Source organism: Nonomuraea gerenzanensis, from assembly GCF_020215645.1.
Taxonomy (GTDB): domain Bacteria; phylum Actinomycetota; class Actinomycetes; order Streptosporangiales; family Streptosporangiaceae; genus Nonomuraea; species Nonomuraea gerenzanensis.
Window position 1 is genome coordinate 4,005,274 of the sequence record NZ_CP084058.1, and the last position, 54,029, is coordinate 4,059,302.

The following is a 54,029-nucleotide window of genomic DNA, read 5'->3' on the forward strand; positions in this document are numbered from 1 at the left end:
CCTGGAGGGCGCCCCGCCGTCGGGTGCGGCGTCCGTGTCGGGTGCGGCCTGCGCGTCGGGTTCGGCCTCTGTGTCGGGGGTGGCCTGCGCGTCAGCGTCAGCGTCAGCGTCGGCAGGGGCGGGGGCGGGGGCGGGCGGGGGGTCGGCGACGGGGGTGCCGGTTCCGGGCTCGTCGGTCAAGGTGACTCCTCACGGCGGCGGGCGGCCCGGCCCACCGCGATCCAGCCCACGATGCCACCACTCACCACCACGGCGAGGAAGATCGCGGCAACCAGCGGGGCGACGTTCATCGGGCTTCCTGACGCGGCCCGCGTGGCGGCCGCGCTCCTGGACGATTCGGCGGTGCTCTCCAGCGACGGAGCCGGAGACGGGGAAGGCTCCTCGCCCGGCGACTCCGTGGCCCCGGCGGCGTCGGCGGGCAGAGCGGTGTTCGCGGAGGAGCCAGGCTCGGGCCCCGGGTCGGGGACGGGCCGGCGGGCGGGGCAGGCGCGCGTCCCGGGCACGGGGGGAGGCCCCAGGGCACTGGCGTACTCCTCGGCGGGGGTCGGCCCGCCCGGCACGCTGAAGATGAAGGACGCCTTGCCGTACACGGTGCCGCCGCGCCGGTCGGTGATGTCGCCGGCCAGGGAGAGCGCGGTCGGCACGATGCTCAGCAGGTGGTGCACGTCGCGCTCGGTCTGGGGGGAGAAGACGGGCTGGTGCGGCAGGCCGGCCGCCGTCAGCAGGCAGGAGAAGCCCGGCCTGGACGTGCGCACGGCCGTGTCGAGCTGGGCGAAGACGCCCGGCCCCTGGTCGAGGAAGGCGTTCAGGTCCGTACGGGAGGCCCGCAGCACCGCCGTCACCGTGCTCAGGTCGGAGATCCCGGAGGCCAGCTGCCCCCGCTTCCCGGCCAGCGTGTGAGTGAGCCGGGTGAGCTGCACCGACAGGTCGTCCAGGACGGCGGCGTTGTCGGCCAGGGTGCCGGTCAGGGTGTGGGCGTCGTCGACGATGCGCCTGATCGCGGGCGCCCGCCCGTCCAGTGCGACGGCCAGCTCGTGCACGATGGTGTCGGCGTCCTCGGGCGGCACCGCGTTCAGCAGCTTGCCGACCCCTTCGAACAGCTTCTTGTAGTCCAGCGGCACCGTCGTGCTGGCCAGCGGGATCGTGTCGCCGGGCGCGAGCGCGGGCCCGGTGACGCCGGTGGGCGGCGGCGAGAGCGCCACGTACGGCTCGCCGATGGCCGAGCGGCGCCGCACCTCGGCGGTGACGCCCTTCGGCAGCCGGATCTCCCTGTCGATGTCCAGCCCCACGACGATCTTGCCGGGCGCCAGCCGCACCTCCCCGATCTTGCCGACCCGGACGCCCAGGTACGCCACGTCGAACCCGCGGATCAGCCCGGGCGAGGAGACGAACTCGGCCGACACCCGGTACGGCCGCTCGATCGCGTCCAGCCGGATGATCGTGCTGAACGCCCAGACCGTCATGACGATCCCCAGCAGCACGAAGAACCCGAGGTTGACGTAGATGCGGCTTCTCATCGCGGCGGCTCCAGCAGCAGGCTGAAGTCCCCGCCGCGCTCGGTCACGGGTGTCCCGCGCACGCTCGGCAGCAGCCCCTTCAGCCACACGTAGATCAGCACCTGCCCGTTCACGGTGATCGGCGGCGTGTCGATGAACGACTGCAGCTCGGCCACCAGCGCCTTGAGATCCTCCTTGCCCCGCTGCATGGCCGTCGAGACGGTCTCCAGCTCGCGCAGCAGCGTGCGCAGCCGCTGGGCGTGGCGCGGGTAGACGGTGAGGTTGGCCTGCTCGGCCAGCCTGGTGAGCGCGACGATCGTCTTCTTGACGTGCCTGCGGCCGTGCGCGAGGCGCCCGGTGGCGGCGGCGAGCGTGCCCGGCAGCCGGTCCAGCTCGGCGCTGCCCTCGGCCAGGTCGTCGCCGAGCCTGGCCAGGGCGTCGATGGAGGTGCCGAGGTCGCGGCGGGCGGCGGCGTAGGCGTCGGTGACCTGCGCCGTCTGCTTGATCAGCCGGTTCACCTCATCGCCCTGTCCGGCGAAGGCGGTGGAGGCGGCGTCGAGGATGGCGTTGACGTCCTGGGCGCCGAGCGCCTCGATGAGCGGCCCCGCCTTGGCGGTGACCTGCTCGATGTCCGGCTCGACCGAGGTCTGCGCGATGGTGGCGCCGTCCTTGATGTACGGGCCCGTGGCCAGGTCCTTGCCGGCGGGCGGGGCGAGGCGGACGTAGTTCTCGCCCAGCACGGACGTCTTGGCCACGGTGGCCGTGCTGCCCTCCGGCACCCGGTGGGCGGACTGGACCGACATGGTCACCCTGGCCCGGTAACCCTCCAGCCGGATGCCGGTGACCGTGCCCACCCGCACGTCGGCGATCTGCACGCTGTGCCCGGCCACCAGGCTCTGCACGTCGTCGAAGACCGCGTGCAGGGTGAGGTCGCCGGTGGTCGCGCCGAGCGTCTGCAGCGAGCAGCCGGCGGTCAGGGCCAGCGCCGCCAGCCCGGCGGCCAGCCGTCTGATCATCGCGAGCCTCCCCGTTGCTCGAAGGGGCAGTTGCTCAGCCCGGCGGGCAGGCACGGCACCGGGCCCAGGTTCAGCGCGTCGAACAGCGGGGTCAGCCAGGCCCTGGTCATGGCGTTCAGCACGACGCGGATCTTCAGCACGTGCTGCTTGCGGTCCCAGGAGTCGATCAGCACGTCGGCGAAGTCGGCCGCGCCCTTGACCGCCCGCGCGGTGGAGGCGCTGTTGGCCCGGACGGTCAGCACCAGCTCGGCCAGCGTCGTGGCGGCCTGGGGCAGCCGCTTCGTGTACTGCTCGATGATCACGTCGCCGTTCCGCACGAACCCGGCCATCGCCGTGACGAACCCGCGCAGCCGCCGCCGCTCCTCCGCCAGGATCGCGCTGGCCTCGGAGAAGGCGTCGATGGTGCCGGTCACCTGGCTCTCGCGCTCGTTCAGGCTGGTGGCCAGCTCGTTCAGGCTCCTGGCCAGGTCCACGAGCTGCTGGTCCTGCTTGGCCAGGACGCCGGTGAGGTCGGCGGTGTCGGCGATCGCGTCGTTGATCGTCTCGCCGCGCCCCCGCACCCCGTCGGCCAGGTCGCCCGCCACGTCGCCCAGCTTCTCGTCGTCGAGCGCGTCGGTCAGCTTGGTGAACGCGTCGAGCGCCTCGTCGATCTCGACCGGCAGCTCGGTGCGCTCCAGCGGGATCGTCGCCCCCGGCTGGATGCGCTGGTCGCCGGGCCGCCACGGGGGGTGCAGCACGACGTTGCGCTCGCCGAGCGTGTTCTGCGGCGCGACCACGGCCCTGACGTCGGACGGCAGCGGCACGTGCCGGTCGATCCGCAGCTCCACCCGTACCTTGTCGCCGGCGATCCGGATCCGGTGCACGTAGCCGGCGTCGAGCCCCATCACCTTCACCCGCGCCTCCTCGTACAGGGAGGGCGCCTGACTGAAGATCGCGACCAGCGCGTACGGCCCCGCCCCGCCCACCGAGCACCCGGACGCCAGCAGCACCCAGGCGAGCAACACCGCGGCCAGCCGCCTCATCGCCCGTCCTCCCTGTCGTCGGCGATGGCGGCCAGCACCTCGGGGTTGATCGGCCCCAGCCCCGTGGCGATGGCCTCCAGCCACGGCCCTTGCCCGCCCATCGTGGCCAGCCCGGAGAACGTCGGCCCCGCCCAGGCCAGCAGCGAGTTGAGCTGCTCGGTGCTGCCGCTGAGCCGTGTCGTGATGGCCGCGTTGTCGTCCAGCACCTTGACCAGCGTCCGCTCGTGCTCGGTGATCAGCCGGGTGGTGCTCTGTACCAGGTCGCTGCCGTCGCCGAGGATCGTGCGCAGCTCGTCGCGGCGCCTGCGCAGCTCGTTCAGCATGATCTCGACGGCGTCGATCAGCCGCCCGAGCTGGGCGTCCTTGCGCTCCAGCACCTCGATGATCCGGGTGCCGTTGTCGAGCAGCCGCTGCAGTTGCGGCTCGCTCGCGCTGATGGTCTCCGACAGGTCGCCGATGTTGTCCAGGAGCCGGGTGACGCGGCCGTGCTTGAAGGTGTCGATCTTGCCCAGCTCGGTGAGCAGCTCGTCCACGGCCTCGGTGTCGAGCCGCTCGACCAGCTTGGTGGCGTCCTTGACGGCGTCGTTGACCAGGGTGGGCACGCCGGTCCGCTGCACCGGGATGCGCCGCTGGGCCTCGGGGAGCTGGTCCAGGTACGGGGGCGCGACCGCGCCGGTGAGCTTGACGTACCGGCCGCCGAGCAGGTTGGACAGGGCGATGTCGGCCCTTGTGGAGCGGCCGAGCCGCACGCCGTCGTCCACCTTCCAGGTGACGACCACGTGCCCCTGGCCGTAGTCGGCCCGCACCTCGGTCACCTTGCCCACCCGCACCCCGGCGACGCGTACGTCGTTGCCGGCGCGCAGCCCGCCGGAGTCCACGAACACCCCGGACACGGTGTAGCCGCCCTCCAGCAGCCCCAGGTTGCCGACCAGGAACGTGGTCACGAGGATCGCGGCGAGCGTGGCCATCGACACCAGGCCGACGGCGTACTTGTTGCGGTCACGGAACGACTTGAGTGCCATCACCGGCCCACCAGCAGCTTCCTGAGGTCGTTCTCGCTCTGGATCCTGGTGTTGCGCAGCGGCGGCGGCGTCTGCATCCCGTACGGGCAGGGCGCGGCGCTCAGCGCCAGGCAGGGGACGGCGGTGATGAAGTAGTGGCCCCGGTTGACCGACGAGTACGCCCGCGTGAGCAGCGGCGGGAACGTGCTGACCACCTTGTCGATCTCGCCCACGTGCCGCCTGATGCCGCCCGTCAGCCCCGACAGGTTGTCCACCAGCCGGCCGAGCTCGTCGGCGTTCTTGCCGATCACCTCGTTGGAGGTGTGGAAGGTGGCCGACAGCTCCACCAGCGCGTCGTCCACCAGCCGCCGGTTGTCGGCGAACGCCTCCGACAGAGTGACGAGGTTGTCCACGAGCCGCTCGATCTGCTTGTCGCGCTTGGCGACCACGCCGGTGACGGTGGCGTAGTCCGCCAGCAGCCGCTCGATGGTCCGCCCGCGCTCGTTGACCGTGGTGGTGATCGCGTTGACGTTGTCGAGCAGGCGCGGGATGTTGTGCTCGTTGCCCTTGAGCGACGTGGCCGCGGCCGTCAGGAGCTGGTTGATCTGGTCGGGGTCCAGGCTGCGGGTGAGCGGGCCGAGGTCGCTGATCAGCTCGCCGATGTCCACGACGGAGGAGGTGCTGGTGATGCGCGAGCCGGGCGGCAGCATGCCGGGCGCGGTGCCGGGCAGCAGGTAGATCACGCGCTGGCCGACGGCGTTGCGCCACCGGACGGCCGCCTCGGTGTCGGCGGGCACCTTGACCGACTCCTGCACCTCCATGGTCACCTCCGCCCGCCCGTTCACGACCGTGATCGTGTCCACCTGGCCGACGGGCGCTCCGGCGATCTTCACCTGGTCGCCCTCGACCAGCCCCGACACGTCGTCGAACACGGCGACCAGCCGGTAGCCGCCGCCGGTGCTCACCCGCGCGATCTGCACGGCGATGAAGGCGATCAGCGACAGGGTCAGGCCGACGAACAGTACGAACCGCACGAACGTCCACCGGCGGCGCACGCGTTCCATGCCTCAGCGCCTCCCGTCTTCCATGCCTCAGCGCCTCCCGTCGGTCGGGCCGCAGGCGCCGACGATCAGCTCGCAGATGTCGGTGGCCACGAACGCCTCCACCTGGAGCTGGCGGCTGTTGCCCGGGCCCGGCGCCTCGATCAGCTCGTTGAGCAGGTCCACCAGCGTGTCCAGCCCGCGCACGCCGTCGCCGGCCAGGCCCAGCTGGGCGTAGATGAGCGCGGCCACCCGCTCGCCCGAGTGCACGCCGGCCCGGAGGTCGCGCCGGTGCTCGGCCAGGCCGTGGGTGACCTGGCCGGAGACCGAGGTGATCTCCTGCAGCAGCACGCGCACCTTGTCGGCCCGCTCCAGCAGGTCGGGGGTGATGACGTTGACGTCGGAGGAGATGGCGATCAGCTCGTCGCCCCTGTCCGACAGCGCGGTGCCGAGCAGCGCCGTGTCGTGCAGGAACTGCCTGGCCCGGTGCCGGTGCTCGTGGGCCACGCCCACGACGGTGCCGGCGTCGCCGATCAGCTCGCGCAGGTCCGTGCCCTGGCCCTCCAGGCCCTTGGCCAGCGTGTGCACGATGACCGTGACCTCGCGCGGATCGACCGCCTCCAGGCCCTCGTAGGCGTCGCCGAGCGTGTCGGACAGGTCGAGCGGGTCGCGGGTGTCGGTGATGACGGCGCCGGAGGCCAGGTAGGGGCCGGTGGTCTCGCCGGAGCCCGGTTCCAGGGCGACGTACTTGGGGCCGAAGACCGAGGCGGGCTCCACGGACGCCACCGTGGTCGCGGGCACCTGGGTGGTCACGTGCATGGTGACGACGGCCCGGCCCTTGACGTCCAGCGACAGGCTGGTCACCTCGCCGACCGTGATGCCGCGGATCTTGACGGGGGAGCCGGTGTCGAGGCCCTGGCCGGCCCGGCCGAACACCGCGTCCAGGCGGATGCCGGGGACGAGGGTGGCGGTGCGCACGGCGTACAGGGCGGCGGCGGCGAAGACGGCCAGCACGGCCAGCGCGATGCCCAGCCGGGCGGCGAGAGGAAGTTCAGCTCGGGCCACCGGCTCACCCCGTCAGCGGTATGTTGCCACCGCCGCCCCAGAACAGGTACGACAGCAGCAGGTTGAGCAGCACGATCGTGACGATCGACTGGCGGATGGCCCGGCCCGCCGCCACCCCCACGCCCACCGGCCCGCCCGTGGCGTGGAAGCCGTGGAAGCAGTGGATGACGATGACGGCGAAGGCGAACACCGCGACCTTGGCGACGCTGAACACGATGTCGCTGACCGGCAGGTACAGGTAGAAGTAGTAGTCGTAGACCCCGGGCGCCAGCCCGAACAGCACGGTGCACATCAGCCGCGTGGCGAAGAAGCTCGCGAACAGCGCGATGAGGTAGATCGGCACCAGCGCCAGCAGCGCCGCCACGACCCGGGTGCAGATCAGGTAGGTGAAGGCGTTGATGCCCATCACCTCCAGCGCGTCGATCTCGTCCGAGATGCGCATGGCGCCCAGCTCCGCCGTGAACGACGAGCCGACCTGCGCCGCCAGCGCCGTGGCCGCGATGATCGGGGTGATCTCGCGGACGTTGGCGAAGCTGCCGACCAGCCCCATGAACGACTCCGCGCCGATGGCCTGCAAGCCCTGGTAGCCCTGCAGGCCCACGGTCGCGCCCACGACGAACGCCATCGTGAACACCACGAAGATCATGCCGCCGCCGATGACGGTCGCCCCCACGCCCACGACGACGTCGCTGACCTGCCGCAGGACGACCTTGACGTACTTGAGCCTGAGCACGATGTCGCGCACGGAGTAGAACAGCACCCGCCACACGAACAGCGGCCAGTCGGCCAGCGACGCGAACCGCTCGGCGGCGTCCCGCCCCTTGAGGGCGATCCGCAGGCCCGCGGTCCGGGTGACCATCAGAGCGACCTCGGCGGGTAGGCCAGGAAGTACACGGCCGAGATCACGTAGTTGAACGTGAACACCAGCATGAACGTCACCACGGTCGCCTGGTTGACCGCCCGCCCCACCCCGACGGGGCTGGTCGCGCACGTCATACCCTTCCAGCAGGCCACGCCCGCCGCGATGAACCCGAAGATCCACGCCTTGAACAGGGTCACGTACAGGTCGGAGGCCACGACGAGCGACAGCGCCCCGTCGAAGTACGCACCCGGCGTGACGCCCTGCACCACGACGTTGAAGAAGTAGCCCCCCGTCGCGCCCGCCACGATGACCAGCGGGCACAGGCAGACCGCGATCGTGCTGGCCGCCCACATGCGCGGCGTGACCAGGCGATGGATCGGGTTGACCGACATGACCTCCATCGCGCTCAGCTCGTCGCGGATGTGCCGGGCGCCGATGTCGGAGGTCATCGCGCTGCCGCCGGCCCCCGCGATGAGCAGCGCGCTGGCCAGCGGCGCCACCTCGCGGATCAGGCCGACGAAGACCGCGCTGCCGGTGGCGGAGCCGGCGCCGAGCTGCCTGGCCAGCTCGCCCACCTGGAGGGCCACGGTGGCGCCGAGGGGCAGGGCGACCAGCAGCACGGGCACGCTGGTGACGCGGGCCAGGAACCAGCACTGGTCGACGAACTCCCACCACCAGCGCCTGACGTCCCAGCTCCGGCGCAGGCCCTCCAGCACGATGACGAACAGGTCACCGACCTGGCCGAGCGCCGAGCCGGCCCGGCGCCCGACGTACCCGGACCAGGCCATCACCACCTCCGCCGCCTACGGATCGCCAACCCTACTGACGGGCTGTCCAGTAGGCCATGGCTTGGCGGGAATTTGCGCGAAAGGTATGAGGGCGGGTTCGTGCCTTGTCAGCCGGGTACGAATAGTGGCCGTTCCGTTACAGCAGCGCACCCATCCAGGACTCGATCTCGTCCGGGTGGCGGGGGAGCGCCGACGACATCAGGGTGGCGCCGTCGGCGGTGACGACCAGGTCGTCCTCGATGCGGATGCCGATCCCGCGCAGCTCCTCCGGCAGCGTCAGGTCGTCCGGCTGGAGGTACAGGCCCGGCTCGACGGTCAGCACGTGGCCCTCCTCCAGGACGCCGTCGAGGTAGACCTCGGAGCGGGACTTGGCGCAGTCGTGCACGTCCAGGCCGAGCATGTGGCCGCTGCTGCACAGCGTGTAGCGCCGGTACAGGCCGGTCTCCATCAGCTCGTCGGTGGACTGCTTGAACAGGCCCCAGTCGCGCAGCCCGTCGCAGATGACGCGCATGGCCGCGAGGTGGAAGTCGCGGAAGCGGGCGCCGGGGCGCAGGGTGGCGATCGCCGCCGACTGCGCCTCGTAGACCAGCTCGTACGCCTGCCGCTGCACCGCGCTGAACCGGCCGGACATCGGGAAGGTGCGGGTGACGTCGGCCGTGTAGAGCGTGTCGGCCTCGACGCCCGCGTCCATCAGCAGCAGGTCGCCGGCGTCCAGGGCGCCGTCGTTGCGGATCCAGTGCAGCACGCAGGCGTGCGAGCCGGCGGCCACGATGCTGTCGTAGCCGACCGCGTTGCCCTCCAGCCGCGAGCGCAGCCCGAACACGCCCTCCAGGTACCGCTCGCCCCGCGGGTGCCCGAGCGCCTGGGGCAGCGCGCGCACGACGTCCTCGAAGCCGCGCGCGGTCGCGTCCACGGCGCCCTGCAGCTCGCCCAGCTCCCACTCGTCCTTGACCAGCCGCATCTCCGACAGGAACGACTCCAGCTCCGCGTCGCCGTCGCCCTTCTGGACGCGGGCGTCCACGGAGGCGTCCACGCCGCGCAGCACCCTGGCCGGGCCCGACAGGTCCAGCTCCCGGATGTGGGCGCACTCGATCTGGTACAGCTCGGCCGCCTCCGCCAGGTCGGGGCGCGGGCCGGCCCAGAACTCGCCGTAGCGGCGGTCCCGGTAGAACTCCTGGCCCTCCTCGCGCGGGGCGCGCGGCCTGACGTACAGGACGCCCTGGCCCGACGGCTCGATCACCAGCACGTCGTCCGACTCGTTCGCCCCCGTCAGGTACGCGTACGCGCTGTGCGGCCTGAACCGGTAGTCGCAGTCGTTGCTGCGGACCTTCAGCGTGCCCGCCGGGATCACCAGCCGCTCACCGGGGAAACGCTGCGCCAGCGCGGCCCGCCGCTTGGCCGCCCAGGGGGCGATCGGCCGCGCGCTCACCCCGGCGTCACCGCGCCGCCCCCAGCCGGTGCGCATGAACGCGGCCAGCTCCTCGGTGACGGGCAGATCGTGGCTTCCGGTGTTGAGCGGCTCGGTCATCTGGCAGTCCTTGGGTGATATTTCGGTCTCTGTACGATATTTCGTACGCCAAGCAGCCTACGTGAACCATTGACTCCATCCCCACGGGCTTGTTTGCCTGGATGCAGGCTTGGAAGACTGAGGGCAGAGGTGGTGCACATGCTCATCGGGACGATCCTTCGCGGCAAGGGCAGTGGCGTGACGACCGTGGCGCCTGAGGCCACCGTGCGGGAGCTGCTGGCCAAGCTGGCGGAGCACAACATTGGAGCCGTCGTCGTCTCGACCGACGGTGAGAGCATCGAGGGGATCGTCTCGGAGCGCGACGTCGTGCGGCGCCTGCACGATCGCGGCGCCGCGATCCTCGACTCCCCGGTCTCCTCGATCATGACGACCGAGGTCACCACGGTCGGTCCGGGCGAGAACGTCGACTCGCTGCGCCGCACGATGACCACGCAGCGCTTCCGGCACATGCCGGTGGTGGAGGACGGCAGGCTCGTCGGCATCGTCAGCATCGGCGACGTGGTCAAGAGCGCGATCGAGGAGCTGGAGACGGAGAAGGCGTCGCTCGTCGACTATCTCCACCGTTGACAGGGATGGCACGCTTGGTCCGTGATGTACGGGCCTCCGCCAGCTGACTACCCTCGGTACCCCGAGTACCCGCGGGCGACGAACAGTCCGCCGATCATCGTGCTCGTCTCGGGGCTGGCCGCGCTGCTGGGCTTCCTGCTGGGCGTGCTCGTCGGGTTCGGGGCGGGGACGACGTCGGAGGAGGAGCCCGAGCCGAGGGTCACGGTGACGATCGACGAGACCCCGCCGCAGGAGAGCGTCCCGGCCCCGACCGCCCCGCCCGAGGGCACCCAGCCCCCGGCCCAGAGCCAGCCCCCGGCGCAGACCCCGCCGGGCCAGACCCCGCCTGGCCAGACCCCGCCTGGTCAGACCCCGCCTGGTCAGACCCCGCCCGCTCAGGGGGCGACGACGCCGGGCGCGGGGGCCACGGCTCCGGCCGTCGAGCTGTCCTCGCTGCTGCGCACGCTCGTCGTCGGCACCGACATCCAGCCCGGCACCTACCGCACGACCGGCCCCATGTCCGGCTTCCCCCTGTGCTACTGGGCCAGGCTGCGCACCCCGACCGGCGGCGTGATCGCCACCGGCATGCCGAACGGCCCGGCCACCGTCACGATCGCGGCCTCGGACAAGGCGTTCCAGACGGGCGGCTGCGTGGAGTGGACCAAGGCCTGACCTGTTTGCACTGGTAGGGCCAGCGTAGGAGGATGCGCTCAGCCCACCAAGGAGGAAGACATGTCGGTGTTGCAGAGCTTCGTGGACAGCGTGCGCAGCGGGGCGATCGAGGTGATCGATCTGACCGCGCCTCTCTCCTCGCAGACGCCGATCCTCCAGCTCCCCGAGCCTTTCGGCAACACGATCCCGTTCCGGCTGGAGGAGATCAGCCGGTACGACGACCGCGGCCCGGCCTGGTACTGGAACGACATCCACACCGGTGAGCACACCGGCACCCATTTCGACGCCCCTGTGCACTGGGTCACCGCCCGCGACGGGCAGGACGTCTCCCAGGTGCCCGCGCGCAGCCTGATCGCGCCGGCCGTGGTGCTCGACTTCGCGGCGGAGGCGTCCAAGGATCCCGACTTCCTCCTGCGGATCGAGCACGTCAAGGAGTGGGAGCGGGCCAACGGCCCGCTGCCCGACGGCGGCTGGCTGCTCTACCGCACCGGCTGGGACACCCGCTCCGGCGACCAGGCCGCCTTCCTGAACGCCGACGAGACCGGGCCGCACACGCCCGGCATCTCCGTGGAGTGCGCCCAGTGGCTGGCCGCAGAGACGCCCATCCTCGGCCTCGGCGTCGAGACCGTCGGCACCGACGCGGGCGCCGCCCACTCCTTCGACCCGGCCTTCCCCTGCCACTCCTTCCTGCTGGGCGCGGGCAAGTACGGCCTGACCCAGCTGCGCAACATCGACCGCCTCCCGGTCACCGGCGCCGTCGTGGTCGCCCCGCCGCTGCCCATCGTGGGCGGCTCGGGCAGCCCCGTTCGCGTGCTGGCCCTGGTCGAGCGTTGATCGTCGCGCAGGCCGTCGGCCGCGCCCTGGCGGCGTGCGGGGCGGACACCGTCTTCGGGGTGGTCGGCAGCGGCAACTTCCACGTCACCGACGCCCTCGTGGCGAGCGGCGCGCGCTTCGTCGCCGCCCGCCACGAGGGCGGCGCCGCCACCATGGCCGACGCCTACGCCAGGATGAGCGGGCGGATCGGCGTGGTGTCCGTGCACCAGGGGCCGGGGCTCACCAACGCCATGACCGGCCTCACGGAGGCGGCCAAGAGCCGTACCCCGCTGATCGTGCTGGCCGCCGAGGCCACCGAGACCCGCTCCAACTTCCACATCGACCAGGCCGCCCTGGCCACCGCGGTCGGTGCGGTGGCGCTGCGGGTGACCTCGGCGGGGACGGCGGTGGCGCAGGCGGTCGAGGCGTACCGGGTGGCGGTGCGGGAGCGGCGCACGGTGCTGCTGAACCTGCCCCTCGACGTCCAGGCCGCCGCCTGCGAAGGGCCTGACGACCTGGACGCGCTCGTCGCCCGCCTCCTGCCTGCCGCGCAGCCCGCCGGGCCCGCTGACGCGTCCAGCCGAGAGCTGCCGGGTGAGGTGGCGGCGCTGGCCGGAGCGTTGGAGGCGGCGCGGCGGCCGGTGTTCATCGCCGGGCGCGGCGCCAGGCACGCGCGCCGCGAGCTGGAGGAGCTGGCCGAGCGGACCGGCGCGCTGCTGGCGACGTCCGCCGTGGCCAAGGGGCTCTTCCGTGGCAGCCCGTGGGACCTGGACGTGTCCGGCGGTTTCGCCACGCCCCTGACCGCCGAGCTGATCCGCGGGGCCGACCTGGTCGTCGCCTGGGGCTGCGCCCTGAACATGTGGACCACCCGCCACGGCTCCCTCATCTCCCCGGGAGCCACGGTCGTCAAGGTGGACCTCGACGCCGCGGCGCTCAAGGCGCACGTCCCCGCCGACCTGGGCGTGGTGGGCGACGTGGCCGAGGTCGCCCGCGCGGTGACCGCCCAGGCCGTGCGGTCGCCCGGTTACCGTACGCCGGAGCTGGCCGGCCGCATCCGGGCCGAGGGGCGCTGGCAGGCCGTGCCGTACGAGGACGAGAGCGGCGGCGGGCGGATCGACCCGAGGACGCTCACGATCGGCCTGGACGAGCTGCTGCCTCCGGAGCGGATCGTCTCCACCGACTCCGGAAATTTCATGGGATATCCGGCGATGTTTCTGGATGTCCCGGACGAGGGTGGGTTCTGCTTCACGCAGGCGTTCCAGTCCGTCGGGCTGGGCCTGGCGACGGCGATCGGCGCCGCCGTGGCCCGTCCCGACCGCCTGCCCGTGGCCGCGCTCGGCGACGGCGGCTTGTTGATGGGGCTGGCCGAGCTGGAGACCGTGGTCAGGCTCGGGCTGCCGATGGTGATCGTGGTGTACGACGACGAGGCGTACGGGGCGGAGGTTCATCACTTCGGCCCGCACGGGCTCCCGCTCGGCACCGTCACCTTCCCTCCCGCCGACCTGGCCGCCATCGCCCGCGGCCACGGCCTGGCCGCCGTGACCGTCACCGCCCGCGAGGACCTGGCCGGCGTGGCGGACTGGCTGAACGGCCCTCGCGACCGGCCGCTGCTGGTGCACGCCAAGGTGGCGGGGGAGCGCGGCTCGTGGTGGCTGGAGGAGGCCTTCAAGGGCCACTGAGCGCGAGAGCCCGGGCGTCCGGAGCCTGCGAGAGGCGCCGGGTGGCCCGGGCGTTCACAGCGCTGAGAAGACACGCGGCCCGGGCGTTCAGAGCTTGCGGAAGGCGCGGGCCTCCTCGGCCGCCTCCAGCACGTCGGCCAGCGGCGCGCCCGCGCCCGCCGCCACCGCCGCCGCGATCGCCCCCTCCACGAACGGCACGTCGGCCACCACCACCCGCCCGTCCTCCTCCAGCAGCCGGGCGGTCAGCACCGAGCTGCCCAGATCCGGGATGATCACCACCCCGACCCCGCGATCGACGTCGCGCACGGCCGCCTCGATGAGGTCCAGGCTCGTGCCCAGCCCGCCGTCCGCCGTGCCCCCGGCCGCCGCCACGGGCGCGTCCTCGCCCGCGATCCCGCGCGCCAGCGCCGCCGCCTCGGCCGCCAGGCCCGCGCTGTGCGAGACCAGCACCAGACCCACCATCACGCCGCCCCCGCCACCTCCCGTCGTCGTACCACCGGCCACCCGGGGCACCGGCTAGCCCGCCACGCCGGCCAGCGCGGCCATGATCAGCGTCGCCGACGCCGCGCCAGGGTCCTCGTGCCCGATGCTGCGCTCGCCGAGGTAGCTGGCCCGCCCCTTCCTGGCCTGCATCGGGATCGTGGCCTTGGAGCCCTCCGCCGCCGCGCGGGCCGCCTGGTCCAGCGCCTGGCGGACGCCCACGCCGTCGCGTACGGCCAGGGCCAGCGCGCGCGAGGCGGGCGCCAGCGCGTCCACCATGGTCTTGTCGCCCAGCGCGGCCTTGCCCAGCCGCTCGACCGCCACCACGCCCTCCTCGAACGCCGCGGCGAACGCGGCCAGCGTCACCGGCGACTCCAGCGCCTTGCCCATCTGCCGGAACAGCGACCCGTACAGCGGCCCGGAAGCACCCCCGACGCGGCGGATCAGCGTCGCGCCCGCCGTCGTCAGCACCTCGGCCTCCGACCCGGGCGCCGAGTCGGCCAGCGCCTTGAGCACCTCGGTGAAGCCGCGGTCGAGGTTGGTGCCGTGGTCGGCGTCGCCGATCGCCGCGTCCAGCCGGGTCAGCCGGTCGCGGTCGGCGCGCACGAGCCTGGCGCACTCCTCGAACCAGGCCACGAACAGCGCGGTCTCCATCACCGCCCCCAGCGCAGGGCGGGCGTCTCGACCGGCGCGTCCCACAGCCGGGTCAGCGCGTCGTCGAGGCGGCAGACGGTCACCGAGAAGCCCTGCATCTCCAGGCTCGTCACGTAGTTGCCCACCAGCGACCGGGCCACCCGCGCCCCCTTGCCCTTGACGAACGCCGCCACCTCAGCGAAGACCACGTACAGCTCCATGAGGGGGGTGCCGCCCATGCCGTTCACCATCACCAGCAGGTCGCCCTGGAGCGGCAGGTCGCTGTGCACGGCCTCCATGGCCACGCCCGCCAGCTCGCGCGCCGACACCATCGTCACCCTGGCCCGCCCCGGCTCGCCGTGGATGCCGATGCCCAGCTCCACGTCCGTCTCCGGCAGGTCGAACGTGGGCTTCCCGGCCGCCGGGGCCGTGCACGAGGACAGCGCGATGCCGAACGACCTGCTGCGCTCGTTCACCTCGGCCGCCACGGCCGCCACCTCGTTCAGCGCGGCGCCCCGCTCGGCCAGCGCGCCGGCCGTCTTCTCCACGAACAGCGTCGCGCCGGTGCCGCGGCGGCCCGCCGTGTAGAGGGAGTCCTGGACGGCCACGTCGTCGTCGATCAGCACGCTGGTCACCTCGACGTCCTCCACCAGCTCGGCGGCCATCTCGAAGTTGAGCACGTCGCCGGTGTAGTTCTTGACGATGTGCAGCACCCCCGCGCCGCCGTCGACGGCTCTCGTGGCGTCGATGATCTGGTCGGGGACGGGTGAGGTGAAGACCTCACCGGGGCAGGCGGCGTCGAGCATGCCGTACCCGACGAACCCGGCGTGCAGCGGCTCGTGCCCCGAGCCGCCACCGGAGACCAGGCCCACCTTCCCCTGGCGCGGGCCGTCTGCCCGGTAGACCACCTGGTCGCGGATGCGCAGCGACGGGTGGGCCGCCGCCATGCCGTTCAACGCGTCTTCAACCACGGAGTCGGCCGAGTTGATGAGCTTCTTCATGGTCAAAACATCTGCCCGTTTTCACGACCGCGCAAGCGTCGTAGCGTGGGCGGCGTGGATGTCGTCTACGACCCGTACGACCCCGCGGTGAACGACGAGCCCTACCCCGTCTACGCCCGGCTGCGTGCGCACGCGCCCCTGTACCACAATCCCGGCCTCGGCTTCTGGGCGCTGTCGCGCCACGCCGACGTCTCGGCCGCGCTCGGCGACAGCTCGCTGCTGTCCAGCGATCACGGCCCCATGCTGGACCCGGGCGCGTGGGGGCCGCACGCGCGCACGTTCCTGTCGTTCGTGGCCATGGACCCGCCCGAGCACACCCGCATGCGCGCCGCCATCTCGCGCGGGTTCACCCCGCGCCGGGTGGCCGCGCTCGAACCCATGATCAGGCAGCTCGCCCGCGGCCACATCGAGCGGGCGGTCGAGCGGCGCACGTTCGACTTCGCCCGGGAGATCGCGGCCAGGCTGCCGCTCGACGTGATCTCCGAGCTGGTGGGGGTGCCGCCGTCCGACCGGGCGCACGTCCGCAGGAACTTCGGCGCCCTGCTCGTCTACGACCCCGAAGGCAGGATGGCCGAGGACGGGCTCAAGAGCGTCATCGGCCTCGGCGACTACTACCGCTCGATCATCACAGAACGCAGGAAGTCGCCCCGCGACGACCTCGTCTCCGTGCTCGTCGCCGACGACGGGCTCACCGACGAGGACATCGTGGCCTTCCTCTTCCTGCTCATCGGCGCCGGCGCGGAGACCACCACCCACCTGCTCAGCGCCGCCTGGTACTGGGCGTGGCGCAACCCCGGCCAGCGCGCCGCCGCCTTCGACGGGGCGATCGAGGCGTGGGTGGAGGAGACGCTGCGCTACGACACGCCCGCGCACGGCGTCGCCCGCCGCCTCACGCGCGACACCGACTGGTACGGCGTACGTGTGCCCAAGGACGCCAGGATGTGGCTGCTGATCGGCTCCGCCAACCGCGACGAGGCCGTCTTCCCCGACCCCGGCACCTACGACCTGAGCCGCGACACCGGCCGCGCCATCAGCTTCGGCTCCGGCCGCCACTACTGCCTCGGTGGCCCCCTCGCCCGGCTGGAGGCCCGGATCGCCCTGGAGGAGCTGACGAAGGCCGTCGAGCCCGGCTACGACGTCGATCCGGCCGGCATCAGGCGCACCGCGCACGGCAACGTCAGAGGCATGGTCAGCCTCCCCACTACCGTGACACCCGCCTGAGTAGGTTACCGTTCGCACATGGCTGAGATCGTGTACCCGCCGGTGATCGCCGCCGCGCGGACCCTCTTTCGCGTGCTCGACATCCGCTTCCGCATGGAGGGCACCGAGCACGTGCCGCGGTCCGGGGGAGCGGTGCTGGTGAGCAACCACATCAGCTACCTCGACTTCATCTTCGCGGGCTTCGCCGCGCTGCCGTCGAAGCGGCTCGTGCGCTTCATGGCCAAGGAGGACGTCTTCACGCACCGGATCTCGGGGCCGCTGATGCGCGGGATGCACCACATCCCGGTCGACCGGGGGGCGGGCGCGGGCTCGTACGCCACGGCGCTGCGCATGCTGAAGGCGGGCGAGGTCGTCGGCGTCTTCGCCGAGGCCACGATCAGCCGGTCGTTCACCGTCAAGGAGATCAAGAACGGGGCCATCCGCATGGCCATGGCCACGGGCACCCCGATCATCCCGGTGGGGTTGTGGGGCAGCCAGCGGCTGTGGACCAAGGGGCGGCCGCGCAGACTGCTGCAGCGGCACGTGCCGCTCACCATCCTGGTGGGGGAGCCGATCTACCCCAAGCGCGGGGAGAACGTCAACGAGCACACCGCCGATCTGCACGCCCGGCTGTCCGAGCTGGTGGATCGGGCGCAGCGGACGTATCCGGAGGTGCCGCAGGGGGTGTGGTGGCAGCCCGCCCATCTCGGTGGCACGGCGCCGACGCCCGAGGAGGCGGCCGCCATGGACGCCGCCGAGGCCGAGGCCCGCGCCAAGCGCGACTGATCCCCGGGCTGGGCGCCTTTCCGGCCGACCGGCTGTCCGCCGTCGCGTCGCCTGCCGCGTCCTGCCGCACCGGCGCTCAGCGGGCGCGCAACGCCGTCCGGGCCTCCGGGCCGCACCCGCCGAAGCGCCGCGGCCCGGCGCAGCTCAGATCGCGGCCTGGTAGGCGCTGGCCCGCATGCCCGCCAGCAACCCAGCCGTCTGCTCCGGCGTATACCGCCGCACCGGATCATGATGCAGCAGCCCCTCGATGAGCGGCCGCATCACCCCGGCCCGCCGGGGCGGCGGATACGGCCCGCTGCGGGCCATGCCGAGCACGGTGGCGGCGTCCTGCCCCGGGTAGGGCGGCTGGCCCTCGATGGCGCTGTAGAGGGTGGCGCCGAAGGACCACATGTCGGCCTCCTTGCTGGCCGGCCCGCCGTGCAGCCGCTCGGGCGCCATGAAGGCGGGCGTGCCGCGCAGGCGGCGGGAGGTGGTCATGCGGATGTCGCCCTCGGCCGTCGCGATGCCGAAGTCGGTCAGCACCACCCGGTCGCCGGTCAGCATGACGTTGGCGGGTTTGACGTCACGGTGCAGCACCCCGGCCTGGTGGGCGGTGCGCAGCGCCGCGAGCAGGTGCTGGCCGATGGCCGCCACCGACTGGGCGGGCAGCGTGCCCACCTGGGAGAGCAACTGGTGCAACGAGAGCCCGTCGAGGTACTCCATCACGATCCAGAGCTTGCCGCCCTCCTCGATCAGGTCGTGGACCGTGATGATGTTGGGGTGCGTCAGCCCGGCGGCCATCCGGGCCTCACGCAGCACCCGGCGGCGCACCATCTCGGCCTCACCGGCCAAGGTCAGCTCCTTAAGCGCCACCGTACGGTGGAGGAGCTGATCGAACGCCCGCCAGACGACTCCCATACCCCCACGACCGGCCTCCTCGTTCAGGAGGTACCGTCCGCCGATCTTCCGCATACCATCCCCTCAAGCTCGGGGATAATCATGTCACCTCAGCACAGGCTGTAGGGTGCCTAACGTGATCTGGATATGTCGGAAAGTGTAGGTTCGCTGGTCAGAGGCCCAGAAAATTGATCTGACAAAGCGCGCCACACCAGACCGACTGCCACCAAACATACTCCTGTGGCGCCCACGAGGGCGGCCGTAAGGCCGGCCAGCTCCGCCACGACGCCGCCCAGGGCCGCTCCCAGCGGCATGCCACCCATCCCGATGAGGCGGTATGCCGAATTGACCCGGCCGAGCAGTTCCGCCGGGATCAGGCGCTGCCGGGTGGAGATCAACAGCACGTTCCCGGCGGCGCCGAGCAGGCCCCACAGCACCGCCACCGGGTAGAGCGTCCACGGCGACGGCGCCAGCACCGGCACCAGGAGCAGCAGGCTGACGAGCAGCCAGTTGCCCACCAGCGTGCCCAGCTCGCCGAAGAGCGCCGCCGCCCGCCCGGCCAGCAGCGACCCGAACACCGCCCCGACCGCGAAGGCCGTGGTCATCAGGCCGTACTCGCCGGGCTCCAGCCCGATGCGCGAGCCGTCGCCGACCGCCCACAGCACGAAGACGGCGAAGTAGCCGGCGTTGGCCAGGTTGAGCAGGCCGGCGGTGACGGCGAGGCTGCGCAGGATCCGGTGGCCCCACAGGTAACGCAGGGCCTCGGCGATGTCAGCCCGCATCGGGCGGCGCGCGGACGGCCCCGGCAGCCGGTACGTGCCGCGCATGCCCAGCAGGAGCAGCCCCGCGGCGCCGTACAGGAGGGCGGGGGAGCCGAAGACGGCGGCGGGCAGCGCCACGACGAGCAGCCCCGCCACGGGAGCGCCGACGAAGTCGTTGCCGATCAGCTGGGCGGTGGAGACGCGGCCGTTCGCCCTGGTCAGCTCCCCCTCGGGGACGGTCATGGGCAGCACCGACTGCGCCGACAGGTCCGCGAACACCTCGCACACCCCGGCCAGCAGCACGGCGGCGAGCAGCAGCCAGAGGTTCAGCGCGCCGAGGACGGCCAGGACGGTGACGGCGGCCAGGAGGGCGGCGCGGACGAGGTTCGCCACGACCATGATCCAGCGCCGGTCGGCCCGGTCGGCGACGGCGCCCGCGTGCAGGGCCAGCAACAGCCAGGGCAGCGTGGTGGCGGCTCCGACGAGGGAGACGAGGGTGGGGGAGCGGGTCATCGTCACGGCCAGCAGCGGCGCCCCGATCTTCAGTACGCCGTCCGCCAGGTTGGACGCACCCGTGGATGACCAGAGGAAGGCGAACGATCGCCCGAGACGTTCCACAGCCGACTCCGATAAAGTGTGTAAGGAAAAGTGTGCACAGGTTTCTTTGCAAAGATAGGCTTGCACAGTCATGCAGATCAAGTCCTTCTCCGCCCGTACGCTCGACGCCAACGCGCTGAAGTCGTTCGCCCACCCGCTGCGCCTGCGCATCTACGAGCTGCTGGACGAGCACGGCCCCTCGACGGCCACCGGCCTGGCCGCCCTGCTCGGTCAGAACACCGGCGCCACCAGCTACCACCTCAGGGAGCTGGCCAAGCACGGCATGATCGAGGTCGTGGCCGGCATGGGGCGCGGCAAGGAGAAGTACTGGCGCGTCGTCCCCGGCGGCTTCTCCTACGGCGAGGCGCGCCCCGCCGACCCCGAGGTGGCGGGCGCGCTCGACTACCTGCTCGACGACCTGGTGCGCACGCGCGGCGCGGAGCTGTCCCGTTGGCGCGCGGAGTCGGAGACGGCGCCCGAGGAGTGGGTGCAGGCCAGCGTGTACGGGCGGCGCTCCCTGCGGCTCACGCCCGAGGAGACCGCGTCGATGCGGGACCAGGTGTTCGAGGTGCTGGAGCGGTACCGTGCGCTGTCGGACACCCGGGAGAACGACTCGACCGGCCACGTCATCGTGCACTTCGACGTGCTGCCGACGGGCGTGGGGGGCGGCGGCTGAGGCCGGGTCAGGGGTGCGGCGGCGATCACAACCTAGGGATTTCCCTAGGTGCCGCCCTGAAGCCACGGCTTCCCGCGACCCCTTAGTTTCATCGGCACCCGGCCTATCACGAGCAGTGCTCAACCGAGGTAGGAGACGACCATGGCACGCAGCACCGACACGGGTGGTGGCCGGACCGCGGACCCTGGGCCTCGCACCCCATCCGGCCTCCTGGAACGCTCCAAGGCCGGCGGGCGCGGGTCGCTCCCATGGGCGGCAGGCGGGGGCTCGCCCGCGCGCGAGCGCGCCCGTACGCGGTCCGGGCACGTCCGGTCGTGTGCCGGGATACCGGGCGCGGCGCCGCCGTCGGAGCGGGCGATGTTCGGCGGCGCCGCTGCCCATCGGCGTGGGGGCGGTCCGCGCGTCAGGCGGACGGCGAGCCTCCGGGTCCACCGGACATAGGGCCCGGAGGGGCGGCGCCCTCGCCCCGGGCTGGAGGGACGGGGGCGCCGGCTCCTCGATCGTTCGGGGGAGCAGGCTCGGCCGTTCAGGGAGCAGGCTCAGCACTGGGGGGAGCAGGCTCGGCCGTTCAGGGGAGCAGGCTCAGGCAGGCACTTCAGGGCAGCAGGCTCGGCCGTTCAGGGGAGCAGGCTCAGCGCGCGCTCCATCATCGCCTGGGACGCCGTGCCGGCCGAGCCGGAGTCGAACGGCGGCTGCGGATCGTACTCGATCATGAGCTGCACGCTGCGCGCCGTCTCCTCGTCGCGCGCCTGCCCCAGCAGCGTCAGCGCCATGTCGATGCCCGCCGACACCCCCGCCCCCGTCACGATCCTGCCGTCGGTGACCACGCGCTCGCTCACCGGCTCGGCCCCGTACCGCTTCAGCTCGTCCAGCACCGCCCAGTGCGAGGTGGCCCGCACCCCGTCCAGCAGCCCCGCCTTACCGAGCAGCAGCGAGCCGCTGCACACCGAGGTCGTCCACCGCGTGTGCTCGTGCGCCTGCCTGATCCACCCGACCAGGGCCTCGTCCGACAGCGCGTCGAAGGTGCCGCTGCCGCCGGGCACCACGATCACGTCCGGCTCGGGCAGGTCGGTGTAGGAGGCGGTGGCGGTGATCGCCAGCGTGCCGTGGTCGTCCGCGACCGGGCCCACCTGGCCTGCCACGAACGTGACCGTGCAGCCCGGTGCGAAGGCCAGCACCGTGTACGGCCCCACCGCGTCGAGCGCGGTGAACCGGGGATAGAGCGGGATCGCGACGTTCATGGGCCTCGCCTTTCCTTGGAGTGGAACCGCCTGCGGTGGTCGCCGGGCGAGATCCGCCAGTGCCGGCGGAAGACCCGGTAGAGCGTCTCCTGCGTGCCGAGGCCCGACTCCCTGGCCACCGCCGCCAGCGGGAGCCCGGTCACCTCCAGCAGGCGCCTGGCGGCGTCGGCGCGGCTGCGCTCGACGTACCGGCCGGGTGACAGGCCGGTCTGCTCGGTGAAGACGCGGGAGAAGTGCCGCTCGCTCATCCCGGCGCGGGCGGCCAGCGCGGGCACGCTGAGGTCGGCCGCCGGGTTCGCGTCGATATAGGCCTGCAGCTCCCTGAGCGGCTCGCTGCGCGGCGTCATGGCCCGCATCGGAGTGCTGAACTGGCTCTGCCCGCCCGGCCTGTGCAGGTACACCACGAGGCCGCGGGCGACGTTCGTGGCGAGCTCGTGGCCGTGGTCCCTGGTGACCAGCGCCAGCGCCAGGTCCACGCCGGACAGCACGCCCGCCGCCGTCCAGACGTCGCCGTCCTCGATGTAGAGCTGGTCGGGGTCCACCTCGACCGCCGCGTAGCGGCTGCCCAGCTCGCCGGCCGCCAGCCAGTGCGTGGTGACCCGCCGCCGGTCCAGCAGCCCGGCCTCCGCCAGCAGGAACGCGCCGTTGCAGACCGAGGCCACCCGCCGGGCGGCGGCGGCCAGGCGGAGGATACCGGCGATCAGCTCCCGGTCCTCGACCTGCTCGGGCACGCTCAGCCCGCCCGCCACCAGCAGCGTGTCGATCGGGCCCGTGACGTCGCCGAGCGCGCCGGTCATGACCGTGACGCCGTTCCCCGCCGGCACGGCGCCGCCGGCCGGGCTGACGATCTCCACCGCGTAGCCGTCGCGGGGGGAGAGCAGGGCCGCCGTCCCGAACACGTCGGCGGGGCCGGCCATGTCGAGGAGCTGGAACCCGGGGAAGACGACGATCACGATCCGTCGTTGCATGTCTTTCATGCTGGTCGCGCCCGGGGATGGCGTCAACGACACGAATATTGCAGATTACGCCACCGCTCCGGGGACGGCGAGAGCCCCCGGGGGCAGGACCCGGGGGCTCTCGCCGGCGATGGGCGCTCAGCCCATGTGCGGGTAACGGTGGTCGGTCGGCGGCACGAACGTCTCCTTGATCGCGCGGGCGCTCACCCAGCGCGTCAGGTTGAAGATCGAGCCGGCCTTGTCGTTGGTGCCGGACGCGCGCCCGCCGCCGAACGGCTGCTGGCCCACGACGGCGCCCGTCGGCTTGTCGTTGACGTAGAAGTTGCCCGCCGCGAACCGCAGCCGCTCGGCCGCCGCGGCGATGGCGTACCGGTCCTGGGCGATGATCGACCCGGTCAGCGCGTACGGGGCGATGCCCTCCATCTGGTCCACGACCCGGTCGTAGTCGCGGTCCTCGTAGACGTGCACGCCGAGGATCGGCCCGAAGTACTCCTTGACGAAGATCTCGTCGGCGGGGTCCGCGCACTCCAGGACGGTCGGCTTGACGAAGTAGCCGACGGAGTCGTCGTAGGAGCCGGTGAGCACCTCGATGCCGGAGGCCGCCCGCGCCCGGTCGATCGCCTCCTTGTGCTTGGCGAAGGCCCGCCCGTCGATGACCGCGCCCATGAACGTCGACAGGTCGGCCGCCACGTCACCCACGGTCAGCGACTCGGCGGCGGCGACGAACTCGTCGCGCATGCGGCTCCACAGCGAGCGCGGCACGTACGCCCGCGACGCCGCCGAGCACTTCTGCCCCTGGTACTCGAAGGCGCCCCTGACCAGCGCCGTCGTCAGCACCGCCGGGTCGGCGGAGGGGTGGGCGAGCACGAAGTCCTTGCCGCCGGTCTCCCCGACGAGGCGCGGGTAGCCGTGGTAGGCGGAGATGTTGGTGCCGATCGTGCGCCACAGGTGCTGGAACGTCGCGGTCGAGCCGGTGAAGTGGATGCCGGCCAGCGCCGGGTGGCCGAGCGCCACCTCCGAGACGGCCTGCCCGTTGCCCGTCACCAGGTTGATCACGCCGGGCGGCAGCCCCGCCTCCTCCAGCAGCCGCATCGTGAAGTGCGCGGCGAACTGCTGCGTCGGGGACGGCTTCCACACCACGACGTTGCCCATCAGGGCGGCCGAGGTCGGCAGGTTGCCGGCGATCGCGGTGAAGTTGAACGGCGTGATCGCCAGCACGAAACCCTCAAGGGGGCGGTACTCCATGCGGTTCCACACGCCGGGCGAGGAGATCGGCTGGTCGGCGTAGAGCTGCCGGGCGTAGGCCACGTTGAAGCGCAGGAAGTCGATCAGCTCGCAGGCCGCGTCGATCTCCGCCTGCTGCACCGACTTCGACTGCCCCAGGACCGTCGCCGCGTTCAGCGTCGCCCGCCAGGGGCCCGCCAGCAGGTCCGCCGCCTTCAGGAAGATCGCCGCCCGCTCGTCGAACGACAGCGCCCGCCACGCCGGCGCCGCCTGCAGCGCCGCGGAGATCGCGTCCTGCACGTCCTGGGCCGTAGCGTCGTTGGTACGGCCCAGGACGGAGGCATGGTTGTGCGGCTGCACGACGTCGATGGGGGCGCCGCCGCCGAGCCGCTGCTCGCCGCCGATGGTCATGGTCAGGTCGAGCGACGCGCCGGCCAGCTCCTTGATGCGGTCCGCCAGCGTCTCCCGCTCGGCGCTGCCGGGCGCGTAGCCGTACACGCGCTCGTTCGCGGGCACGGGGACGTTGCTGATGGCATCCATTTACTTACCCCCAAGGGCACGAAGGAAGAAGGCGACGTTGGCCGGGCGCTCCGCCAGGCGGCGCATGAAGTAGCCGTACCAGTCGTCGCCGTAGGGGACGTACACGCGGACCGTGTGACCGGCCCCGGCCAGGGCCTCCTGCCGGTCGGTCCTGATTCCGTAGAGCATCTGGAACTCGTGGTCGCCGATCGTCCTTCCGAAGCGGTCGGCGAGCAGCTCGGTGATCGCGATCATGCGGTCGTCGTGCGTCGCCACCATGGGGTAACCCTTCCCCGCCATGAGGATGCGCAGGCATCGCACGTACGCCTTGTCCACGTTCGTCTTGCCCTGGTGCGCGACCGACGCGGGCTCGCGGTAGGCGCCCTTGACCAGCCGTACGCGGGAGCCCTCCGAGGCCAGGTCGCGGCAGTCCTGCTCGCTGCGGAACAGGTACGCCTGGATCGCCACGCCCGTGGCGGGGTAGTCCTCGCGCAGCTTGCGCAGGATCGACAGCGTGGAGTCGACCGTGGTGTGGTCCTCCATGTCCAGGGTGACGGTGGAGCCGCCGGCAGCGGCGGCGGCGCAGATCTCGCGGGCGTGCTCCAGCGCCATGGACTCGTCGAGCCGCTGCCCGACGGCCGACAGCTTCACCGACACCTCGCCCCGGCTGCCGAGCTTGAGCGGCTCGACGGCCCGCAGCAGCGTGAGGTAGGCGTCGGCGGTGTCCTCGGCGGCGCGCGCGTCGAGCGTCTCCTCGCCGAGGTGGTCCACGGTCACGGCGAGGCCGGCGTCACGCAGGCGTTCGATCGCGGCGCGGGCCTCCTGGACGCCCTCGCCCGCGACGAACCGCTGCACGACCCGCTTCGTGAGCGGGAATCCTGACACGGTACGGCGTACGACGCCGCTCCTCGAAGCGGCGAGCAGCAGTTGACCCAGCATGCGTTCAGTGTAGAAACCGCAGCTCAGAGGGGGCCATCGACGGGCGTAACGCCGGTTGTGGCAGGCTGTCGTACAAATGCACAACTCCGCTGACCTACAAGAGATCGTCGATGAGATCGCCGCCCGGCTGGGGGCGTCCGCGACGCTGGAGGACCGCTCGTTCCGGCTGCTGACCTACGGCGCGCAGCACGGCGACATCGACACGGTCCGCCAGGAGTCGATCCTGCGCCGGCGCGCCACGGGCGAGGTCCGCGAGTACTTCGAACGCTACGGCATCGCCAGGGCCGGCGGCCCGGTCAGGATCCCCGCCGACGCCGAGCTGAAGGTGCTGGCCAGAGTCTGCTGGCCGCTGCGGCACGCCGACGTCACCTACGGCTACCTGTGGCTGCTCGACTCCGGCGAGCTGACCGACGAGCGGCTGCGGGCCGCCGCCCCCCTGGTCGCGCGCGCCGCCGCCGCGCTCGCCCAGGAGGCCAGGAGCCGCCAGGACCTCGGGCACGGCCTGCGCGCGCTGCTCTCCGCCGACCCCGAGGAACGCGCCGGCGCCACCATCGAGGTGCCTGGCCCGGTCGCGGCCATCGCCGTCCGCGAGTCGCCGGAGCGCGTGGCGGCGCTCTGGACGCTCCCGCGCGGCGTCCTGGCCCGAGCCGGCTCGCCCGTCGCCCTGCTCGCCCCCGCCCACCTGGCGGGGGAGGTCGCGCAGATCGTGCAGAGCGCGTACGGCACCGCGGCCGGCATCGGCGCCACCCGCGCCGACCCGGCCGACGCCTGGCTGAGCTGGCGCGAGGCCCGCCAGGCGCTGCGCATCGCCGAGCACTTCCCGCGCCACGCGCCCATCGCCCGCTGGGAGGACCTGGGCGTGCACCGCCTGCTCGCCCGGCTCGGCCAGGCCGACCTGCGCGAGCTGGCCGCCGAGACCGCGGCGCTGGACAGCGAGCTGGCCCAGACCGTGGAGGTCTACCTCGACCGCGGCGGCCACGTCCAGAAGACGGCCGCCGAGCTGGGCGTCCACCGGCAGACGCTGTACTACCGGCTGGGCAAGGCCGAGCGGCTGCTGCACCGCGACCTGTCCGACGGCGACGACCGCCTGGCCGTGCACATGGGGCTCAAAGCCGCCCGGCTGCGCGCCCAGGACCCCGCTAACCCGCCAGGACCTGCCGGAGCTTAGCGGCGAAGGCCTCGGGCTGGCCCGGCATGCCGAACTCGTCGCCCATGAAGCCCCCGTGGTTGCTGGGGAAGATCACCGGCTCCGCACCGAGCCGCGCGGCCACCCCCTCGCCACCGCGGCGGGCCATCTCCCCCTCCGACTCGGCGCCCACCGCGATCACCACCCGCGTCGAGGTGGCACGCAGCGCCTCGAAGTCGGGCTCGTAGTGGGTGCACGTGATGAGGTTCTGGCCGAGCAGGGCGTCGTCGCGGGAGCCGTCGTCCTGCGCCGGCAGGCCCATCATGGCCGGGTCGGGCACGGGCAGCTCCTTCGGGTCCGCCGGGAACTCGCCCTTGTGGCCGGTCGTCGCGATGAACTTGGCCATCGCCGGCCCGAACCCCTCCCGCTCGTACGTCTCCCGCATGTCCCTGATCACGGCCATCGCCCGCTCCGCGTCCGGCAGCACCCTGGCGACCGGCGGCTCGTGCGCCACCAGCGTGCGCACCTGCTCCGGGTGCCGCGCCACCAGCGCCAGCGCGTTCACCGCGCCGCCGCTGCTGGCGAAGACGTCGACCGGCCCGCCGCCGACCGCGTCGATCAGCCGGTGCAGGTCGTCGGCGTGCAGCTCGGGCGTCGACTCGGCCAGGCCGTCCGTGCGCTTGCTCCGGCTGACCCCGCGCGGGTCGTAGGTGACCACCGTGCGGTCCTGGAAGTGGCTCGCCAGGGTGGTGAAGCCGCTGGCGTCCATCGGGGAGCCGATCATCAGCAGGATCGGCTCGCCGCTGCCCCCGGCCTCGCGGACGTCGTAGGCGAGGGTGGCGCCGGGCACCTCGAGGGTGTGGCTGCTGGGTTCGGTCATGTGTCACTCCTTGTCGATGGACCGAAGAGGTAGACCGGGCGAGGCCGGGAAACTCATCGCCGGCCGCCGGCGCACACGTGATACGAGTCTGGACCATATCGGCTCATGTCACGATGACGCCCGCCTCCGCCAGCAGGGCCATGAACAGCCCGAGGCAGAGGAGCGCCACCGGCCAGACTCTCTGCGTGAGCGCCACGGCCATGCCGACGAGGAGCGCCACCAGGGCGAGGCTGCTAAGGGGATCCACGGGGGACCTGCTGCCCGCGTACGCGGAGGTCAGACCTGGCACGGCCGTCCGGTGCCCTGATCGTTGAACTCCGGGCTGCGCCGGCTGCGTACCACCCCGCGAGACCCGCGTCGCGGGCCGGCGAAGCAGGTGATCACCATACGTTTCTCGAAGGACGGCGTCACTCGCCGGGCTCATCACCGCCATGGCTCAGGCGGCCGAGAACCCGATCAGCCCTCATGGTGGCTGATCGGCCAGACGCTCACCGCGGCCACCATCTTCGAGTAGGAGCACGGGGCCCATGGAGGAAGACCGCGTGCGCGAGGCGCTCGGCGCGCTGATCGAGCTGCTGGAAGGTCTCGGCGAGCCGCACGCCTCCTCCGCCGCAGGGCTCGGACGCCTGGACCTGATGGTCGAGGAGGCCCGCGACCGCGACTCTGCCGACCTGCTCCAGCAGGCCGTCCGCACCATCATCCGCCTGTACGGCGGCATGGGCAGCTTCGCCGACGTGGTGCTGATGGAGTCGGGCGAGGTGCTGCCGGAGCAGGAAGAGTTCTACGAGCTGCGCAGGCGGCTGTTCCAAGCGGCCCGGGACGAGCTGCGCTAACGCGCCTTGTAGACCTTCACCCAGTCCACATACATCGACACGGTCTCAGGCGTGGAGGAGTCGCGGCACCGAGGCTCGCACACCACGTCGTTCTGCAACGCCAGCCCCATCCGCCGCCCCTCGGGCACGTGCGCCCCCCGATAGTCCCAGACCTTCCGCCCGTCCAGCCAGAACGTCAGCCGCCCCGGCACCCAGTCCACCGCCGCCGTGTGCCACCGCGTGAAGTCACCCCGCAGCACCTTCCTGGCCCGCCCCTGCTCGCTGTGGACGAAGATGCCGCCGCCCTGCCGCTTCGGGTCGACGATCTCGGCGAAGTTGACCTCGGAGTAGCCGTCGTCCTGCGAGGTCGGCCACAGCAGCGCCACCGGCGTGTAGCCGGCGCCGGCCTCCGCCCTGAACCTGACCTCCCACCGGCCGTACTGCTGGGCGAGCCGCGTCGCCACGCCGCCCGACAGGTCCTTGCCGCCGTACAGGCCGCCCTTGAGCCGCAGCACGCCGCCCGAGACCGTGGCCGCCTTGCCCGTGCGCGGGTTACGGGCGGCCTGGGGCGAGTGGTAGATCATCCAGCGGTTCGTGTCGATGGCGGAGCCGTTGAAGTTCTCGACGAGGACGGGGCGGCCCCACGGCGTGGCGGTCTGCGCGTGCGCGGGCTGCGGGAGGGCGGCGACGCCCGCCAGGGCGACCGCCGCCAGGATCCGGCTGCGTTGAGGCATGCGGTCCATCGAAGCAAAGATCTCACTCGGATAACAACCCTTCTGTCCCATCTGTCACTCTGGGCACGCCGCGCGGGGCGCCGAGTGGCCGTACCAGGCGGGCTCGCCCCGGGCCGCCAGGTACGCGTAAGACGGTCTGGAAATGGCGCCGGCAGGTGGCCACCGCCACCTGCCGGAGATCTCGCGAAGGTCAGGCGCAGGCCGCCTCGTAGACGCGGACCAGCTCCTGGCTCACCCGCTCCCAGGAATAGCGCGAGCGCGCCCGGTCGGCGCCCGCGTAGCCCAGCGCGGTACGCAGGGTCGGGTCGTAGAGCAGCTCGCGGGCCAGCCGCGCGGTGCGGGCGGGCCGGTCCGGCGGCACCAGCAGCCCGGTGACGCCGTCGATGATGGAGTCGAGGTGCGCGCCCACGGCCGAGGCGATCACCGGCACGCCGCAGGCCATCGCCTCCAGCGCCACGATGCCCGTCACGGCCTCGCGCGGCACCGACACCACGGCGTCCGCGCTGCGCATCAGCTTCGGCACGGCGGCCCGCTTGACCTGGCCGAGCAGCGTCACCCGGTCGGCCACGCCGAGCTGCTCCGCCAGCGCGCGCAGGCGGCGCGCGTCCCTGTCCTGGTCGAGGTCCTCCGGCTCGGGCCCGCCGGCGATGACCAGCTCGACGTCCCCGAGGCCCTGCAGCGCCCGCACGATGGTGTGCGCGCCGCGGTCGATCGACAGCGGCCCGACGTGCAGGAGGCGCTTGCGGCTGCCGCGCGTGGCGATCGCCCCCCGGCGCTGGAAGCGCTCGGTGTCCACGCCGTACGGCACCACGGCGATGTTGTTGCGCGGCACGCCCAGCCTGATCAGTGCCGACTCCTCGTCACCCGAGCCCGCGATGACCGCGTCGGCCCGGCGGCCGAGCGCCCGCTCCAGCTCCATGTGCGTGGTGTCGACCGTGTAGAACGTCTGCGTGACGGGAACGCCCAGCCCCTTGGCGCCCGCCACGGCGACCAGCCCGCCGGTCCACGAGTGCGCGTGGATCACGTCGGGACGCTCCTGGCTCCACCGCTTCATCAACTGGTTGCCCACCTCGTTGAGGTACGGCACCACGTCGTCGCCCACGAGCTCTTTGGCGGGCCCCACGTCGATGTGCTCCAGAGTGACACCCGGGGCCACCCGCGTCTTGGGCTTGCCATCGGAGTTGTCACGGCGGGAGTAGATGGTGACGTGGTGCTCGCGCCCCAGCTCGCGTGCGACGGACAGGATGCGGTGGCGCTGGTTACCGTTTGCGGAAGCGACGATCGCAATATTCATGGCACACCTCAGCGTGGAAAGCCTCAAAGGTGTGCCTGCGTCTTAGGCACGTCGTTCTACGCCTTCGACCATACCCAGATTTCCGTCGATCGCAAACCCCCGCAGATCAGACACCTCGGAGCGCGAAGACCACGATCTCGTCCCACACCTGGCCGCCGGAGAACGCGTGCCGGTCCGCCTCCACCGCCTTGACCACGGTGGACGGCGCCTGACCGGCGCACCGGCTGAGCACGTCGGCCAGCCGCTCCTCCCCGTACGGCTCGCCGTGCTCGTTCCTGGAGGAGATCAGCCCCTCCGAGTAGAGCACCAGCGTCTCGCCGGGAGCGATGGTCAGCGTCTCGACCCCGGTCTCGGCCTCGGGTGAGATGCCCAGCGGCACGCCGCCGCCCTCGGCGAAGCGCACCCCGCCGTCGGGCTGCAGCAGCACGGCCGGATGGTGCCCGGCCGACGACATGTGGATCCGCCGCCCCTGCACGAACCCCGCCACGGCCATCACGAACATGCCCGTGCCCTGCGCCACCAGGGCCTGGTTGACCTTGCGCATCACCAGGTCGGGGTCGGAGTCCCAGACGCTGAGCACGCGCAGCCCGCCGCGCACCATGGCGCTGACCGAGGCCGCCTCCTCGCCCTTGCCCGCGGCCCCGCCCAGCGCGAAGCCCCAGCCGCCCGAGACGGGGAAGACGTCGTAGAACTCGGCGCCCACCGACGAGCCCGGGTGGTAGACGGCCGCGGCCTCGTAGCCGGGCACGTCGGGCAGGTTGCGCGGGGCGACGCTGGCCGACAGGGCGTCGGCGGCCCTGGAGCGGCTCTGGAAGCTGCTCTGGGACCGTACGGCCAGCCCCATCTGCAGCCCCACCTCCTGCAGGACGGCCAGGTCCGCCAGCGCGAACGGCGGCGTGTCGTGCGAGCGCACCAGCGTCAGCGCCCCGTCGCCGCGGCCGATCGGCACGCACAGCACCGAGCCGGCGCCCATCACGGTCAGCAGCGGCCCGTCGGCGCAGAAGCCGAGCAGCGTGTCGTCGTCCACCATCTCCAGCACCACGCCGGAGCCGCGCTCCAGCACCTGCAGCACGAGCTGGCTCGTCGCCGGATCGGCGGACTCGACCTGCCGGACGAGGCCGCCCAGCGGGTGGTTCTTCGGCGCCATGACGACCGAGCGGCGCGGCGCCCCGTCACGCACCATGTCGGCGATCACCCAGTCGGCCCACTCGGCCGCCAGCAGCCGCGACGCCCGCTGCAGAGCGACGGGGCGCAGCAGCGCCTCCTCGTCCAGCAGCAGCCTGCTGACCCGGGTCAGCAGGTCCTGGCGCCTGGCCGCGGCCAGCAGCAGCGCGCCGTCGCTCTGCTCGGGCCGGCGCGCGCCCGGCTCGGGCAGCTGCACCTCGGTCGGCAGCGCCACCGCCGCGACCATCTGCTGCGGCTCGCCCGGCATCGTCAGCCTGGTCAGCGCGAGCTGGACGGTGTGCGTGCGCCCCTGGTGCGCCAGCCGCGTCTCGAACGCCGCCGGCTGCCCGGTCTGCAGCACCGACGTCAGGTGGGAGCGGAACGCGGCCCGCCGCGACACGTCCACCAGCAGCGGGAACGACCGTCCCACGAGGTAGCCGTCGGGGCTGCCCAGCACGCGGGAGGTCTCGGGGTTGATCCGCCGGACCACCCCGCCGCCGTCGAGCACGATGACGGGCACGGGGAAGGCGCGCAGCACCTGGCGCAGCAGCTTCAGCTCGCGTTGGCCGCCGTCCTTGCGACCGGCCCGCTTGGGAGCCTTGCGCAGCTCCTCGCGGGCCTCGGCCAGCAGTTCGGCGGCGGTGTCGAGCTCGGCGAGCGCGGCGTCGAGCGTGGGGGCCAGGTCGGCGGGGTAGGCGGCCCTCGCCTCGCGCAACGAGGAGACGCGCCCGGCCAGCGCGTCAAGCGCGTGTTCGAGGTCCGGCATGGTCATGGTCTGACGCTACGCCACTCGGGATAATGCTAGCCATAAGGGGTAGAAGCTTGTTGCTATGGAATCGACCGCGATGATCACCCCCGGACTAGCCAGAGACCTCGCCGCACTGGGCCGGCTGGGGGAGGACACCTCGACGGAAAGCGTATTGCGCGGGCTGACCACAGCGCTGGCCGCGGGCGTGCCCAACTGCTCGGGCGCCTCCGCCGAGCACTGGCGCGACCACCGGGTGCTCGTCTCCGGCTCCCACAGCGAGCTGATCATGCTCGTCGAAGGCGAGCGCGAGCTGGGGGAGGGCCCCTCCATCGAGGCCAGGCAGAGCGGTGGCCGCGCCACGGTCACGGACGTGCTCAAGGAGACCCGCTGGCCCCGCTACGACGCGCTGGCCACCCGCTGGGGCGTGCGCTCGGCGCTCGTGGTGCCCATCGAGGTGCCGCCCGCCCTGCTCGTCGTCGGCCTCTACTCCGTACGCCCCGGGGCGTTCTCCCCGCAGGGCGCCGGTTCGCTCGCCGACATGCTGACCGAGCAGGTCGGCGTGGCGATGGCGAACATGTGGGAGTTCGAGGAGGTGCGCACCGACCACGCGCAGCTCCAGGAGGCCCTGGCCGGCCGCTCGGTGATCGACCAGGCCAAGGGCATCATCATGCAGACCAGCGGGTGCACCGCCGAGGCCGCCTTCGAGGAGCTGCGCAGGATCTCCCAGCACCACCAGGTCAAGGTGGCCGACCTGGCCAGGCTGCTGGTCGACGAGCACCAGCGCAAGTCGTCGAGGCGCTAACGGGGGTCGGCGGGATTGCTGAGCGCGGCCAGTGCGTCCTCCAATGTGTCGTAGAGCGGCAGGCGCTGGGCCAGGCCGGTGATCCACATCACCTTCGACTTGGAGTATTCGACTCCTATCAGCGCGAACTTGGCGTTGGCCGCCAGGCTCGTCTGCCAGTGGTGCACGATCAGGCCGAGGGCGCGCGAATCCATGAACGTCACCCCGGCCAGGTTCAGAATCAGGTCCGAGCCCGCCATCGCGAGATAGTCGGCGAACTGGGCCCGTGTCGTGGCGTCTAGGACGCCGTCGACCCTGACCACGGTGATCTCGTCCACGGTCGACGACGTCAGGCTGAGGGCCGCCACTGGCTCCTCGCCGTTCTCCGGCATTGTCACGGAGCAACCCTACTGTCACCGCACGATCGAGGAATACTTCCCGAGGCATGGGGGATACTGGAGCCGAAGTCCAGCAGAGGGCTTCGGTCTCGAGAGTAGAGCGAGGCGTGCCTCTGCATGGGCTTTTTCCTTTTGCGGCAGGCCGCCTGCGACCCATATGAGGAGCAGCGATGGCTGTGCAGGAATACGTCCTCGAGGAGATGACCGCGGAAGAACTGCTGGCCGAGATGGCCAGGGAAGAGACGCCCGACAGCCACAGGGAACGCCTGCGTGAGCGCATCGTCGAGATGCACCGGCCGCTCGCCATGGAGATCGCCCGGCGCTACCGCTACCGGGGCGAACCTTTGGAAGATCTCCTCCAGGCCGCGTATGTTGGCCTGATGAAGGCCGTCAACGGCTTCGACCCCACCCTCGGGCACGCGTTCCGCGGGTATGCGGTCGTCACCATGACGGGTGAGGTCAAGCGCCACTTCCGCGACCGCACCTGGGCGATCCGGGTGCCCCGGCTCTACCAGGAGCGCCGCTCCGAGCTCAACCGGCTCGTGGCCGACCTCAGCCAGGACCTCGGCCGGTCGCCGACCGTGGCCGAGCTGGCCGCGAAGATGAACATCAGCGAGGAGGACGTTCTGCTCACGCTCGACGCCTCCGCCGCGTACAGCACACTGTCGCTCGACGCGCCGCTCGGCACCGACGACGACGCCGCCTCGCTCGGCGACGTCATCCCGGAGGACGACGACACGCTGAGCAACATGGTCGACAGGGAAGCCGTCAAACCGCTCATCGACGCGCTGCCCTCCCGTGAGAAGCACATCCTGTTGCTGCGCTTCTTCGGCAACATGACGCAGGCCGAGATCGCAGCCGAGTTCGGAATCTCCCAGATGCATGTTTCGCGTATTCTCCGCAAGGTTCTCGACCAGCTTCGCACCGAGCTGGTCGGCTGACGAGGGCGGTCGCCGGGTGAACGAGGACGTCGAGCCTCAGTCGGGCTACACGAGCCCGCCACCCGGCGCGCCCGTGAAGACACTGCTGTTCCGCCTGCCGGACCTGCCAGAGGTCCGGCAGTTCGCCGAGGACGAGGCCAGGGCCGTCGGCATGCCGGAAGAGGCCATCGGCGACTTCGTCATCGCCGTCAACGAGGTGGCGACCAACGCCGTCACCCACGGGGCCGACGACGCCCGCATGCGTACCTGGGTGATCAGCGGGGATCTGATCGTCGAGGTGCACGACGAGGGCGCCTGGAAGCCCGGTCCCATGCCGGGGGCCGTCGGCGGCATGGGGCTGTGGGTGGCCCGGCTGCTCTCGTCCGACCTGACCCTGCGCGTCGGCAGCGGCGGCAGCACGGTGATCATGAGATTCCCCGGGAAGAGCTGACGTTCGTGACAGCGGATCGCCGGGTGGCCGTGCCACCCGGCGATCCGCTGCTGTGTGCATCGTTCACTCACCGGCGGGCTCTGCCGCCGCGCCAGTTGCTGTAACCCGTGCGGATGCTGGCCGTGCCGACGCCTGCCTGGTGCAGGGCCAGCAGGGTCAGCCCCAGCAGGACGAACGTCATGCCGGAGAACCCGCCGGGAATCGACGCGCCTACCAGGTCGAGCAGGAAGCCCAGCCCGAAGATGATCGCTGCGATGACTGCGAGCATTTCTGTGTCACCTCATTCCCTGACTCTGGAACTGATCAGGCTGCGCGGCCGGCGCCGGTTGTGCCGGTTGCGCCGGGGACTTGCTGGACAGCGCCAGCAGCCGCTCCAGGACCGTCCTGTAGTCGCGCAGGGCCAGGCGCAGCTGCTCGGTGTCGGCGCTGCTCCCGGTCTCCTTCCAGCGGTCGCGCAGGGCGTTCGTCCGGTTGGTCAGGGTGCTGGTGAGAGACTCCACCACCTCGCCCACCAGGCCGTCGGCACGCTGCACCGCCTCGCCCGGGTCGTCCACGAAGGAGGACTGCAGGTCGCGCCAGCGGGCCTGCACCTCGGAGGGGTCCTGGTCGAACAGCACGATGTCGTCGGGGGCGGCGTGGGCGGGGGCGGGGTGCGCGGGGTCGGGGTCGGGGTCGGTTTCCGGAACGGGGCCGCCCGTGACCGGGACGCCCGTGACGGGGACGGCGGCGCCGGGGACGGCTGCCGCGTACTCGTCGTCGGCGCGGGGGTCGCGGCCGGTCACCCGCTCGCGGTCGGCCTCGTCGTCGTAGACCTCGCCGTCGGCGTCGTGCCGCGACAGATCCTCGGTCCTGGCCTCGCTGCGGGCGAACTCCTCGTCATCGACGGGGTCGGTTCTCACCCGGTCCCGGTCGTGATCGTCGTCATGGAGGTCGTTGTGCTGCTGCTGCGACGGAACCTTCAGCTCGTCGCTGCTCATATCGTTCACCGTCCTCGGCTGGTCTCGTGCAGCAGCTCCTCGAACAGCGCGCGGTAGTGCACCATGGCCTGCCGGAGGTCCTCGGTGGAGGCCTCCTTCCTGGCCGCGCGCCCGCTGATCTCGTGAGCCGTCCTGTAGTGGTCGAGCGTCGCGGCGTGCCCCACCGACAGGTCGGACACCCGCTGCTCGAAGTTCTCCGTGGGGTAGCCGCGCTCCGCCATGACCGCGGTGACCAGCTGGTCGGCCTCGGTCACCGCGAACCCAGGTGCGTCCACGAAGCGTTCCTGCACCTCGGTCCACCGGTTGGCGTAGGTGTCGCGCGACTCCTGCGTCAAGGGGCGGATGTCGAGCTCCGCATGCCGCTGCTCGCGATCGAGCAGCTCCTGCTCGGCCTCGCGGCGATTGTCGTGCTCGGCTACTATGCGTTCGTACTCCGGGCCGAAGCGTTCGCGGAGATGGGTGCGACGCTTCTGCTGCTGCAGCACGAAATATCCGACTGCGGCGAGCGCCACCACCGCGACCACGACGACGGCCACCCATGCCCAGGTGGTCATGATGTTCGCCTCCGGTCTCTGTGTCGAGACCAGCGACTGCCCTCGAACGGCAGGTCGAAACGCCTTTTTCAGCGGGCGTCGAGCGCTTTCCTGGCCGCGGCCAGCACGGATGCGACGTGCGAGCCCTGCGGGGCTGCGGGCACCTCGGTGAACCCCTCCGCGGCGTCGTACCGCACGTCGAGCCCGGCATCGACGAGCCGCTGCGCCCACCGCAGCGCCGTGTTCAGCCGCTCCGCCGCCGGCGGCTTGCCCTGGGCCGCCGCCGACAGATTCCGCAGGTTCGTGGCGGGGCCGGACTGCGCGTGCGCGCGGGCCAGCTTCCACGGCAGCGCGGCGCTGTGGTCCAGCATCGGCTTGGCCAGCCCGGCGGCCCGCTTGGCCTGCAGCACCCCCGACTCGCTGACGCCGAAGTGAGCGGCCAGCTCCTGCACGCTCATCCCCTCGGCCACCCGCCGCGCCAGCTCCTCGCGATCAATGGTCGGCTTACGCCCCACCTGGCCGCCTCCGCTCCCGACTTCTCCGTGTACGCGTGCACGTCCGATGTGCGCTAAGGTTATGACGTCCCGCTCCGCGAGGAGCGGCCGACACAGCACAGCCGGGACGTAGCGCAGCTTGGTAGCGCACTTGACTGGGGGTCAAGGGGTCGCAGGTTCAAATCCTGTCGTCCCGACCAGATTCTTGCTGGTCATCGAGGGTGTCACTCGTTCGGGTGGCACCCTTTCGCATGGGATGGGTGCGTTGCGCCAGGCCGATGGCCGAGCCGCTCAGCCGAGGTCCGGGTGAGGAGCGTAACGGTCGGGGTGGATCAGGGCGAGGGCGGCGTCGTCCGCCATGAGGGTGTCCAGGTCCGCGATGCGCCAGCCGGCCGCGATCAGCGTCGGCACGAGAGGGTGAAGGCCCGGCAGGGCGAGCTTGGCCGTGCCCGGGGTGCCGGTGGCGGCCAGGGCGCCGAGGACGGCGGTCGCGCAGTTCTGCGGCGTGGTGCCGCCTGCCGGGCCGATCAGCGTTTCGCCGGCGGTCGTGCGGGTGAAGGCGTAGCCCTCGCCCGTCGTGTACGCCTGGACGCCGGGCAGGGTGGCGTACCAGGTGAGGGTGTCGTGACGGTCACCGCCTGAGACGTGACTGTCGAGGGGCGCGATGGCGTCGGGGGGCGTCGGGCGTACGGGCGGGGCCGGCAGGCCCGTCGTCGCCGGTCCTGTCAGGTAGAGCAGCGGGCACCAGGGGCGCAGTCCGTGCCGGATGTACAGGCTGATCGCGCGGGGGTCGGAAGAGGCGAAGGTGGCCTTGGGGCCGTCTCCGGCCAGCAACCGCGACAGCAGCGTCCGGCCGATGCCTGAGGACTGGTGGGCGGGCAGGACGAACAGGTCGCCCAGGTGGGTCAGGTCGCCTCTGCGCAGCGTCCCGCCGAAGCCGCGCGCCGATTCGCTCGCGTCGGCGGGGTGGGCGGGGGCGACGAGCAGCGTGCCGAGGGTGCGCTCGGCGTCGAGGAAGTCGGGGGCGCCGGGCGGCCAGCCGCTCAGCAGGCCGAAGCGCCTGGCCACGCGGCGCACCGCGGGCATGTCGTCGAGCGTGGCGGCGCGCACGCCAGGCGCGTCGCCCCATGATCCCGCGGGCACGTCCGGCAGGTCGGTCATGCGTTCACCTCTTCACCGTCTCCCACGACGGGAGCCCGGCCGGTGAGATAGCGCTGCAGGACGGGCGCCACCCAGCCCGTCAGCTCGGCCGGGCCGGCGGCGACCAGGGCGTCCAGGCGGACGGCGTAGCGGCTGATGACCAGCCCGACGAGTTGCCCGGCGGCCAGGGCGGCGCGCAGGTCGGGATGGTCCACGCCGAGCTTGCTGGTGACCCTGCCGAGCATCTCCTCGGCCAGGAAGGTCCTGATGAGGGCGGCGGCGGGCTCGCTGGTGGCCGCCGAGCGCATCAGCCCGAGCAGCGGGCCCGGCCGCTCCACCTCGCCCAGCAGGCCCAGGACGTACGTGACCAGCCGCTCGCCCAGCCTGCCCCGTGGGCCGTCCAGCAGCATGGCCACGGCGTGCTCCGGCTGGAAGACCTCGCTCACGGCCGCGGCGAACAGCTGCTCCTTGCCGCCGAAGAAGCGCCGCACCAGAGCCGGGTCCACCCCTGCCACGGCGGCGACCTGGCGCATGCTGGTGGCCTCGTAGCCGCCGGTGCTGAACGCCTCGGCCGCCGCCGTGAGGATCTCCTCCCGGGTGGTCGAGGCGCCGGGCCGCCGTCCTGTCCTGTTCATGGAGGAGAGGCTAGGCCCCCGGGCTCCGTGGGGGAGAGCTGGCCCCTGAAGCGCACCGGGCGGGCGATCGCGTCGCTCGCGCGGCTCACCACGACCTCGCCCCGGTGCGCGGCGATCTCCTTGACGCCGAACCGCTCGCCGAGGTTCTGCTGGAGCGCGGCGACGGCGGCCTCGGAGCGGACCGCGGCCTGCTCGTCGGCGTAGACGGTGATGGTGGTCGCCGTGCCGCCGCCGGTGTCGACGGCGGTGTAGAGCGCGGCGCCGACCTCCTGGGGGACGCGGTCGGCGAACTCGTCGTCCACGGCCGAGATCATCGCCTCGACCGCGTCGGGGGGCGTGCTGTAGTGGCGGACGACTGCGTACATGGCATCTCCTGATCGCCGGGTGGAGAGGTTGCTGCAGTCGACGATAAGTCTTCGCGTGAGGACTTACAAGTCCCCAAGTGAGGACTTTAGGATGGTCATGGCTGACGTTATGGCGGATCAGGTGGCGTAGACGGGGGCGAGGTCGATGTAGATGCGGTAGTCCGTGATGAGGCCGTCGGAGCGGGTGCGCCAGATCGACACGGCGGGGACGGTGACGTCCTTGCCGTCGAGCCGCCGGTAGGTCACCTCGGTCTCGGCGATGCTGTCGTCGCCGGCCTCCCACGTCCTGATGACGCGGTGCCGCAGGCCGCCGATCGTGCCGAAGAACTCCCCGATCCCGGCGGCGATGGCCGCGCGGCCGACCAGCGGCTCGGCGTTCGCGAACACCAGCGTGGCGTCCTCGGCCAGCAGCCGGGCGAACGCCTCGGCGTCGAAGGAGTCCACCACCTCGAAGACGCGCCGTATCGCGTTGACGGACATGGCCACCATCCCTCACGTGATCAGGATCACTGGTGGGGACGATACGGGACCAGGTGTGGTGCGCAACTAGCGGAAAAGGGAGATTCGGGGTGGACGGGAGGGGGTGTGGAGCCGATGCTGGTGAGCAGCACGTCCGTGATCACCCGTAGACAGGAGGAAACCTCATGAAGGTCCGTACCCGGACTCGCCGTGCAGCCGCCGCGGCTGCCGCACTGGGCGCCGTGCTGGTGCTGAACCCCGCGCCGGCGCAGGCGGGCGCGTCGGATCCGTGCAACGCCGCGACCGTCGTCCGTACGCCGCAGGTCAGCGGCGTGCTGGCCGACGGCGAGTCGGGCGCCAAGCGCCCGGTCTAGGACGATAGCCGTCAAAGTTTGACAGCCATCGAACTTCCGTGCTGGAGTGGTTCCCGCCATTTCCTGTGACGGAAGGACTGTGCGATGGCCAGGACGGTGTTGTTCAGCGAGCTCGGCGGGCCCGGGGTGATGCGGGTGCAGGACGTGGAGGAGCGTGACCCGGGGCCCGGCGAGGTGCGGATCAGGGTGGAGGCGTTCGGGCTGAACCGGTCGGAGGCGCTGTTCCGCTCCGGCCTTTACATCGAGCCCGTCAAGAGGTTCCCCGCCACGCTGGGCACGGAGGCCGCGGGCGTCGTGGAGGCGGTCGGGGCAGGGGTGACGGGGTTGCGGCCGGGGGAGCCGGTCAGCACGGTGCAGACGTTCTCGATGAACGACTACGGGGTGTACGGCGAGCGGATGATCGTGCCCGCTTCGGCGGTGCTGCCCCGGCCGGAGGGGCTCGGCGCGGTCGAGGGAGCCGCCGTGTGGATGGCGTACGTGACGGCCTACGGCGCGCTGATGGAGGCCGGTGGGATGCGTCCCGGTGACACGGTCGTGCTGAACGCGGCCTCGAGCAGCGTGGGGCTGGCCGCCCTGCGTGTCGCCGACCGGCTCGGTGCCACGCCGATCGCCCTGACCCGCACCGCCGCCAAGAAGGAGGCGCTGCTGAAGGAGGGCGCGGCGGAGGTGATCGTCACCGAGGAGGAGGACGTGGCCGAGCGGGTGCTGGCGCTGACCGGGGGGCGCGGGGCCGAGATCGTGCTCGACGCCGTCGCCGGCCCGGGGGTGCGGGATCTGGCCAGGGTGGTCGCGGACGACGGCAGGCTGCTGGTGTACGGGGCGCTGAGCGGGGAGCCGACGCCCTATCCCGGGATCGAGCTGGGCATGCCCGCGCTGGCCATGCGGACGTACACGATGCTGGAGACCACGACCAGGCCCGAGCGGCTGCGCAGGGCGGCGGCGTTCGTGGCGTCCGGGCTGCGGTCGGGGGCCTTCAGGGCGGTCGTGGACCGCGCGTTCGAGCTGGCGGAGATCGTCGAGGCGCACCGGTACCTGGAGTCGAACGCGCAGGTGGGCAAGATCGTGGTCACCGTCTAGGAGAGCGAACCCATCTTGGGCCACATCTCCCTCGCGACCTGCGTGCTCCACGGCCTCCTCCGGGCCGTCGATCACGAGGATCGCGTCGTGGTCGACCGCGACCAGCCGCCCGCTGCCCGCGAGTGCGGCGAGCTTCGGGTCGCTGTCGTCGTACGTGGCCACGGCGGCCGCGTCGCCCAGGTCGTCGATGGGCGTGCCCTTGCGGTAGGTGTAGGCGTCGGCCATCCGGGCGGCGCTGTCCATCGAGGGGTCCAGGGCGTACAGGCCGACGTCCACCGTGAGGGCGCCGATCGTGTAGGCGCAGCCGCTGAGCTGGCTGCCCCGGAGTGCGGCGGCGGGCTGCGACGTGACGCCGGAGGGGTGAACTTTCGTTTGATGGAATGATGGTCTACTGTTCGGAACATGTCCGAGCAGAGTTCCGCGGACAAGCTCGTCGGCTCCGACCGGGTGCTTGCGGTGCTGGCCGAGCTGGCGCGCCATCCCGACGGCATCGGGCTGGAGGAGATGGCGCGGGCGGTGGCCAGCCCGAAGCCGACCGTGCACCGCGCGCTGGCCGCGTTACGGCGCGCCGGCCTCGCCACCCAGCACGGGCACGGCCGGTACGTCCTGGGCGACGAGTTCCTGCGCATGGCCTTCGCCCATCACGAGGCGCGGCCCGATCACGTCCGCGTCATGCCGGTGCTCAAGGCACTGTGCGAACGCTACGGCGAGACGGCGCACTACGCCGTGCTCGACGGGCCCTCGGTCGTCTACCGGTCCAAGCTCGACCCGGCCGCCGGGGCGGTGCGGCTCACCTCGGTGGTGGGCGGCCGCAATCCCGCCCACTGCACGGCGGTCGGGAAGGTGCTGCTCGCCGGCGTGCTCAGGACGCGGGAGGCGGTGCGCGACTGGGTGGGCGGGCGCACGCTCGAACGGCCGACCGAGCGCTCGATCGGCACGGTGGAGGAGCTGCACGAGGAGCTGGTGCGCATCCGCGAGCAGGGCTACGCCGCCGACGACCAGGAGAACGAGCCCGGCGTCAACTGCGTGGCCGTCGCGGCGTACCTGACCTCGCCGACCGTGCCCAGCGGCGCGATCAGCGTCAGCGGCCTGACCTACCGCACCCCGTTGAGCAAGCTCGTCGGCGACCTGCCCGCCATCCGCGCCATCGCCTCAGGAGAGGAACTTCCTTGACGTTCACCGCTGTCCCCGCCTCGGCCGAGGTCTACACGCTGGGGGAGGGCCCCGTGTGGGACGCCGCCCGGCAGCGCCTGCTGTGGGTCGACATCGTCGCGGGCACCGTGTACGAAGGCCGCCTCGACACCGGAACAGGGCGGATCACGGCCACCGGCGAGCACGTCTTCGACGGCACCGTGGGCGCGGTGGCCGTGGCGGCCGGCGGCGAGCTGATCGTCGCCGGCCAGGCCACGCTGATCCGGGTCGGCACCGACGGCAGCCGTACGGAGCTGGCCAGGGTGCTGCCCGAGGGCGTGCACAGCCGGCTCAACGACGGCGCCGTGGACCCGGCGGGCCGGTTCCTGATCGGCAGCCTGGCGCAGGACGACCGGCACGGGCAGGAGGTGCTGGCCAGGCTCGACGAGACCGGCCTGACGACTCTCGACACCGACCTGGTGCTGTCCAACGGCCTGGCCTGGGTCGGGGAGCGGCTCTACAACGTCGACACCGTCCCCGGCACGATCTGGGTCCGCGACTACGACCCCGACAGCGGCAGGACGGGGCCGCGGCGGGAGGCGTTCACGATCACCGACGGCTCGCCCGACGGGATGTGCGCCGACGCCGACGGCAACCTGTGGATCGCCAACTGGGGGCTCGGCCGCGTCGAGTGCCGCGGCACCGGGGGAGAGCTGCTCGACGTGGTCGAGACCGGCGCGCCGCACACCTCCTGCCCCGTCTTCGCCGGCCCTGACCTCGACGTCCTGGTCATCACCACCGCCCGCACCGGCCTGGCCGAGCCGGGCCCCGGCGACGGCCGGCTGTTCACCGCGAAGGTCGGCGTCCGCGGCCTGCCCGTCCCCTACTGGAACCCCTGCTGAGAGAGGCCCCCGTGTACCTCATGCGCATCGGCGCGCCCGGCGCCGAGAAGCCCGTCGTCCGTGTGGACGAGCACCACTACATCGACGTCTCCGACGTCACCCCCGACTTCGACGAGCGTTTCTTCGCCGCCGGCGGCGCCGCGCTGCTCGCCGGCAAGGTCGCCACCGGCCGGCCCCAGGAGTTCGCCGGTGAGCGGGTCGGCGCGCCGATCGCCCGGCCGCACCAGATCCTGTGCATCGGGCTGAACTACAGCGACCACGCCGCCGAGACCGGGCAGGCCGTGCCCGACGAGCCGATCCTGTTCACCAAGTCGCCCAACACGCTCATCGGCCCGTACGACGACGTGCGCATCCCGCGCGGCGCCACCAAGACCGACTGGGAGGTGGAGCTGGGCATCGTCATCGGCCGCCGCACCTCCTACCTCGACTCGGTGGAGGAGGCGCGCGACCACATCGCGGGTTACTGCGTGGTCAACGACGTCAGCGAGCGCGCCTTCCAGATGGAGCGCGGCGGGCAGTGGAGCAAGGGCAAGTCGGCCGAGACGTTCAACCCGGCGGGGCCGTGGCTGGTCACGCCGGACGAGATCGCCGACGTGAAGAACCTGGCCATGTGGCTCGACGTCAACGGCACCCGCCGCCAGACCGGCACCACCAAGACCATGATCTTCGACCCGTACGTCATCGTGCACCACCTGAGCCAGTTCATGGTCCTGGAGCCCGGCGACCTGATCAACACCGGCACCCCGCCCGGCGTCGGCATGGGCCACGACCCGCAGATCTGGCTCCAGCCCGGCGACGTGATGGAGCTGGGCATCGAGGGCCTGGGCAGCCAGCGACAGAATGTCGTCGCCCCACGCTGAGGCACCCACGCCGAGGCGTCCACGCCGAGGCACCCGCGTCGAACAACGGAGAGAGCATGAGCCTGACCGCACCCGATCCCGCCGTCCTGGCCAAGGTGGAGGCCGCCGTCCCCGGCATCACCAGGACGCGGGCGAGTGACAGGCTGGGCATGGCGCACGACGCCTCCCACTACCTGCTCACCCCGCAGGCCGTGCTGGTGCCGGAGAGCGCGGAGCAGGTGGCGGCGCTGCTGCGCACCGGCCTGCCCCTCACCTTCCGCTCGGGCGGCACCAGCCTGAGCGGGCAGGCCGTCAGCGAGCACCTGCTCGTCGACACCCGTCGGCACTTCCGCTCGATCGAGGTGCTGGACGCGGGCGAGCGCGTGCGGGTGCAGCCCGGAGCGGTGCTGCGGCAGGTCAACGCCCGCCTGGCCCCGTACGGGCGCAAGCTCGGCCCCGACCCGGCCAGCGAGTCGGCGTGCACGATCGGCGGCGTCGTGGCCAACAACTCCAGCGGCATGACGTGCGGCACGCACGCCAACACGTACCGGACGCTGGAGTCGATGACGATCGTGCTGCCCAGCGGCACCGTCCTCGACACCGGGGCCGCCGACGCCGACGAGCGGCTGCGCGCGCTGGAGCCCGCGCTGGCGGAGGGCCTCGTCCGACTGCGCGACCGAGTCCGGAAAAATCCGGACTCGGTGCGGCGGGTCCGGGAGCAGTTCTCGCTCAAGAACACCATGGGCTACGGGCTGAACAGCCTGCTCGACCACGACACGCCCGCGCAGATCCTGGCCCACCTCGTCATCGGCAGCGAGGGCACGCTGGGCTTCGTCGCCGAGGCGGTGTTCCGCACGGTGCCCGCGCACCGGCTGGCCGCCACCGGCCTGCTCGTCCTGCCCACCCTGCACGCGGCGATGGCCGCCATGCCGCAGCTCGTCGAGCTCGCCCCCGCCGCCGTCGAGCTGCTGGACGCCGAGTCGCTGCGGGTGGCCCAGGCGGACGCCCAGGCGGACGAGGTGCTGCGCTCGCTCGCCGTGACCGAGCACGCCGCGCTCCTGGTCGAGTGGCAGGAGCCGGACGAGGACCTGCTGGCGGACCGGGAGCGGGCCGCCGCCGAGCTGCTGCCCGCGCTGGACCCGGCCGTCCCCGCCAGGCTGAGCAGGGAGGCGGGCGGCAGGGCGGCGCTGTGGCACATCCGCAAGGGCCTGTACGCCTCCGTCGCCGGCGCCCGCCCCAGCGGCACCACCGCCCTGCTGGAGGACGTCGCCGTCCCCGTGCCCGCCCTGGCCGGCCTGTGCGACGAGCTGACCGAGCTGTTCACGCGGCACCGGTACGAGCGCAGCGTCGTCTTCGGCCACGCCAAGGACGGCAATCTGCACTTCATGCTCAACGAGCACTTCGAGACCGAGCTGGACCGCTACGCCGCCTTCACCGAGGACATGGTGCAGGCCGTGCTCTCCCGTGGCGGCACGCTGAAGGCCGAGCACGGCACCGGCCGGGTGATGGCCCCGTTCGTCCGCCGCCAGTACGGCGACGAGCTGTACGAGGTGATGCGCGAGATCAAGCGCCTGTGCGACCCGGCCGGCACGCTCAACCCGGGTGTCGTGCTGACCGGGCGGCAGGACGCCCACCTGCGCGACCTCAAGCCCGTCGTCACCGTCGAGCCCGAGGTGGACCGGTGCGTGGAGTGCGGCTACTGCGAGCCGGTCTGCCCCAGCCGCGACCTGACCACCACCCCGCGCCAGCGCATCGTGCTCAGGCGGGAGCTGGCCGCCGCCCGCGCGGCGGGCGACGAGGAGCTGGCGGGCGAGCTGGAGTCCGAGTACGGCTACGACGCCGTGGACACCTGCGCCGTGGACGGCATGTGCGCCACCGCCTGCCCCGTCCTGATCAACACCGGCGACCTGACCAAGCGCCTGCGCGCCGAGCGCCACGGCCGGGCCGCCCGCAGGGGATGGAAGACGGCCGCCGGGCACTGGGACGGCGTCACCCGGGCGATGAACCTCGCCCTCGACACCGCCGCCGCCACCCCGCCCGCGCTGCCCGAATCCGCCGCACGGGCCGCCCGCCGGGTGAGCGACGCCGTGCCGCAGTGGAGCCGCGACCTGCCCAGGGGCGGGATGCGCCGTCGTCCGCTCCCGGCCGCCGACGCCGACGTGGTCTACGTCCCGTCCTGTCTGAACACGCTCTTCGCGCCCGCCGACGGCGGCCCTGGCGTGATGGTGGCCTTCGCGCGCCTGGCCCGGCGGGCCGGCGTGCGGCTGCGCGTGCCCGAGGGGATCGGCGGGCTGTGCTGCGGCACGCCCTGGTCGTCCAAGGGCTACGCGGACGGGTACGCGGCCATGGGGGAGCGGGTCCAGGACGCGCTGCTCAAGGCGACGGACGGCGGCCGCATCCCGGTGGTCAGCGACGCCGCGTCCTGCACGGAGGGCTTCCACCGGCTCGTGGACGCCGTTCCCGTAGAGGTGCTCGACGCGGTCGCCTACACCGCGGACCGCCTCCTGCCGCTCCTGCCCGTCAAGCGCCGGCTGCCGTCCCTGGCCCTGCACCCCACCTGCTCCTCCACCCGCCTCGGCCTGGACGCGGCCCTGAGGCGGATCGCCGGGGCCGTGGCCGAGGAGGTGGTGGTGCCGGACGGCTGGCAGTGCTGCGCCTTCGCCGGTGACTGGGGCCTGCTCCATCCCGAGCTGACCGCCTCCGCGACCCGGGAGGAGGCCGCCGCCGTGCGCGGCGGGGACTTCGCGGGGCACGCCTCGGTGAACCGCACCTGCGAGCTGGGCCTCACCAGGGCCACCGGGAAGCAGTACCAGCACCTGCTCGAACTGCTCGACCGGGCCACCGCGCCGTAGGTGACGTAGGATTCCACCATACGCGTCAGCGTTCCATGCAGCGGAACAGAATGGAAGTGTGTGGTGGCCGAGGCCCAGTCCCCCGTGGGGAGCGTCGATCGCGCCCTGCTGATCCTCCAGGAGATCGGCAGGCACAGCAGGGGCGTTACGCTCGACGAGCTCGCCACCCGGCTCGGGCTGCCCAAGAGCTCGTTGCACCGCCTGCTCGGCGCGCTGAAGCACCGCGGGTTCGCGGCGCAGCCCGAGCCGAGCGGGCCGTACTTCCTCGGCACCGAGCTGCTGGCCACGGCCTTCAGGTTCTACGAGACGATGGACCTGCGCACGCTCGTGCGCCCGCTGCTGCTGCGGGTGAGCGAGGAGTTCGCCGAGACCGTGCACATGGCCACGCTCGACGGCGGCGAGGTCGTCTACGTCGACAAGGTGGAGGCGGTGCGGTCGATCACGATGACCTCGGTGATCGGGGGCCGCAACGCCGCCCACTGCACGGGCGTCGGCAAGGCGCTGCTGGCCTGGACGTACCCGACCGACGAGTCGGTCAAGGCGTGGGCGGAGCGCTTCGGCCCGCTGTCGGGCAGGACCCGCAACACGCTCACCAGCCCTGCCAAGCTGGCCACCCACCTCGACCAGGTGCGTCAGCGCGGCTACGCGCTCGACCTGGAGGAGAACGAGCCGGGGGTGCGGTGCGTGGCGGTGCCGGTGTTCATGGGCAGGACGGCGCCGGTGGCGGCGGTGAGCGTGACGGCGCTGAAGGACCGCATGTCGCCGGCGCGGATGGAGGAGATCGGCCACGGCCTGCGGAAGGCGGTCACCGAGCACGTCTGATTCCGCTATACGGAATGCTGGTGCGCTATACGGAATGAGTGCTATCTTCGGGGAGAACTTCTCCCGGAGGAGCCGTACCTGCATGTACCTCGAGCTCGATACCCCCTCGCTCGTCATCGACCTCGACGCGGTCAGGGCCAACATCGCCGAGATGGCCAAGACGGCCGCGGCGCACGGCGTCAGGCTGCGACCGCACATCAAGACCCACAAGATGCCCGAGCTGGCCCGCATGCAGCTCGACGCCGGCGCGAGCGGCATCACCTGCGCCAAGCTCGGCGAGGCCGAGGTGATGGCCGACGCGGGCGTCGACGACATCCTGCTGGCCTTCCCGATCTGGGGCGAGCCCAAGCTGCGCCGCCTGGCCGCGCTGCGCGAGCGCGCCCGGGTGCGGGTCAGCCTCGACTCACCCGAGGTGGCCGCCGGGCTCGGCCGGCTGGGCGGCCCGCCGGTGGAGGTGCTGGTGGAGGTGGACACCGGGCAGCACCGGCTGGGCAGGCCGCCGGGCCGGCCCACCGCCGACCTGGTGGCCGAGATCGCCGCCGTCCCCGGGATCGAGGTCGTGGGGCTGCTGACGCTGGCCGGGCACGCCTACCACTCACGCGACCGCGCCGAGCTGGAGGAGACCGCCCGCCGCGAGGGGGAGGACCTCGTGGCCACGGCCGAGCTGTGCCTGCGCGACGGCATCGAGCTGCGCGAGATCAGCGTCGGCTCCACCCCGACCGCCCGGTACGCGGCCGGGGTCGCCGGAGTGACCGAGATCCGGCCCGGCACCTACATCTTCAACGACACCGCGATGATGCGCCTGGGCGTGGCCACCGAGGAGAGCGCCGCCGCCCGCGTGCTGACCACCGTGATCGCCCGATCCGTCCCCGAGCGGGTGGTCTTCGACGCCGGCACCAAGTGCCTGACCTCCGACGGCGCGGGCACGCCGGGCTGGATCAGGGCCGTCGGCCTGCCGTACCTGCACCTGGACTTCCTCAACGAGGAGCACGGCGTGGCCCGCCTGGAGGCGGGCCACCACGACGAGCTGCCGGTCGGCACGCGGGCGCAGCTCATCCCCAGCCACGCGTGCGCGGCCGTGAACCTCTTCGACGTCGCCCACGGGGTCGAGGACGGCCGGGTCACCACCGAGCTTCGTGTCGCCGCCCGCGGCGCGGTGCGCTAGCGGGAACGGAAGGAGAACGCCATGCGGGGACTCGCGGGCAAGCGGGTTCTGATCAGCGGGGGGAGCAGCGGCATCGGCGCCGCCACGGCCCGCAGGTTCCTGGAGGAGGGCGCCAGGGTGGTGCTCGGCGGGCTCGACGCGGCCGAGGTGGACAAGACGGTGGCGGAGCTGTCCGGGCTGGGCGAGGTGAGCGGCATCGCCGGTGACGTCAGCACGGAGGCCGACGTCACCCGCCTGGTCGAGGGGGCCGTGGAGACGCTCGGCGGGCTCGACGTGCTGGTCAACAACGCCGGCACCGCCTGGCGCGAGCCGTTCCTGGAGATCACCCCCGGGCACTGGGACACGATCATGGCGGTGAACCTGCGCGGCATGTTCCTGGTCGCCCAGGCCGTCGCCAGGCACCTGGTCGAGCAGGGCACCGGCGGGGTCATCCTCAACATGTCCTCCACCAACGGGCTGGGCGGCGAGGCCGACTACGCCCACTACAACGCCTCCAAGGGCGGCGTGCTGCTGCTCACGAAGACGATGGCGGTCGAGCTGGGCAGGCACCGCATCCGCGTGAACGCGCTGTGCCCCGGCTACATCCGGACGCCGCTCAACGCCTCCATCTCGGCGGGCCTGGACGGGGACTTCGTCTCCGGCTACGAGCGCGACCACATCCCGCTGGGCCGGGCCGGGCTCGCCGAGGAGGTCGCCGCCGGATACGCGTTCCTGGCCTCCGACGACGCGGCCTTCGTGCACGGCACGGAGCTGGTCATCGACGGCGGGCAGCTCGCCATCATGTGAGCCCTACTCGTGGGGGAGGAGGTAGCGCCACGCCAGCGCCAGCTCCTCCCCTGACGACGTGCGATAGACGCGCCTGCTCCCGGGGGCGGGCAGCAGCCGGGCGATCGCCCGCGCCTTGGCGCCCGCGTAGTCCCGGGTGTTCTCGCTGCTCTCGTGAGGGGGCACCGGCAGGCCGCGCGGCCACGGCTTGGCCGTGTCGTAGCCGCCGACCCGGTCGGCGGACAGCCGCACCCGGGCGACGGCGTACGGGCGGCCTCCGGCCGCGACCCGGTCGGCCAGGTGGCTGAGGCGGTCGCGGGCGCTGGTCAGCGCGGCGTCGTAGCCCTCGGGAGTCTGGTCCAGATGCGGGACGTAGACCTCGCGCAGCCCGTTCCCCGTGTCGACGCCGAGGACGGTGGCCGGCGCGTCGTACACGGTCGGCGTGCCCGGCCGGGGCGAGACGGTGGCGGGTTGCCCGGACAGGTCCTGGCGCAGCGCCTTGACCAGGGCTTCGACCTCGGCGGGTGGCAGGCGCAGCTCGTGGGCGGCCTCCGCGATGGCCCGGCCGTCGGCGTAGACGACCAGCGCGGGAGGGCGGACGGCCCTGAGCCCGGGAGCCAGGTAGCCGCCCTGCCGTGACCATGTGGCGACCGGGCGCCCTGGGGCGGGCGCATCGGAGACAGGCGCATCGGAGACGGGCGCATCCTCAGCGGGCTCATCGGCGGTGGGCGCGTCTGTGGTGGGTGGTTCAGGTGTGGGTGGTTCAGGTTCGGCGACCGGCGCAGGAGCCGGCGAGCTTCCAGACAGGGGTGTCTCGCCGGCTCCCGCGCCGCCGCACGCCGCCAGTGCCAGCACGAGCGCCAGCACCGGAACGGCGCTCCAGCGTGAAGTCATACCCGTGAAACGATCTCCACAGGCGATCGGTTCAGCCCGTGGTGAGGGTGACCACGTTGGGGGCGTAGTCGTTGCGCGTACCGTCCGTGGCGTGGAAGACGATCTTCTGGGTGGTGCCCGTGCCGGTCAGCAGCGAGAGCGGCACCGACCACTTGTAGAGGCCGTCCGTGCTGGAGACCAGCGGGCTCACGCCGGCCACCGCACTCCACGACCAGGCGGTCGAGGCCCCGGTCTTCTGGAAGAGGGTGTTGTTCTCGATCATGTACTCGGCGCCGATCGTGTTCACCGACCAGCCCGTCTGGTAGTTCGCGTCGGTGTCGATGAAGACGTGGTGGGTGGTGTACGGCAGGTTGAACTTCGCCGTGTAACTCGCCGTGCCCGCGTTGACCGACGCCACCGCTCCGGCGATGGGGGCGACCGGGGTGGAGGGGGCGGTGACGGTGAGGACGTTCGCGGCGTAGTCGTTGCGGTCGCCGTCCGTGCCGTGGAAGACGATCTTGTGGGTGGTGCCCGTGCCGGTCAGCAGCCAGGAGGGCACGGACCACTTGTAGAGGCCGTTCGTGTCGGAGACCAGCGGGGTCACGCCCGGCACCACGGTCCACGACCACTGGCCCGGGTCCCCGGTCTTCTGGAAGAGGGCGTTGTTCTCGACCATGTACTCGGCGCCGATCGTGTTCACCGACCAGCCCGTCTGGTAGTCCGCGTCGGTGTCGATGAAGACGTGGTGACCGCTGTACGGCAGGTTGAACTGCGCCTGGTAGGTCGCCGTGTTCTCGTCCATCGCCGCCGTCGCGCCGGTGACCGGCACCGGGTCGGTGGTGGTGACGGCGGTCGCGGCCGACTGCGCCGAGGCGCGGCCGGTCGTGTCACGGGCCCGCACGGTGAAGCTGTAGGAGGTGTTGAGCGCCAGGCCGCCGAGGTTGACGCTGGTGCTGCCGCCGGGCAGGGACAGCTCCCGCACGCCGTTCCTGAACACGTCGTAGAAGGCCACGCCGTCGCCGGAGTCGCTGTCCGTCGAGGCGGTCCAGGTCAGCTTGACGCTGGTCGGGCCGACGTCGGACGCCACGGGCTTGCCGGGCACCGTGGGGGTGCTCGCGCTGGCGGCGGCGGTGGTCACGGACAGGGCCGTGCCGGCGGGGGAGACGTTCCCCGCCCGGTCGCGTGCCTTGATCGTGAAGGAGTAGGCGGTGGCGGCCGTGAGCCCGCCCACGTCGAAGGTGGTCGCCGACGGCGTGAGGTTGGCCGTGCTGCCGATCTTCACGGCCCCCTGGTAGACGTCGTAGCCGACCACGCCGGGGTAGGCGGCGGAGGCCCAGCTCAGGCGCGCGCTGGTGGCCTTCACCAGACTTGAGGCAGGCGTGGCGGGCTTGGCGGGAGCCGCGCCGCCGCTGCCCTTCGCCGCCGTCACCTGGGACGACAGGTACGAGGGCAGCGCGTCCCAGGGGTTGTCCATCTTGTCGTCGGTCACGTACACGTACCCGGCGTTGTTGGCCTTGGACGTGGCGATGACCGTGGCCATGGCCGCTGCGTCCGGCACGTCGTAGACCAGGTGCCAGATGCGCTTGGGGTCGGCGGTGGCCTCCCAGGCCGACGGCAGGTAGGGCGCCTGCCGGTTCTGGTAGGAGCTGTAGGAGCCCTCGAAGGTGACGAGGATGTCGGCGGCGTCCTGGAAGCACGCGGCGGGCGAGACACCGGGGTTGGCGATGGTGGTCGCGCCCAGGTGGTACGCCTTCACGTACGCGGTGGCCTCGCGGTACAGGCTCACCCAGGTCTCGCTGCCCGCGGTCGGTCCGCAGGCGTTCTGCGCCTGGTCGAAGAAGATGCCGTCGATCGAGGAGCCGTAGAACTCGTACCACTTGTTGATGTCGGACTGGATCTGCGCCCGCCAGTCCTCGACGGCCAGCGAGCCGAGCCGGGTCCGGTTCGAGGCGTAGCCGGTGGTGCCGAAGTAGCCGGTGTCCACGTAGCCGATGACCTTCATCCCGGCGGCGTGCGCGGCCGACAGCGCGGCGGTGTAGGCCGGCTTGGCCAGGTTGCCCGGGCCGTTGGCGACGTTGGCCACCACCACGCCGGGCTTGCCGGTCATCGTGTTGAGCTGCTGCCAGTAGTCGGGAGTGTTGCCGGGCAGGAAGTAGGCGGGTACGGCCACCTGCTGGTCGAGCACGGCGTCGGCCGCCTGCGCAGGTGTGGCGGCCAGCAACGGGATCACTAAGAGCGTCGCTCCGAGCAACGTGCGCCGGCGGGACTTGAGCATGTGCACCCTTTCTGGGCTACTGGAACAGTGCGTTGACTTCGGTGTTGGCCTTGGGGAGCACGGTCCTGGCGTCGGCGGTGCCCAGCAGGACCGACGAGATCGCGGTGTCCATGAGTTCGTTGATCTTGTCGGCGTTGTCGGTCACCGGCAGCAGGAACGTGCCGTCGGCGGCCTTGGCCGCCTCCACGAACGGCTTGACGTCCCGCCCGGCCGCCTCGTGCGCCGCCACCGCCTTGTCCGAGGAGGTGGTGATGGCGGGCAGCACCTCGGTGGTGGCGGCGATCAGGTCCTGGCACTCGGCGGAGGCCGTGAACTTGACCCACTGCCACGCCTCCTCCTTGTGCTTCGTGCCGGCGTAGATGGCGTCGGAGACGCCGTTGATGGGCGACTTGCGGCCCAGCGGCGCCGTCGGCAGCGGCGCGACCGCCAGGTCGAGCGCCTTGTTGTCGAGGTAGGGCTTGGCCATCCACGACCCGGCCATGACCATCGCGGTCTTGCCCGCCTGCAGCACCGCGTCGCCGCCGAGCGCCGACTGCTTGTCGTACGGCGGCGCGTACCCCTTCTTGATCAGGCTCGCGAACCAGTCGATGGTCTCGGCCAGCTTCGGGTCGTCGTAGAAGTACTTGGTGCCGAACGGGTTCTTGTCCAGGTACTTGAAGCCGTTGCCGACCGCGAACGCGGCCCAGCCCGTCTGGCCCAGCGCGCCGGTGTTGTAGTCGGGGGCGATGCCGTAGACGGCCACGTGCTCCTTGTCGAAGCCGGGGTCGGTGCCCCTGCGGCCCTCGTCGTCCACGGTGAGCGCGGCGATGGCCTGCTCGAACGTGCCGCCGTCCTTCGGGTTCCACGTCCACTCGGCGAAGCCGGCGGGGTCGAGGCCGGCCTTCTTCACCTGGTCCTGGTTGTAGAAGACGCCGATGGTGTCCCAGTCGAGCGGCAGGCCGTACCGCTTGCCGTCGCGCACCCAGACGTCGGCCAGGCCCTTCTGGTACTGGCCCAGGTCCACCTTGTCGCGCTCGACGTACTCGCTGAGGTCGAGGAGCTGGCCGTTCCTGGCGAACTGCGGGTAGTACGCCACCGAGTCGCGGAAGACGTCCGGCGCGGTGCCGGAGACGACCTGCGTGGTGAGGTTCTGCCAGTACTGGGCCCAGGCCACGGAGCTGAGCTTGATCGTGATGTTCGGATTCTTCTTGGTGAAGGCGTCGGCGCACTGCTTGTAGGCGGGCACCTGGCTGTCGACCCACATCACGTAGTTCAGCTCGACGGGCCCCGCCTGCGCGTCGGTGCCGCCGCCGCACGCCGAGGTGGCGCAGACGAGCGTGACAAGGGTCAGAAGGGTCTTGCGGGACATCTGGGGGGTCCTTTACTTGATGCCGGTGAAGTTGAGCGAGTTGGCCAGCCGCTTGCCGAAGACCAGCAGGAGCAGCAGGACGGGGATCACGGAGAGGGTCGAGCCGGCCATCAGGCCCGTCCAGTCGGGGCGGGCGTTCGGCGACTGCTGCAGGAACACGCCGAGCGCCACCGTGAGCACCCGGCTGCCCTCGTCCTGGCCGACGAGCAGCGGCCAGAGGTAGTCCTTCCAGGCGTAGACGCCGTTGATGACGGCGATCGTGATGAGCGGGCCCCGCG

General features: G+C 72.0%; 58 protein-coding genes and 1 tRNA gene (2 of these 59 only partly in view). 22 read left to right on the forward strand and 37 right to left on the reverse strand.

Annotation, left to right across the window (positions count from 1 at the left end; genetic code table 11):
* The 10 genes from LCN96_RS19165 to LCN96_RS19210 form a co-directional block, all read right to left on the reverse strand.
* A protein-coding gene (locus LCN96_RS19165; RefSeq protein WP_225274208.1) for a hypothetical protein crosses the window boundary here: on the reverse strand, positions 1–180 show its 5' portion. Its footprint begins 564 nt before the window's first position; only the first 180 of its 744 coding nucleotides appear in the window; its start codon is at positions 178–180; its stop codon lies off the left edge, out of view.
* Entirely contained in the window at positions 177–1,517 is a 1,341-nt protein-coding gene (locus LCN96_RS19170; RefSeq protein ID WP_225274210.1) for an MlaD family protein, read from the reverse strand. The genes LCN96_RS19165 and LCN96_RS19170 overlap by 4 nt, the downstream gene beginning before the upstream one ends.
* Positions 1,514–2,512 carry an MCE family protein gene (locus LCN96_RS19175; RefSeq protein WP_225274212.1) on the reverse strand — a complete coding sequence of 333 codons (999 nt, stop codon included), beginning with the start codon at positions 2,510–2,512 and terminating at the stop codon, positions 1,514–1,516. The genes LCN96_RS19170 and LCN96_RS19175 overlap by 4 nt, the downstream gene beginning before the upstream one ends.
* Positions 2,509–3,534: an MCE family protein gene (locus LCN96_RS19180; RefSeq protein WP_225274213.1), complete on the reverse strand. Its 1,026-nt coding sequence runs from the start codon at positions 3,532–3,534 to the stop codon at positions 2,509–2,511. The genes LCN96_RS19175 and LCN96_RS19180 overlap by 4 nt, the downstream gene beginning before the upstream one ends.
* The gene (locus LCN96_RS19185) at positions 3,531–4,556 is read right to left on the reverse strand and encodes an MlaD family protein (protein ID WP_225274214.1); all 1,026 of its coding nucleotides are present in this window, start codon (positions 4,554–4,556) and stop codon (positions 3,531–3,533) included. The genes LCN96_RS19180 and LCN96_RS19185 overlap by 4 nt, the downstream gene beginning before the upstream one ends.
* Positions 4,556–5,599, reverse strand: coding sequence for an MCE family protein (locus LCN96_RS19190; protein ID WP_225274215.1), 1,044 nt, complete (start codon positions 5,597–5,599; stop codon positions 4,556–4,558). Before LCN96_RS19190 ends, LCN96_RS19185 begins: the two co-directional genes overlap by 1 nt.
* Positions 5,600–5,626: 27 nt before the next feature.
* Positions 5,627–6,640 carry an MlaD family protein gene (locus tag LCN96_RS19195; RefSeq protein ID WP_225274216.1) on the reverse strand — a complete coding sequence of 338 codons (1,014 nt, stop codon included), beginning with the start codon at positions 6,638–6,640 and terminating at the stop codon, positions 5,627–5,629.
* A 4-nt stretch (positions 6,641–6,644) separates the two neighbouring features.
* Positions 6,645–7,499 (reverse strand): ABC transporter permease, encoded by an 855-nt coding sequence (locus tag LCN96_RS19200; RefSeq protein WP_225274217.1) that lies wholly within the window; start codon positions 7,497–7,499, stop codon positions 6,645–6,647.
* A complete protein-coding gene (locus LCN96_RS19205) occupies positions 7,499–8,290 on the reverse strand; it encodes an MlaE family ABC transporter permease (protein WP_225274218.1) in 792 nt (263 codons plus the stop codon). The genes LCN96_RS19200 and LCN96_RS19205 overlap by 1 nt, the downstream gene beginning before the upstream one ends.
* 136 nt (positions 8,291–8,426) lie before the next feature.
* Positions 8,427–9,818 (reverse strand): aminopeptidase P family protein, encoded by a 1,392-nt coding sequence (locus LCN96_RS19210; RefSeq protein WP_225274219.1) that lies wholly within the window; start codon positions 9,816–9,818, stop codon positions 8,427–8,429.
* Positions 9,819–9,956: 138 nt separating this feature from the next.
* On the opposite strand from LCN96_RS19210, the gene LCN96_RS19215 reads away from it, so the two are divergent.
* The 4 genes from LCN96_RS19215 (at position 9,957) to LCN96_RS19230 (ending at position 13,528) form a co-directional block, all read left to right on the forward strand.
* Positions 9,957–10,385 carry a CBS domain-containing protein gene (locus LCN96_RS19215; RefSeq protein WP_225274220.1) on the forward strand — a complete coding sequence of 143 codons (429 nt, stop codon included), beginning with the start codon at positions 9,957–9,959 and terminating at the stop codon, positions 10,383–10,385.
* Between the two features lie 99 nt (positions 10,386–10,484).
* A complete protein-coding gene (locus tag LCN96_RS19220; RefSeq protein ID WP_225274221.1) occupies positions 10,485–11,036 on the forward strand; it encodes a hypothetical protein in 552 nt (183 codons plus the stop codon).
* A 60-nt stretch (positions 11,037–11,096) separates the two neighbouring features.
* A complete protein-coding gene (locus LCN96_RS19225) occupies positions 11,097–11,870 on the forward strand; it encodes a cyclase family protein (protein WP_225274222.1) in 774 nt (257 codons plus the stop codon).
* On the forward strand, positions 11,867–13,528 hold the full coding sequence (locus LCN96_RS19230) for a thiamine pyrophosphate-binding protein (protein ID WP_225274223.1): 1,662 nt from the start codon (positions 11,867–11,869) through the stop codon (positions 13,526–13,528). Before LCN96_RS19225 ends, LCN96_RS19230 begins: the two co-directional genes overlap by 4 nt.
* 87 nt (positions 13,529–13,615) lie before the next feature.
* Here LCN96_RS19230 and LCN96_RS19235 read toward each other — a convergent pair whose 3' ends face one another.
* Genes LCN96_RS19235 through dhaK form a run of 3 tightly spaced genes read right to left on the reverse strand, consistent with a single transcriptional unit; the run spans position 13,616 to position 15,642 of the window.
* The gene (locus LCN96_RS19235; RefSeq protein WP_225276013.1) at positions 13,616–13,990 is read right to left on the reverse strand and encodes a PTS sugar transporter subunit IIA domain-containing protein; all 375 of its coding nucleotides are present in this window, start codon (positions 13,988–13,990) and stop codon (positions 13,616–13,618) included.
* A gap of 54 nt (positions 13,991–14,044) precedes the next feature.
* On the reverse strand, positions 14,045–14,662 hold the full coding sequence (gene dhaL, locus LCN96_RS19240; RefSeq protein ID WP_225276014.1) for a dihydroxyacetone kinase subunit DhaL: 618 nt from the start codon (positions 14,660–14,662) through the stop codon (positions 14,045–14,047).
* Positions 14,662–15,642 (reverse strand): dihydroxyacetone kinase subunit DhaK, encoded by a 981-nt coding sequence (gene dhaK, locus LCN96_RS19245; RefSeq protein ID WP_225274224.1) that lies wholly within the window; start codon positions 15,640–15,642, stop codon positions 14,662–14,664. The genes dhaL and dhaK overlap by 1 nt, the downstream gene beginning before the upstream one ends.
* Positions 15,643–15,696: 54 nt before the next feature.
* On the opposite strand from dhaK, the gene LCN96_RS19250 reads away from it, so the two are divergent.
* Positions 15,697–16,863 carry a cytochrome P450 gene (locus tag LCN96_RS19250; protein WP_225274225.1) on the forward strand — a complete coding sequence of 389 codons (1,167 nt, stop codon included), beginning with the start codon at positions 15,697–15,699 and terminating at the stop codon, positions 16,861–16,863.
* An 18-nt stretch (positions 16,864–16,881) separates the two neighbouring features.
* A complete protein-coding gene (locus LCN96_RS19255; protein WP_225274226.1) occupies positions 16,882–17,628 on the forward strand; it encodes a lysophospholipid acyltransferase family protein in 747 nt (248 codons plus the stop codon).
* A gap of 144 nt (positions 17,629–17,772) precedes the next feature.
* Here LCN96_RS19255 and LCN96_RS19260 read toward each other — a convergent pair whose 3' ends face one another.
* Together LCN96_RS19260 and LCN96_RS19265 are read right to left on the reverse strand one after the other, a co-directional pair.
* Positions 17,773–18,579, reverse strand: coding sequence for a serine/threonine-protein kinase (locus LCN96_RS19260; RefSeq protein WP_080040917.1), 807 nt, complete (start codon positions 18,577–18,579; stop codon positions 17,773–17,775).
* Positions 18,580–18,635: 56 nt separating this feature from the next.
* Positions 18,636–19,883: an MFS transporter gene (locus LCN96_RS19265; protein WP_225274227.1), complete on the reverse strand. Its 1,248-nt coding sequence runs from the start codon at positions 19,881–19,883 to the stop codon at positions 18,636–18,638.
* Between the two features lie 70 nt (positions 19,884–19,953).
* Between LCN96_RS19265 and LCN96_RS19270 the strand changes: the two genes are divergently transcribed.
* Positions 19,954–20,538 carry an ArsR/SmtB family transcription factor gene (locus LCN96_RS19270; RefSeq protein WP_225274228.1) on the forward strand — a complete coding sequence of 195 codons (585 nt, stop codon included), beginning with the start codon at positions 19,954–19,956 and terminating at the stop codon, positions 20,536–20,538.
* A gap of 617 nt (positions 20,539–21,155) precedes the next feature.
* Here the strand turns inward: LCN96_RS19270 and LCN96_RS19275 are convergent.
* From LCN96_RS19275 to LCN96_RS19290, 4 genes are all read right to left on the reverse strand, one after another.
* Complete coding sequence (locus LCN96_RS19275) at positions 21,156–21,779, reverse strand: DJ-1/PfpI family protein (protein WP_225274229.1); 624 nt, start codon at positions 21,777–21,779, stop codon at positions 21,156–21,158.
* On the reverse strand, positions 21,776–22,747 hold the full coding sequence (locus tag LCN96_RS19280) for a GlxA family transcriptional regulator (protein ID WP_225274230.1): 972 nt from the start codon (positions 22,745–22,747) through the stop codon (positions 21,776–21,778). Before LCN96_RS19280 ends, LCN96_RS19275 begins: the two co-directional genes overlap by 4 nt.
* A gap of 126 nt (positions 22,748–22,873) precedes the next feature.
* On the reverse strand, positions 22,874–24,499 hold the full coding sequence (gene pruA / locus LCN96_RS19285) for an L-glutamate gamma-semialdehyde dehydrogenase (protein WP_225274231.1): 1,626 nt from the start codon (positions 24,497–24,499) through the stop codon (positions 22,874–22,876).
* Positions 24,500–25,417, reverse strand: coding sequence for a proline dehydrogenase family protein (locus LCN96_RS19290; protein WP_225274232.1), 918 nt, complete (start codon positions 25,415–25,417; stop codon positions 24,500–24,502).
* Between the two features lie 76 nt (positions 25,418–25,493).
* Here LCN96_RS19290 and LCN96_RS19295 point away from each other — a divergent pair, with 76 nt between their 5' ends.
* Positions 25,494–26,585 carry a PucR family transcriptional regulator gene (locus LCN96_RS19295; RefSeq protein ID WP_225274233.1) on the forward strand — a complete coding sequence of 364 codons (1,092 nt, stop codon included), beginning with the start codon at positions 25,494–25,496 and terminating at the stop codon, positions 26,583–26,585.
* Here LCN96_RS19295 and LCN96_RS19300 read toward each other — a convergent pair.
* Positions 26,557–27,423 carry an alpha/beta fold hydrolase gene (locus LCN96_RS19300; protein WP_225274234.1) on the reverse strand — a complete coding sequence of 289 codons (867 nt, stop codon included), beginning with the start codon at positions 27,421–27,423 and terminating at the stop codon, positions 26,557–26,559. The two genes, LCN96_RS19295 and LCN96_RS19300, sit on opposite strands and share 29 nt — an antisense overlap.
* A gap of 103 nt (positions 27,424–27,526) precedes the next feature.
* Positions 27,527–27,670, reverse strand: coding sequence for a hypothetical protein (locus LCN96_RS19305; protein ID WP_225274235.1), 144 nt, complete (start codon positions 27,668–27,670; stop codon positions 27,527–27,529).
* A 280-nt stretch (positions 27,671–27,950) separates the two neighbouring features.
* On the opposite strand from LCN96_RS19305, the gene LCN96_RS19310 reads away from it, so the two are divergent.
* Entirely contained in the window at positions 27,951–28,256 is a 306-nt protein-coding gene (locus tag LCN96_RS19310) for a DUF6966 domain-containing protein (protein WP_225274236.1), read from the forward strand.
* On the opposite strand, the gene LCN96_RS19315 is transcribed toward LCN96_RS19310, so the two are convergent.
* The 3 genes from LCN96_RS19315 to LCN96_RS19325 form a co-directional block, all read right to left on the reverse strand.
* Positions 28,253–28,969 (reverse strand): glycoside hydrolase family 16 protein, encoded by a 717-nt coding sequence (locus LCN96_RS19315; protein ID WP_225274237.1) that lies wholly within the window; start codon positions 28,967–28,969, stop codon positions 28,253–28,255. The two genes, LCN96_RS19310 and LCN96_RS19315, sit on opposite strands and share 4 nt — an antisense overlap.
* Before the next feature lie 190 nt (positions 28,970–29,159).
* Positions 29,160–30,263 (reverse strand): glycosyltransferase, encoded by a 1,104-nt coding sequence (locus LCN96_RS19320; RefSeq protein ID WP_225274238.1) that lies wholly within the window; start codon positions 30,261–30,263, stop codon positions 29,160–29,162.
* 106 nt (positions 30,264–30,369) lie between these two features.
* Entirely contained in the window at positions 30,370–32,199 is a 1,830-nt protein-coding gene (locus LCN96_RS19325; protein ID WP_225274239.1) for a SpoIIE family protein phosphatase, read from the reverse strand.
* A gap of 58 nt (positions 32,200–32,257) precedes the next feature.
* Between LCN96_RS19325 and LCN96_RS19330 the strand changes: the two genes are divergently transcribed.
* Complete coding sequence (locus LCN96_RS19330; protein ID WP_225274240.1) at positions 32,258–32,977, forward strand: GAF and ANTAR domain-containing protein; 720 nt, start codon at positions 32,258–32,260, stop codon at positions 32,975–32,977.
* Here LCN96_RS19330 and LCN96_RS19335 read toward each other — a convergent pair.
* On the reverse strand, positions 32,974–33,348 hold the full coding sequence (locus tag LCN96_RS19335; RefSeq protein ID WP_225276015.1) for an STAS domain-containing protein: 375 nt from the start codon (positions 33,346–33,348) through the stop codon (positions 32,974–32,976). The genes LCN96_RS19330 and LCN96_RS19335 overlap by 4 nt on opposite strands.
* Before the next feature lie 176 nt (positions 33,349–33,524).
* Between LCN96_RS19335 and LCN96_RS19340 the strand changes: the two genes are divergently transcribed.
* Complete coding sequence (locus LCN96_RS19340) at positions 33,525–34,295, forward strand: SigB/SigF/SigG family RNA polymerase sigma factor (RefSeq protein WP_225274241.1); 771 nt, start codon at positions 33,525–33,527, stop codon at positions 34,293–34,295.
* Between the two features lie 16 nt (positions 34,296–34,311).
* Complete coding sequence (locus tag LCN96_RS19345; RefSeq protein WP_225274242.1) at positions 34,312–34,725, forward strand: ATP-binding protein; 414 nt, start codon at positions 34,312–34,314, stop codon at positions 34,723–34,725.
* 67 nt (positions 34,726–34,792) lie between these two features.
* Here the strand turns inward: LCN96_RS19345 and LCN96_RS19350 are convergent, their stop codons facing one another.
* The 4 genes from LCN96_RS19350 to LCN96_RS19365 all read right to left on the reverse strand — a co-directional run bounded on the left by LCN96_RS19350 (position 34,793) and on the right by LCN96_RS19365 (position 36,750).
* Positions 34,793–34,993, reverse strand: coding sequence for a hypothetical protein (locus LCN96_RS19350; protein ID WP_225274243.1), 201 nt, complete (start codon positions 34,991–34,993; stop codon positions 34,793–34,795).
* Between the two features lie 7 nt (positions 34,994–35,000).
* Positions 35,001–35,702 carry a hypothetical protein gene (locus tag LCN96_RS19355; RefSeq protein ID WP_225274244.1) on the reverse strand — a complete coding sequence of 234 codons (702 nt, stop codon included), beginning with the start codon at positions 35,700–35,702 and terminating at the stop codon, positions 35,001–35,003.
* Positions 35,703–35,707: 5 nt separating this feature from the next.
* A complete protein-coding gene (locus LCN96_RS19360) occupies positions 35,708–36,256 on the reverse strand; it encodes a hypothetical protein (protein WP_225274245.1) in 549 nt (182 codons plus the stop codon).
* A 68-nt stretch (positions 36,257–36,324) separates the two neighbouring features.
* A complete protein-coding gene (locus tag LCN96_RS19365; RefSeq protein WP_225274246.1) occupies positions 36,325–36,750 on the reverse strand; it encodes a helix-turn-helix domain-containing protein in 426 nt (141 codons plus the stop codon).
* A gap of 102 nt (positions 36,751–36,852) precedes the next feature.
* Between LCN96_RS19365 and LCN96_RS19370 the strand changes: the two genes are divergently transcribed.
* Positions 36,853–36,929 (forward strand) — tRNA-Pro (locus tag LCN96_RS19370).
* A gap of 91 nt (positions 36,930–37,020) precedes the next feature.
* Here the strand turns inward: LCN96_RS19370 and LCN96_RS19375 are convergent.
* From LCN96_RS19375 to LCN96_RS19390, 4 genes are all read right to left on the reverse strand, one after another.
* Positions 37,021–37,890, reverse strand: a complete 870-nt coding sequence (locus tag LCN96_RS19375; RefSeq protein ID WP_225274247.1) for a GNAT family N-acetyltransferase — start codon at positions 37,888–37,890, stop codon at positions 37,021–37,023.
* A complete protein-coding gene (locus LCN96_RS19380; protein WP_225274248.1) occupies positions 37,887–38,504 on the reverse strand; it encodes a TetR/AcrR family transcriptional regulator in 618 nt (205 codons plus the stop codon). Before LCN96_RS19380 ends, LCN96_RS19375 begins: the two co-directional genes overlap by 4 nt.
* On the reverse strand, positions 38,501–38,869 hold the full coding sequence (locus tag LCN96_RS19385; RefSeq protein ID WP_225274249.1) for a hypothetical protein: 369 nt from the start codon (positions 38,867–38,869) through the stop codon (positions 38,501–38,503). Before LCN96_RS19385 ends, LCN96_RS19380 begins: the two co-directional genes overlap by 4 nt.
* 117 nt (positions 38,870–38,986) lie before the next feature.
* On the reverse strand, positions 38,987–39,349 hold the full coding sequence (locus tag LCN96_RS19390) for a nuclear transport factor 2 family protein (RefSeq protein WP_225274250.1): 363 nt from the start codon (positions 39,347–39,349) through the stop codon (positions 38,987–38,989).
* A gap of 164 nt (positions 39,350–39,513) precedes the next feature.
* On the opposite strand from LCN96_RS19390, the gene LCN96_RS19395 reads away from it, so the two are divergent.
* The 9 genes from LCN96_RS19395 to LCN96_RS19435 all read left to right on the forward strand — a co-directional run bounded on the left by LCN96_RS19395 (position 39,514) and on the right by LCN96_RS19435 (position 49,276).
* Positions 39,514–39,702, forward strand: a complete 189-nt coding sequence (locus LCN96_RS19395; protein WP_225274251.1) for a hypothetical protein — start codon at positions 39,514–39,516, stop codon at positions 39,700–39,702.
* A gap of 84 nt (positions 39,703–39,786) precedes the next feature.
* Positions 39,787–40,779, forward strand: a complete 993-nt coding sequence (locus tag LCN96_RS19400; RefSeq protein WP_225274252.1) for a zinc-dependent alcohol dehydrogenase family protein — start codon at positions 39,787–39,789, stop codon at positions 40,777–40,779.
* Positions 40,780–41,181: 402 nt separating this feature from the next.
* Positions 41,182–41,952, forward strand: a complete 771-nt coding sequence (locus LCN96_RS19405) for an IclR family transcriptional regulator (RefSeq protein WP_225274253.1) — start codon at positions 41,182–41,184, stop codon at positions 41,950–41,952.
* The gene (locus tag LCN96_RS19410) at positions 41,949–42,812 is read left to right on the forward strand and encodes an SMP-30/gluconolactonase/LRE family protein (RefSeq protein WP_225274254.1); all 864 of its coding nucleotides are present in this window, start codon (positions 41,949–41,951) and stop codon (positions 42,810–42,812) included. The genes LCN96_RS19405 and LCN96_RS19410 overlap by 4 nt, the downstream gene beginning before the upstream one ends.
* Positions 42,813–42,823: 11 nt before the next feature.
* Positions 42,824–43,672 carry a fumarylacetoacetate hydrolase family protein gene (locus LCN96_RS19415; protein ID WP_225274255.1) on the forward strand — a complete coding sequence of 283 codons (849 nt, stop codon included), beginning with the start codon at positions 42,824–42,826 and terminating at the stop codon, positions 43,670–43,672.
* A 56-nt stretch (positions 43,673–43,728) separates the two neighbouring features.
* Positions 43,729–46,503 carry an FAD-binding and (Fe-S)-binding domain-containing protein gene (locus LCN96_RS19420; protein WP_225274256.1) on the forward strand — a complete coding sequence of 925 codons (2,775 nt, stop codon included), beginning with the start codon at positions 43,729–43,731 and terminating at the stop codon, positions 46,501–46,503.
* 63 nt (positions 46,504–46,566) lie between these two features.
* Positions 46,567–47,325: an IclR family transcriptional regulator gene (locus LCN96_RS19425; RefSeq protein ID WP_225274257.1), complete on the forward strand. Its 759-nt coding sequence runs from the start codon at positions 46,567–46,569 to the stop codon at positions 47,323–47,325.
* 82 nt (positions 47,326–47,407) lie between these two features.
* Complete coding sequence (locus LCN96_RS19430) at positions 47,408–48,490, forward strand: alanine racemase (protein ID WP_225274258.1); 1,083 nt, start codon at positions 47,408–47,410, stop codon at positions 48,488–48,490.
* A gap of 21 nt (positions 48,491–48,511) precedes the next feature.
* On the forward strand, positions 48,512–49,276 hold the full coding sequence (locus LCN96_RS19435) for an SDR family NAD(P)-dependent oxidoreductase (RefSeq protein WP_225274259.1): 765 nt from the start codon (positions 48,512–48,514) through the stop codon (positions 49,274–49,276).
* Between the two features lie 3 nt (positions 49,277–49,279).
* Here LCN96_RS19435 and LCN96_RS19440 read toward each other — a convergent pair whose 3' ends face one another.
* The 4 genes in view from LCN96_RS19440 to LCN96_RS19455 are tightly spaced (at most 31 nt apart) and all read right to left on the reverse strand, a layout consistent with a single transcriptional unit that may run on beyond the window.
* Positions 49,280–50,149: a hypothetical protein gene (locus LCN96_RS19440; RefSeq protein WP_225274260.1), complete on the reverse strand. Its 870-nt coding sequence runs from the start codon at positions 50,147–50,149 to the stop codon at positions 49,280–49,282.
* 31 nt (positions 50,150–50,180) lie between these two features.
* Complete coding sequence (locus LCN96_RS19445; protein WP_225274261.1) at positions 50,181–52,403, reverse strand: spherulation-specific family 4 protein; 2,223 nt, start codon at positions 52,401–52,403, stop codon at positions 50,181–50,183.
* Between the two features lie 16 nt (positions 52,404–52,419).
* Positions 52,420–53,751, reverse strand: a complete 1,332-nt coding sequence (locus tag LCN96_RS19450; RefSeq protein WP_225274262.1) for an ABC transporter substrate-binding protein — start codon at positions 53,749–53,751, stop codon at positions 52,420–52,422.
* A 12-nt stretch (positions 53,752–53,763) separates the two neighbouring features.
* Positions 53,764–54,029: the end of a carbohydrate ABC transporter permease gene (locus LCN96_RS19455; RefSeq protein ID WP_225274263.1), read on the reverse strand. It continues 604 nt past the right edge of the window; the window shows 266 of its 870 coding nt (coding positions 605–870); its start codon lies beyond the right edge, outside the window — the gene reads right to left on this strand; it ends in the stop codon at positions 53,764–53,766.

What these genes read in the sequence shown, in the direction of transcription:
- LCN96_RS19170 (WP_225274210.1), bottom strand. Translation starts at nt 1,517, where the DNA reads ATGAGAAGCCGCATCTACGTCAACCTCGGGTTCTTCGTGCTGCTGGGG.
- LCN96_RS19175 (WP_225274212.1), bottom strand. Translation starts at nt 2,512, where the DNA reads ATGATCAGACGGCTGGCCGCCGGGCTGGCGGCGCTGGCCCTGACCGCC.
- LCN96_RS19180 (WP_225274213.1), bottom strand. Translation starts at nt 3,534, where the DNA reads ATGAGGCGGCTGGCCGCGGTGTTGCTCGCCTGGGTGCTGCTGGCGTCC.
- LCN96_RS19185 (WP_225274214.1), bottom strand. Translation starts at nt 4,556, where the DNA reads ATGGCACTCAAGTCGTTCCGTGACCGCAACAAGTACGCCGTCGGCCTG.
- LCN96_RS19190 (WP_225274215.1), bottom strand. Translation starts at nt 5,599, where the DNA reads ATGGAACGCGTGCGCCGCCGGTGGACGTTCGTGCGGTTCGTACTGTTC.
- LCN96_RS19200 (WP_225274217.1), bottom strand. Translation starts at nt 7,499, where the DNA reads ATGGTCACCCGGACCGCGGGCCTGCGGATCGCCCTCAAGGGGCGGGAC.
- LCN96_RS19205 (WP_225274218.1), bottom strand. Translation starts at nt 8,290, where the DNA reads ATGGCCTGGTCCGGGTACGTCGGGCGCCGGGCCGGCTCGGCGCTCGGC.
- LCN96_RS19210 (WP_225274219.1), bottom strand. Translation starts at nt 9,818, where the DNA reads ATGACCGAGCCGCTCAACACCGGAAGCCACGATCTGCCCGTCACCGAG.
- LCN96_RS19215 (WP_225274220.1), top strand. Translation starts at nt 9,957, where the DNA reads ATGCTCATCGGGACGATCCTTCGCGGCAAGGGCAGTGGCGTGACGACC.
- LCN96_RS19225 (WP_225274222.1), top strand. Translation starts at nt 11,097, where the DNA reads ATGTCGGTGTTGCAGAGCTTCGTGGACAGCGTGCGCAGCGGGGCGATC.
- LCN96_RS19235 (WP_225276013.1), bottom strand. Translation starts at nt 13,990, where the DNA reads ATGGTGGGTCTGGTGCTGGTCTCGCACAGCGCGGGCCTGGCGGCCGAG.
- dhaL (WP_225276014.1), bottom strand. Translation starts at nt 14,662, where the DNA reads ATGGAGACCGCGCTGTTCGTGGCCTGGTTCGAGGAGTGCGCCAGGCTC.
- dhaK (WP_225274224.1), bottom strand. Translation starts at nt 15,642, where the DNA reads ATGAAGAAGCTCATCAACTCGGCCGACTCCGTGGTTGAAGACGCGTTG.
- LCN96_RS19255 (WP_225274226.1), top strand. Translation starts at nt 16,882, where the DNA reads ATGGCTGAGATCGTGTACCCGCCGGTGATCGCCGCCGCGCGGACCCTC.
- LCN96_RS19260 (WP_080040917.1), bottom strand. Translation starts at nt 18,579, where the DNA reads ATGCGGAAGATCGGCGGACGGTACCTCCTGAACGAGGAGGCCGGTCGT.
- LCN96_RS19270 (WP_225274228.1), top strand. Translation starts at nt 19,954, where the DNA reads ATGCAGATCAAGTCCTTCTCCGCCCGTACGCTCGACGCCAACGCGCTG.
- LCN96_RS19275 (WP_225274229.1), bottom strand. Translation starts at nt 21,779, where the DNA reads ATGAACGTCGCGATCCCGCTCTATCCCCGGTTCACCGCGCTCGACGCG.
- LCN96_RS19280 (WP_225274230.1), bottom strand. Translation starts at nt 22,747, where the DNA reads ATGCAACGACGGATCGTGATCGTCGTCTTCCCCGGGTTCCAGCTCCTC.
- pruA (WP_225274231.1), bottom strand. Translation starts at nt 24,499, where the DNA reads ATGGATGCCATCAGCAACGTCCCCGTGCCCGCGAACGAGCGCGTGTAC.
- LCN96_RS19290 (WP_225274232.1), bottom strand. Translation starts at nt 25,417, where the DNA reads ATGCTGGGTCAACTGCTGCTCGCCGCTTCGAGGAGCGGCGTCGTACGC.
- LCN96_RS19295 (WP_225274233.1), top strand. Translation starts at nt 25,494, where the DNA reads ATGCACAACTCCGCTGACCTACAAGAGATCGTCGATGAGATCGCCGCC.
- LCN96_RS19300 (WP_225274234.1), bottom strand. Translation starts at nt 27,423, where the DNA reads ATGACCGAACCCAGCAGCCACACCCTCGAGGTGCCCGGCGCCACCCTC.
- LCN96_RS19310 (WP_225274236.1), top strand. Translation starts at nt 27,951, where the DNA reads ATGGAGGAAGACCGCGTGCGCGAGGCGCTCGGCGCGCTGATCGAGCTG.
- LCN96_RS19315 (WP_225274237.1), bottom strand. Translation starts at nt 28,969, where the DNA reads ATGCCTCAACGCAGCCGGATCCTGGCGGCGGTCGCCCTGGCGGGCGTC.
- LCN96_RS19320 (WP_225274238.1), bottom strand. Translation starts at nt 30,263, where the DNA reads ATGAATATTGCGATCGTCGCTTCCGCAAACGGTAACCAGCGCCACCGC.
- LCN96_RS19325 (WP_225274239.1), bottom strand. Translation starts at nt 32,199, where the DNA reads ATGACCATGCCGGACCTCGAACACGCGCTTGACGCGCTGGCCGGGCGC.
- LCN96_RS19330 (WP_225274240.1), top strand. Translation starts at nt 32,258, where the DNA reads ATGGAATCGACCGCGATGATCACCCCCGGACTAGCCAGAGACCTCGCC.
- LCN96_RS19335 (WP_225276015.1), bottom strand. Translation starts at nt 33,348, where the DNA reads ATGCCGGAGAACGGCGAGGAGCCAGTGGCGGCCCTCAGCCTGACGTCG.
- LCN96_RS19340 (WP_225274241.1), top strand. Translation starts at nt 33,525, where the DNA reads ATGGCTGTGCAGGAATACGTCCTCGAGGAGATGACCGCGGAAGAACTG.
- LCN96_RS19350 (WP_225274243.1), bottom strand. Translation starts at nt 34,993, where the DNA reads ATGCTCGCAGTCATCGCAGCGATCATCTTCGGGCTGGGCTTCCTGCTC.
- LCN96_RS19355 (WP_225274244.1), bottom strand. Translation starts at nt 35,702, where the DNA reads ATGAGCAGCGACGAGCTGAAGGTTCCGTCGCAGCAGCAGCACAACGAC.
- LCN96_RS19360 (WP_225274245.1), bottom strand. Translation starts at nt 36,256, where the DNA reads ATGACCACCTGGGCATGGGTGGCCGTCGTCGTGGTCGCGGTGGTGGCG.
- LCN96_RS19375 (WP_225274247.1), bottom strand. Translation starts at nt 37,890, where the DNA reads ATGACCGACCTGCCGGACGTGCCCGCGGGATCATGGGGCGACGCGCCT.
- LCN96_RS19380 (WP_225274248.1), bottom strand. Translation starts at nt 38,504, where the DNA reads ATGAACAGGACAGGACGGCGGCCCGGCGCCTCGACCACCCGGGAGGAG.
- LCN96_RS19385 (WP_225274249.1), bottom strand. Translation starts at nt 38,869, where the DNA reads ATGTACGCAGTCGTCCGCCACTACAGCACGCCCCCCGACGCGGTCGAG.
- LCN96_RS19390 (WP_225274250.1), bottom strand. Translation starts at nt 39,349, where the DNA reads ATGTCCGTCAACGCGATACGGCGCGTCTTCGAGGTGGTGGACTCCTTC.
- LCN96_RS19395 (WP_225274251.1), top strand. Translation starts at nt 39,514, where the DNA reads ATGAAGGTCCGTACCCGGACTCGCCGTGCAGCCGCCGCGGCTGCCGCA.
- LCN96_RS19400 (WP_225274252.1), top strand. Translation starts at nt 39,787, where the DNA reads ATGGCCAGGACGGTGTTGTTCAGCGAGCTCGGCGGGCCCGGGGTGATG.
- LCN96_RS19405 (WP_225274253.1), top strand. Translation starts at nt 41,182, where the DNA reads ATGTCCGAGCAGAGTTCCGCGGACAAGCTCGTCGGCTCCGACCGGGTG.
- LCN96_RS19420 (WP_225274256.1), top strand. Translation starts at nt 43,729, where the DNA reads ATGAGCCTGACCGCACCCGATCCCGCCGTCCTGGCCAAGGTGGAGGCC.
- LCN96_RS19430 (WP_225274258.1), top strand. Translation starts at nt 47,408, where the DNA reads ATGTACCTCGAGCTCGATACCCCCTCGCTCGTCATCGACCTCGACGCG.
- LCN96_RS19435 (WP_225274259.1), top strand. Translation starts at nt 48,512, where the DNA reads ATGCGGGGACTCGCGGGCAAGCGGGTTCTGATCAGCGGGGGGAGCAGC.
- LCN96_RS19440 (WP_225274260.1), bottom strand. Translation starts at nt 50,149, where the DNA reads ATGACTTCACGCTGGAGCGCCGTTCCGGTGCTGGCGCTCGTGCTGGCA.
- LCN96_RS19445 (WP_225274261.1), bottom strand. Translation starts at nt 52,403, where the DNA reads ATGCTCAAGTCCCGCCGGCGCACGTTGCTCGGAGCGACGCTCTTAGTG.
- LCN96_RS19450 (WP_225274262.1), bottom strand. Translation starts at nt 53,751, where the DNA reads ATGTCCCGCAAGACCCTTCTGACCCTTGTCACGCTCGTCTGCGCCACC.